The organism is Qipengyuania flava, assembly GCF_019448255.1.
Taxonomy (GTDB): Bacteria; Pseudomonadota; Alphaproteobacteria; order Sphingomonadales; family Sphingomonadaceae; genus Qipengyuania; species Qipengyuania flava_A.
This window is the reverse complement of the sequence record NZ_CP080410.1, coordinates 2,123,884-2,179,705: the sequence shown is the minus strand read 5'-3', so window position 1 is coordinate 2,179,705 and position 55,822 is coordinate 2,123,884. Positions and strand designations below refer to the sequence as shown.

56 protein-coding genes (2 of these 56 running past the window's edge) are annotated in these 55,822 nt (G+C 65.9%); 30 read left to right on the top strand and 26 right to left on the bottom strand.

Annotated elements, in window-relative coordinates:
* The 3 genes in view from tsaB to KUV82_RS10770 are tightly spaced (at most 36 nt apart) and all read right to left on the bottom strand, a layout consistent with a single transcriptional unit that may run on beyond the window.
* Positions 1–522, bottom strand: the 5' portion of a protein-coding gene (gene tsaB, locus KUV82_RS10780) for a tRNA (adenosine(37)-N6)-threonylcarbamoyltransferase complex dimerization subunit type 1 TsaB (RefSeq protein ID WP_219954275.1). 78 nt of this gene lie to the left of the window's left edge; the window shows 522 of its 600 coding nt (coding positions 1–522); its start codon is at positions 520–522; its stop codon lies beyond the left edge, outside the window.
* A 36-nt stretch (positions 523–558) separates the two neighbouring features.
* Positions 559–1,152 (bottom strand): malonic semialdehyde reductase, encoded by a 594-nt coding sequence (locus KUV82_RS10775; protein ID WP_219954274.1) that lies wholly within the window; start codon positions 1,150–1,152, stop codon positions 559–561.
* 32 nt (positions 1,153–1,184) lie between these two features.
* Positions 1,185–1,766 carry a NifU family protein gene (locus KUV82_RS10770; RefSeq protein ID WP_219954273.1) on the bottom strand — a complete coding sequence of 194 codons (582 nt, stop codon included), beginning with the start codon at positions 1,764–1,766 and terminating at the stop codon, positions 1,185–1,187.
* Between the two features lie 101 nt (positions 1,767–1,867).
* Between KUV82_RS10770 and KUV82_RS10765 the strand changes: the two genes are divergently transcribed.
* From KUV82_RS10765 to KUV82_RS10725, 9 genes are all read left to right on the top strand, one after another.
* The gene (locus KUV82_RS10765; RefSeq protein ID WP_219954272.1) at positions 1,868–4,807 is read left to right on the top strand and encodes a M16 family metallopeptidase; all 2,940 of its coding nucleotides are present in this window, start codon (positions 1,868–1,870) and stop codon (positions 4,805–4,807) included.
* A 129-nt stretch (positions 4,808–4,936) separates the two neighbouring features.
* Complete coding sequence (locus KUV82_RS10760; protein ID WP_219954271.1) at positions 4,937–6,310, top strand: class II 3-deoxy-7-phosphoheptulonate synthase; 1,374 nt, start codon at positions 4,937–4,939, stop codon at positions 6,308–6,310.
* A gap of 88 nt (positions 6,311–6,398) precedes the next feature.
* Positions 6,399–7,508, top strand: coding sequence for a GGDEF domain-containing protein (locus KUV82_RS10755; RefSeq protein WP_219954270.1), 1,110 nt, complete (start codon positions 6,399–6,401; stop codon positions 7,506–7,508).
* 131 nt (positions 7,509–7,639) lie between these two features.
* Complete coding sequence (gene egtB / locus KUV82_RS10750; RefSeq protein WP_219954269.1) at positions 7,640–8,893, top strand: ergothioneine biosynthesis protein EgtB; 1,254 nt, start codon at positions 7,640–7,642, stop codon at positions 8,891–8,893.
* Positions 8,893–9,891 (top strand): L-histidine N(alpha)-methyltransferase, encoded by a 999-nt coding sequence (gene egtD, locus KUV82_RS10745; RefSeq protein ID WP_219954268.1) that lies wholly within the window; start codon positions 8,893–8,895, stop codon positions 9,889–9,891. The genes egtB and egtD overlap by 1 nt, the downstream gene beginning before the upstream one ends.
* Positions 9,892–9,937: 46 nt before the next feature.
* On the top strand, positions 9,938–10,606 hold the full coding sequence (locus tag KUV82_RS10740) for a retropepsin-like aspartic protease family protein (protein WP_258319729.1): 669 nt from the start codon (positions 9,938–9,940) through the stop codon (positions 10,604–10,606).
* Between the two features lie 46 nt (positions 10,607–10,652).
* Complete coding sequence (gene otsB, locus KUV82_RS10735; RefSeq protein ID WP_219954267.1) at positions 10,653–11,396, top strand: trehalose-phosphatase; 744 nt, start codon at positions 10,653–10,655, stop codon at positions 11,394–11,396.
* Positions 11,393–13,180: a glycoside hydrolase family 15 protein gene (locus KUV82_RS10730; protein ID WP_219954266.1), complete on the top strand. Its 1,788-nt coding sequence runs from the start codon at positions 11,393–11,395 to the stop codon at positions 13,178–13,180. The genes otsB and KUV82_RS10730 overlap by 4 nt, the downstream gene beginning before the upstream one ends.
* A 41-nt stretch (positions 13,181–13,221) precedes the next feature.
* Positions 13,222–14,568 carry an alpha,alpha-trehalose-phosphate synthase (UDP-forming) gene (locus KUV82_RS10725; RefSeq protein ID WP_258319728.1) on the top strand — a complete coding sequence of 449 codons (1,347 nt, stop codon included), beginning with the start codon at positions 13,222–13,224 and terminating at the stop codon, positions 14,566–14,568.
* On the opposite strand, the gene KUV82_RS10720 is transcribed toward KUV82_RS10725, so the two are convergent.
* The gene (locus tag KUV82_RS10720) at positions 14,565–15,020 is read right to left on the bottom strand and encodes a response regulator (RefSeq protein WP_219954265.1); all 456 of its coding nucleotides are present in this window, start codon (positions 15,018–15,020) and stop codon (positions 14,565–14,567) included. The genes KUV82_RS10725 and KUV82_RS10720 overlap by 4 nt on opposite strands.
* Positions 15,021–15,098: 78 nt before the next feature.
* On the opposite strand from KUV82_RS10720, the gene KUV82_RS10715 reads away from it, so the two are divergent.
* Together KUV82_RS10715 and trxB are read left to right on the top strand one after the other, a co-directional pair.
* Positions 15,099–15,908 (top strand): tyrosine-protein phosphatase, encoded by an 810-nt coding sequence (locus tag KUV82_RS10715; protein ID WP_258319727.1) that lies wholly within the window; start codon positions 15,099–15,101, stop codon positions 15,906–15,908.
* Between the two features lie 62 nt (positions 15,909–15,970).
* On the top strand, positions 15,971–16,954 hold the full coding sequence (gene trxB / locus KUV82_RS10710; RefSeq protein WP_219954264.1) for a thioredoxin-disulfide reductase: 984 nt from the start codon (positions 15,971–15,973) through the stop codon (positions 16,952–16,954).
* A 75-nt stretch (positions 16,955–17,029) separates the two neighbouring features.
* Here trxB and KUV82_RS10705 read toward each other — a convergent pair whose 3' ends face one another.
* The 3 genes from KUV82_RS10705 to KUV82_RS10695 form a co-directional block, all read right to left on the bottom strand.
* Positions 17,030–17,464, bottom strand: coding sequence for an MAPEG family protein (locus KUV82_RS10705; RefSeq protein WP_219954263.1), 435 nt, complete (start codon positions 17,462–17,464; stop codon positions 17,030–17,032).
* Positions 17,465–17,477: 13 nt separating this feature from the next.
* Positions 17,478–17,930, bottom strand: coding sequence for an MAPEG family protein (locus KUV82_RS10700; protein ID WP_219954262.1), 453 nt, complete (start codon positions 17,928–17,930; stop codon positions 17,478–17,480).
* A gap of 67 nt (positions 17,931–17,997) precedes the next feature.
* Complete coding sequence (locus KUV82_RS10695; protein WP_219954261.1) at positions 17,998–18,957, bottom strand: threonine ammonia-lyase; 960 nt, start codon at positions 18,955–18,957, stop codon at positions 17,998–18,000.
* A gap of 67 nt (positions 18,958–19,024) precedes the next feature.
* Between KUV82_RS10695 and KUV82_RS10690 the strand changes: the two genes are divergently transcribed.
* From KUV82_RS10690 to KUV82_RS10670, 5 genes are all read left to right on the top strand, one after another.
* A complete protein-coding gene (locus tag KUV82_RS10690) occupies positions 19,025–20,236 on the top strand; it encodes a saccharopine dehydrogenase family protein (RefSeq protein ID WP_219954260.1) in 1,212 nt (403 codons plus the stop codon).
* The gene (locus tag KUV82_RS10685) at positions 20,236–21,183 is read left to right on the top strand and encodes a peptidyl-alpha-hydroxyglycine alpha-amidating lyase family protein (protein ID WP_219954259.1); all 948 of its coding nucleotides are present in this window, start codon (positions 20,236–20,238) and stop codon (positions 21,181–21,183) included. The genes KUV82_RS10690 and KUV82_RS10685 overlap by 1 nt, the downstream gene beginning before the upstream one ends.
* A gap of 44 nt (positions 21,184–21,227) precedes the next feature.
* Positions 21,228–21,836: a TetR/AcrR family transcriptional regulator gene (locus tag KUV82_RS10680; protein WP_219954258.1), complete on the top strand. Its 609-nt coding sequence runs from the start codon at positions 21,228–21,230 to the stop codon at positions 21,834–21,836.
* Positions 21,837–21,902: 66 nt separating this feature from the next.
* Positions 21,903–22,856: a cupin domain-containing protein gene (locus KUV82_RS10675; RefSeq protein WP_219954257.1), complete on the top strand. Its 954-nt coding sequence runs from the start codon at positions 21,903–21,905 to the stop codon at positions 22,854–22,856.
* A gap of 48 nt (positions 22,857–22,904) precedes the next feature.
* Positions 22,905–24,083, top strand: a complete 1,179-nt coding sequence (locus KUV82_RS10670) for a carboxynorspermidine decarboxylase (RefSeq protein WP_219954256.1) — start codon at positions 22,905–22,907, stop codon at positions 24,081–24,083.
* A 7-nt stretch (positions 24,084–24,090) separates the two neighbouring features.
* Here KUV82_RS10670 and KUV82_RS10665 read toward each other — a convergent pair whose 3' ends face one another.
* Complete coding sequence (locus KUV82_RS10665; protein WP_219954255.1) at positions 24,091–25,041, bottom strand: DUF3137 domain-containing protein; 951 nt, start codon at positions 25,039–25,041, stop codon at positions 24,091–24,093.
* A 66-nt stretch (positions 25,042–25,107) separates the two neighbouring features.
* On the opposite strand from KUV82_RS10665, the gene KUV82_RS10660 reads away from it, so the two are divergent.
* The 4 genes from KUV82_RS10660 to KUV82_RS10645 all read left to right on the top strand — a co-directional run bounded on the left by KUV82_RS10660 (position 25,108) and on the right by KUV82_RS10645 (position 28,502).
* Entirely contained in the window at positions 25,108–25,665 is a 558-nt protein-coding gene (locus KUV82_RS10660) for a LemA family protein (RefSeq protein ID WP_219954254.1), read from the top strand.
* 203 nt (positions 25,666–25,868) lie between these two features.
* The gene (locus KUV82_RS10655) at positions 25,869–27,071 is read left to right on the top strand and encodes a type III PLP-dependent enzyme (protein ID WP_219954253.1); all 1,203 of its coding nucleotides are present in this window, start codon (positions 25,869–25,871) and stop codon (positions 27,069–27,071) included.
* A 121-nt stretch (positions 27,072–27,192) separates the two neighbouring features.
* On the top strand, positions 27,193–27,891 hold the full coding sequence (locus tag KUV82_RS10650; RefSeq protein ID WP_219954252.1) for a glutathione S-transferase N-terminal domain-containing protein: 699 nt from the start codon (positions 27,193–27,195) through the stop codon (positions 27,889–27,891).
* A complete protein-coding gene (locus KUV82_RS10645; RefSeq protein WP_219954251.1) occupies positions 27,888–28,502 on the top strand; it encodes a 2-hydroxychromene-2-carboxylate isomerase in 615 nt (204 codons plus the stop codon). The genes KUV82_RS10650 and KUV82_RS10645 overlap by 4 nt, the downstream gene beginning before the upstream one ends.
* On the opposite strand, the gene KUV82_RS10640 is transcribed toward KUV82_RS10645, so the two are convergent.
* Together KUV82_RS10640 and KUV82_RS10635 are read right to left on the bottom strand one after the other, a co-directional pair.
* Positions 28,499–29,272, bottom strand: coding sequence for a hypothetical protein (locus KUV82_RS10640; RefSeq protein ID WP_219954250.1), 774 nt, complete (start codon positions 29,270–29,272; stop codon positions 28,499–28,501). The genes KUV82_RS10645 and KUV82_RS10640 overlap by 4 nt on opposite strands.
* A gap of 79 nt (positions 29,273–29,351) precedes the next feature.
* A complete protein-coding gene (locus tag KUV82_RS10635; RefSeq protein WP_219954249.1) occupies positions 29,352–30,464 on the bottom strand; it encodes a serine hydrolase domain-containing protein in 1,113 nt (370 codons plus the stop codon).
* A gap of 118 nt (positions 30,465–30,582) precedes the next feature.
* Between KUV82_RS10635 and KUV82_RS10630 the strand changes: the two genes are divergently transcribed.
* Positions 30,583–31,314 (top strand): winged helix-turn-helix domain-containing protein, encoded by a 732-nt coding sequence (locus tag KUV82_RS10630; protein ID WP_219954248.1) that lies wholly within the window; start codon positions 30,583–30,585, stop codon positions 31,312–31,314.
* Between the two features lie 66 nt (positions 31,315–31,380).
* Here the strand turns inward: KUV82_RS10630 and KUV82_RS10625 are convergent, their stop codons facing one another.
* The 9 genes from KUV82_RS10625 to murI all read right to left on the bottom strand — a co-directional run bounded on the left by KUV82_RS10625 (position 31,381) and on the right by murI (position 40,088).
* The gene (locus tag KUV82_RS10625; protein WP_219954247.1) at positions 31,381–32,280 is read right to left on the bottom strand and encodes an OmpA family protein; all 900 of its coding nucleotides are present in this window, start codon (positions 32,278–32,280) and stop codon (positions 31,381–31,383) included.
* Positions 32,281–32,569: 289 nt separating this feature from the next.
* The gene (locus tag KUV82_RS10620) at positions 32,570–33,265 is read right to left on the bottom strand and encodes a nitroreductase (protein ID WP_219954246.1); all 696 of its coding nucleotides are present in this window, start codon (positions 33,263–33,265) and stop codon (positions 32,570–32,572) included.
* 63 nt (positions 33,266–33,328) lie between these two features.
* Positions 33,329–34,513: a cell wall hydrolase gene (locus KUV82_RS10615; RefSeq protein ID WP_219954245.1), complete on the bottom strand. Its 1,185-nt coding sequence runs from the start codon at positions 34,511–34,513 to the stop codon at positions 33,329–33,331.
* A gap of 38 nt (positions 34,514–34,551) precedes the next feature.
* Positions 34,552–35,409: a TauD/TfdA dioxygenase family protein gene (locus KUV82_RS10610; RefSeq protein WP_219954244.1), complete on the bottom strand. Its 858-nt coding sequence runs from the start codon at positions 35,407–35,409 to the stop codon at positions 34,552–34,554.
* A gap of 14 nt (positions 35,410–35,423) precedes the next feature.
* Complete coding sequence (locus KUV82_RS10605; RefSeq protein WP_219954243.1) at positions 35,424–37,046, bottom strand: class I adenylate-forming enzyme family protein; 1,623 nt, start codon at positions 37,044–37,046, stop codon at positions 35,424–35,426.
* 71 nt (positions 37,047–37,117) lie between these two features.
* Positions 37,118–37,483 carry a DUF6463 family protein gene (locus KUV82_RS10600; protein WP_219954242.1) on the bottom strand — a complete coding sequence of 122 codons (366 nt, stop codon included), beginning with the start codon at positions 37,481–37,483 and terminating at the stop codon, positions 37,118–37,120.
* Between the two features lie 2 nt (positions 37,484–37,485).
* Positions 37,486–38,706, bottom strand: coding sequence for a 5-aminolevulinate synthase (gene hemA / locus KUV82_RS10595; RefSeq protein WP_219954241.1), 1,221 nt, complete (start codon positions 38,704–38,706; stop codon positions 37,486–37,488).
* Positions 38,707–38,809: 103 nt separating this feature from the next.
* Complete coding sequence (locus KUV82_RS10590; protein WP_219954240.1) at positions 38,810–39,286, bottom strand: hypothetical protein; 477 nt, start codon at positions 39,284–39,286, stop codon at positions 38,810–38,812.
* A 7-nt stretch (positions 39,287–39,293) separates the two neighbouring features.
* The gene (murI, locus tag KUV82_RS10585) at positions 39,294–40,088 is read right to left on the bottom strand and encodes a glutamate racemase (protein ID WP_219954239.1); all 795 of its coding nucleotides are present in this window, start codon (positions 40,086–40,088) and stop codon (positions 39,294–39,296) included.
* A gap of 132 nt (positions 40,089–40,220) precedes the next feature.
* On the opposite strand from murI, the gene plsY reads away from it, so the two are divergent.
* The 3 genes from plsY to topA all read left to right on the top strand — a co-directional run bounded on the left by plsY (position 40,221) and on the right by topA (position 44,754).
* Entirely contained in the window at positions 40,221–40,808 is a 588-nt protein-coding gene (plsY, locus tag KUV82_RS10580; RefSeq protein WP_219956296.1) for a glycerol-3-phosphate 1-O-acyltransferase PlsY, read from the top strand.
* Between the two features lie 4 nt (positions 40,809–40,812).
* Positions 40,813–41,922, top strand: coding sequence for a DNA-processing protein DprA (gene dprA, locus KUV82_RS10575; RefSeq protein WP_219954238.1), 1,110 nt, complete (start codon positions 40,813–40,815; stop codon positions 41,920–41,922).
* A 261-nt stretch (positions 41,923–42,183) separates the two neighbouring features.
* Positions 42,184–44,754, top strand: a complete 2,571-nt coding sequence (gene topA, locus KUV82_RS10570; protein ID WP_219954237.1) for a type I DNA topoisomerase — start codon at positions 42,184–42,186, stop codon at positions 44,752–44,754.
* Between the two features lie 51 nt (positions 44,755–44,805).
* On the opposite strand, the gene KUV82_RS10565 is transcribed toward topA, so the two are convergent.
* Together KUV82_RS10565 and KUV82_RS10560 are read right to left on the bottom strand one after the other, a co-directional pair.
* Positions 44,806–44,973, bottom strand: a complete 168-nt coding sequence (locus KUV82_RS10565; protein WP_219954236.1) for a hypothetical protein — start codon at positions 44,971–44,973, stop codon at positions 44,806–44,808.
* 105 nt (positions 44,974–45,078) lie between these two features.
* Positions 45,079–46,242, bottom strand: a complete 1,164-nt coding sequence (locus KUV82_RS10560) for a serine hydrolase domain-containing protein (RefSeq protein WP_219954235.1) — start codon at positions 46,240–46,242, stop codon at positions 45,079–45,081.
* A 181-nt stretch (positions 46,243–46,423) separates the two neighbouring features.
* On the opposite strand from KUV82_RS10560, the gene KUV82_RS10555 reads away from it, so the two are divergent.
* The 3 genes from KUV82_RS10555 (at position 46,424) to KUV82_RS10545 (ending at position 48,219) form a co-directional block, all read left to right on the top strand.
* The gene (locus KUV82_RS10555) at positions 46,424–46,786 is read left to right on the top strand and encodes a DUF805 domain-containing protein (RefSeq protein WP_219954234.1); all 363 of its coding nucleotides are present in this window, start codon (positions 46,424–46,426) and stop codon (positions 46,784–46,786) included.
* The gene (locus tag KUV82_RS10550; RefSeq protein ID WP_219954233.1) at positions 46,783–47,154 is read left to right on the top strand and encodes a hypothetical protein; all 372 of its coding nucleotides are present in this window, start codon (positions 46,783–46,785) and stop codon (positions 47,152–47,154) included. Before KUV82_RS10555 ends, KUV82_RS10550 begins: the two co-directional genes overlap by 4 nt.
* 96 nt (positions 47,155–47,250) lie before the next feature.
* Positions 47,251–48,219 (top strand): CPBP family intramembrane glutamic endopeptidase, encoded by a 969-nt coding sequence (locus KUV82_RS10545; protein WP_219954232.1) that lies wholly within the window; start codon positions 47,251–47,253, stop codon positions 48,217–48,219.
* Here the strand turns inward: KUV82_RS10545 and KUV82_RS10540 are convergent.
* The 4 genes from KUV82_RS10540 to lepB are packed head-to-tail and all read right to left on the bottom strand — an operon-like array spanning position 48,208 to position 51,953.
* Entirely contained in the window at positions 48,208–49,461 is a 1,254-nt protein-coding gene (locus KUV82_RS10540; RefSeq protein ID WP_219954231.1) for an MgtC/SapB family protein, read from the bottom strand. The two genes, KUV82_RS10545 and KUV82_RS10540, sit on opposite strands and share 12 nt — an antisense overlap.
* A gap of 13 nt (positions 49,462–49,474) precedes the next feature.
* Positions 49,475–50,395, bottom strand: coding sequence for a GTPase Era (era, locus tag KUV82_RS10535; protein ID WP_219954230.1), 921 nt, complete (start codon positions 50,393–50,395; stop codon positions 49,475–49,477).
* Complete coding sequence (gene rnc / locus KUV82_RS10530) at positions 50,392–51,063, bottom strand: ribonuclease III (protein ID WP_219954229.1); 672 nt, start codon at positions 51,061–51,063, stop codon at positions 50,392–50,394. Before rnc ends, era begins: the two co-directional genes overlap by 4 nt.
* A complete protein-coding gene (lepB, locus tag KUV82_RS10525; RefSeq protein WP_219954228.1) occupies positions 51,060–51,953 on the bottom strand; it encodes a signal peptidase I in 894 nt (297 codons plus the stop codon). Before lepB ends, rnc begins: the two co-directional genes overlap by 4 nt.
* Positions 51,954–52,042: 89 nt before the next feature.
* Between lepB and pgi the strand changes: the two genes are divergently transcribed.
* Both pgi and KUV82_RS10515 read left to right on the top strand, forming a co-directional pair.
* Positions 52,043–53,605 carry a glucose-6-phosphate isomerase gene (gene pgi / locus KUV82_RS10520; RefSeq protein WP_219954227.1) on the top strand — a complete coding sequence of 521 codons (1,563 nt, stop codon included), beginning with the start codon at positions 52,043–52,045 and terminating at the stop codon, positions 53,603–53,605.
* 31 nt (positions 53,606–53,636) lie between these two features.
* Positions 53,637–54,059 carry a hypothetical protein gene (locus KUV82_RS10515; RefSeq protein ID WP_219954226.1) on the top strand — a complete coding sequence of 141 codons (423 nt, stop codon included), beginning with the start codon at positions 53,637–53,639 and terminating at the stop codon, positions 54,057–54,059.
* Between the two features lie 16 nt (positions 54,060–54,075).
* Here KUV82_RS10515 and KUV82_RS10510 read toward each other — a convergent pair whose 3' ends face one another.
* On the bottom strand, positions 54,076–55,317 hold the full coding sequence (locus tag KUV82_RS10510) for an NRAMP family divalent metal transporter (RefSeq protein WP_219954225.1): 1,242 nt from the start codon (positions 55,315–55,317) through the stop codon (positions 54,076–54,078).
* A 303-nt stretch (positions 55,318–55,620) separates the two neighbouring features.
* On the opposite strand from KUV82_RS10510, the gene KUV82_RS10505 reads away from it, so the two are divergent.
* Positions 55,621–55,822, top strand: the start of a protein-coding gene (locus KUV82_RS10505) for a DEAD/DEAH box helicase (protein ID WP_219954224.1). It continues 1,172 nt past the right edge of the window; only the first 202 of its 1,374 coding nucleotides appear in the window; the start codon lies at positions 55,621–55,623; its stop codon lies off the right edge, out of view.

Genomic DNA, 55,822 nt, shown 5'->3' with positions numbered 1-55,822 from the left:
GGAGAGGGCATGGGCCGCCTCGGGCAGGCGGACATCGGAAACCGGGGCGGGGGCGAGGGCGGCAAGCTCTTCCGCCTTCGATCCTGCAACCAGCGGGGCAGGGGGCAGGGCCGCGGCCGCATCGGGCGTGAGCGAGGCAAGCGCGCCCTGCGGTAATCCGTCCGTCCCATAGTCCTGCACGAACCATTCACCGTGCCCGCCGGTCATGCACACCCGGACAGGCTGACGCGCCATGGCCGCGACCAGCGCAAGCGTGGGATAGCCGCGCACCGTCGCGCCCCACGCAATGCCCAGCGCGCGGGCAACGGCGAGGCCAATGCGCACGCCGGTAAAGCTGCCGGGCCCGAGCGAGACGCGGATTTCGTCCGCGCGGCCCTTGTCCGGCAGCTCCGCAATCATGGGGACCAACCGTTCGGCATGCCCGCGGCCGAGCACTTCATGGCGCGCGTCGAGCAGCGCGCCGTCTTCGAACAGCGCGACCGAACAGGCCTCCGTGGCCGTTTCAATGGCGAGAATCCGCATAGCCGCGCCCTGCCTCAGGCGCGGGCGCGCTTCAAGTCAGGCGATGCGGTTGAAGGTATCGAATTCGGGCCGCGGGCTGCGATCGAAGATGCTTTTCGGGTCGCCATGGCCGATCGAGCAGATGAAATTGCTCTTGTGCTTCGGGTTGTCGCCGAAGAACGCCTTGTCGACCGCCTCGTTGTCGAAGCCCGACATCGGGCCGCAGTCGAGCCCCAGCGCGCGCGCGGCGAGCATGAGGTAGGCGCCCTGCAGGGAGGAATTGCGGAACGCGCCTTCCTTGCGGCCTTCCTCGTCGCCTTCGAACCAGCTCTTGGCGTCGGTGTGGGGGAACAGCCAGGGCAGTTCCTCGTGGAAATCGATGTCGTAGCCGATGATCGCGGTCACCGGCGCGGCCTTGATCTTGTCCTGGTTTCCTTCCGAAGCGCACTCGGCGAGCTTCGCCTTGGCTTCGTCCGACTTCACCCACACGATCCGCGCGGGCTGCATGTTGGCCGAAGTCGGCGCCATCTTGAGCAGCTCGTAAATGGCGTGGATTTCCTCGTCGCTCACCGGCGTGTCGAGCCAGCCGTTATAGCTGCGCGCATCGCGGAAGAGGATGTCGAGGGCGTCTGCGGAAAGCGTGTCGGCCAAGATGTCGTGTCCTTTGATCGGTAAAAGAGAAGTCAGGCTGCGCGGACTTCAACGACCTCGGGGACATAATGTTTCAGCAGGCCTTCGATGCCGTGCTTGAGCGTGGCGGTCGAGGACGGGCAGCCCGAGCACGCGCCCTGCATCTGCAGGTGGACGATCCCGTCGCGGTAGCCGCGGTACTGGATATCGCCGCCGTCGCCGGCAACTGCCGGACGCACACGGGTTTCGAGCAGTTCGTTGATCTGCGCGATGATATCGGCGTCTTCCTCGCGCTCCTCGACCAGCATGTCCTCGTCTTCGGCGGGCACCGAGATGCCGCCGGCGCTGCCGGGCGCGAAGAGCGGGGCCTGCGCCACGAAATGGTCGAGCAGGATCGCGAGAACCTGCGGCTTGAGGTCGGTCCAGTTGACGCCCGGCGCCGCCGTCACGGTGACGAAATCGCCGCCGAAGAAGACGTTCACGACCTCGCCCGTGTCGAAGATCGCCTGCGCCAGCGGGCTGGCTTCGGCGGCTTCCGGCGTCGCAAATTCGCGGGTGCCTTGGCCCATGACCTGCTGCCCGGGCAGGAACTTGAGGCTGGCAGGGTTCGGCGTGGTTTCGGTCTCGATGAACATGGGGCGCGATGTAGGGAGCGCTTGCCGCTGCGGCAAGCAAGGATCGCTTTGCGCGCTGACATTCACCTAGCCTTCACGCGTTGCCCCCCTATATGCCGTGCATGACCGATTTTTCGCGCGCCGTACGGCGTCTCGCGCTCGTCCTTCCCGCTGCCCTGCTTGCGCCGCAGCCCCTGCTTGCGCAGGACCCGGCCGCGCCCACGCCGCAATACACGACGCCCGAGGGCGGAACGCCGTGGATCTACGAGGGCAGCAACGTCCCGCGCGACGAAGAATGGACCTTTGGCGAGCTGCCCAACGGCTTGCGCTACGCGGTCCGCAAGAACGGCGTGCCGCCCGACCAGGTATCGGTCCGCGTGCGCATCGATGCAGGCTCGCTGCACGAGGAAGACAGCGAGCAGGGCTACGCGCACCTGCTCGAACACCTGCTGTTCCGCGAGAGCAAGTATCTGGGTCCCGCCGAAGCGATCCCGACCTGGCAGCGCCTTGGCGCGACCTTCGGTAGCGACACCAACGCCGAAACCAGCCCGACGCACACAGTTTTCAAGCTCGACCTGCCCAACACCGATACGGTGAAGCTCGCGGAAAGCATGAAGCTGCTGTCCGGCATGGTCCGCGAGCCCGTGCTGACCGACGCAAATGTGCGCGCCGAAGTGCCCATCGTGCTCGCCGAAAAGCGCGAACGCGGCGGTCCGGCAGAACGCGCGGGCAACGCCTCTCGCGAAGTGCTGTTCGCCGGCCAGCGGCTCGCCAACCGCGTGCCGATCGGCACCGAGGAGACGCTGACCGGTGCGACCGGGGCGAGCGTCTCGGCCTTCCACAAGCGCTGGTACCGGCCCGAAAACGTGGTGGTCGTGGCTGCGGGCGACATGGATCCGATGCAGCTTGCCGCAGAGATCGAGCGCTGGTTCGGCGACTGGCAGGGCGAGGGGCCGCATGTGCCCGCGCCCGATTTCGGCGATCCCGTCGCGCCGGCCGGAGCGGACGCTGCCAACCCGGTGGGCGAGGTCGGCGTGATCGTCGAGCCCGACCTGCCGCGGTCCTTCACCTACGCAATCATGCGCCCCTGGCGCCCGGTCCTCGACACGGTGGCCTATAACGAGGGCCTGCTGCGCGATGCGCTGGCGCAGGCGCTTATCAACCGCCGCCTTGAATCGCGCGCCCGTGCGGGCGGCAGCTTCCTCTACGCGCAGGTCACGCAGGACGACGTCAGCCGCTCGGCCGACATGACCTTCGTCAATTTCGCGCCGCTGACCGAGGATTGGGAAGCCGCGCTTGCCGACATCCGCGGTGTGATCGCCGATGCGCTGGCAACACCGCCCTCGCAGGAAGAGATCGACCGCGAGCTCGCCGAGTTCGAGATCATCTTCAAGAGCCAGGTCGAACAGCGCCGCGTGCTGCCCGGACCGCAGCTGGCCGACGATGTGGTCAACGCGGTCGATATCCGCGAAGCTATCGCTGCGCCGGAAACGGTGCTGCAGGTGTTCAATTCGATGCGCGCCACGGTCACGCCCGAACTCGTGCTGGAACATACGCGGGCGCTGTTTACCGGCGACGTGATCCGCTCCGCCTACGTCACGCCCGAGGCGGATGAGGCGAGCGATACCGCGCTGCGCACCGCGCTCCTCGAAACCGTCGACGCGGATGCGGGTGCGCGCATTGCTGCGCAGGCAATTTCCTTCGACGACCTGCCCCCGGTGGGCGAACCCGGCCAGATCAGGGCGCAGGGCCCACTCGGCATTCTCGATATCGAGAAGGTCGAATTTGCCAATGGCGTGAAAGCCATCCTGTGGTCCAACGATGCCGAACCCGGCCGCGTGGCGGTGAAAGTGCGTTTCGGCGCCGGCTTCCGCGCGATCGAGCCCGACCAGTCTGTATATGCCAACCTCGGCTATTCCGCGCTGATCGGCGCAGGGATCGGCGAGTTGGGGCAGGAAGAGCTCGACCGGCTCTCCACCGGCCGCAAGTTCGGCTTCGATTTCCAGACCGGCGACGGGGCCTTCACCTTCTACGCCCAGACGCGCGAGGCGGACCTGGAAGAACAGCTCTACCTCTTCGCCGCCAAGCTCGCCATGCCGGGCTGGGACCCCAATCCGGTCCTGCGCGCCAAGGCGGCGGGCAAGCTTGCCTACGAAAGCTACGCCACCAATCCCGGCGGCATCCTCTCGCGTGACCTCGAATACCTCCTGCGCGACAGCGACGACCGCTTCCTGACGCCGACGCCGGCCATGTTCGACGAGGCGACGCCGGAGGAATTCCGCGAAGTGTGGGAGCCGCTGCTGATGCAGGGGCCGGTCGAGGTGCTGGTGTTCGGCGAATTCGATATGGCCGAAACGATCGAGGCGCTGCGCAAGACCTTCGGCGCGCTCAAACCGCGCAGCGCGGCTCCGGCCGAAGTGCTCGAGCGTCCGGTGAGCTTCCCCGAAGGCGGCGAAACGGCCGTGCGTTACCATCGCGGCGATTCCAACCAGGCCGCTGCCGTGATCGCCTGGCCGAGCGGTGCGGGCGTCGACAACCTGCGCGAATCGCGCCACCTCGAAGTGCTGGCTTCGCTGTTCAACAACCGGCTGATGGACGCCATGCGCGAACATGCGGGCGCCAGCTATTCGCCGGTCGTGCGCTCCAGCTGGCCGAGCGATGTGAACAGCGGCGGGCGCATTGCCGCGCTCGCCCAGTTGCGCCCCGAGGATGTGCCGGTGTTCTTCGCCGAAGCGGAGAAAATCGCGCAGGATCTCGCCAGCGCGCCGGTGAGCGAGGACGAGTACAACCGCGTTGTCGAACCGCTGCGCCAGTATGTCAGCCGTGCGTCGACCGGAAACCTCTTCTGGCTCTACCAGCTCGAGGGCTCGACCGTGGATGACCGCCGGATCGACCTGCTGCGCTTCCTGCTGGCCGATTACACCCGCGTGCCGCCAGCCGATCTGCAGGCGCTGGCGCAGAAGTATTTCGGCAGCCGCGAAGGGTGGCGTCTTGCCGTCATTCCCGAAGGCCAGCCGCTGGCAACCGCGACCGGCGGGGCGCAGACCGCCTCCGGTCGCTAAGGGAAAAGCGCGCACTGCAATCGGCTTTTTAAGCTGGCCAAGCAAATGCTGCTTGCGACAAGAGGCGTGCTCGTCTGCTACACAGGCATACAAAGGCGCCAATTCCGGCGCTGCAGAATGGAATGAGTAATGGCTACCAATTGGGCACCCGAAAGCTGGCAGGGATTTGAGGCAAGGCACTTGCCCGAATATCCCGACGCCGCCGCGCTCGAGGCTGCGACCACCTCGCTTGAAACGCACCCGCCGCTGGTTTTCGCCGGCGAAGCGCGCGCGTTGAAGGCAGACCTTGCCGAAGTTGCCGAGGGGAAGGCCTTCCTGCTCCAGGGCGGCGATTGCGCGGAAAGCTTTGCCGAGTTCCATCCCAACAACATCCGCGATACCTTCCGCGTGCTGCTGCAGATGGCGGTCGTGATGACCTTCGCCAGCAAGAAGCCGGTGGTGAAGGTTGGCCGCATGGCCGGCCAGTTCGCCAAGCCGCGCAGCTCGAACACGGAAACGCAGGGCGATGTGACGCTGCCGAGCTACTTCGGTGACAACATCAACGGCATCGAGTTCGAGGAAGCCACCCGCACGAACGATCCGCAGCGCATGGTGCGCGCCTATTCGCAAGCCGCCGCCACGCTCAACCTGCTGCGCGCCTTTGCGACCGGGGGCTATGCGAACCTGCGCCAGGTGCACCAGTGGACGCTCGAATTCATGGGCCGCAGCCCATGGGCGGACAAGTTCTCCGACATCGCCGACCGCATCGGCGAAGCGCTCGACTTCATGGAAGCCTGCGGGGTGAACCCGGAAACGCTGCCGCAATTGCAGCGCACCAGCTTCTACACCAGCCACGAGGCGCTGCTGCTGCCCTACGAACAGGCGCTGACCCGCCGCGACAGCCTGACCGGCGACTGGTACGACACCAGCGCGCATATGGTCTGGATCGGCGACCGCACCCGCTTCGAAGGCAGCGCGCATGTCGAGTTCTGCCGCGGCATCGGCAATCCGCTGGGCATGAAATGCGGGCCGAGCCTGGAAACCGATGCGCTGCTGAAGCTGCTCGACACGCTGAACCCGGCGCGCGAGCCGGGCCGCATCACGCTGATCAGCCGCTTCGGCCACGACAAGGTGGAAGACGGCCTGCCGCGCCTGGTGCGCGCAGTGAAGGCCGAAGGGCACCCGGTGGTGTGGAGCTGCGACCCGATGCACGGCAACGTCATCAAGTCGGACAGCGGCTACAAGACCCGTCCCTTCGATCGCATCCTGACCGAAGTGAAGGGCTTCTTCGCCGTTCACCGCGCCGAAGGCACGCATCCGGGCGGCATCCATGTCGAGATGACCGGCCAGGACGTGACCGAATGCGTCGGCGGCGCCGTGGCGATCACCGACGAGGCGCTGAAGGACCGCTACCACACGCATTGCGACCCCCGCCTCAACGCGGCCCAGTCGCTCGAACTGGCGTTCCTGATCGCCGAAATGCTCAACGAAGAGCACAGCGTGCGACAGGCCGACGCTGCCTGAGACAGGGCGGCTTAGGCATTTCCCCTTAGGGCCGCTTCGCAAGTCCTTCAGCCTGATTGCGGCATCGCGTCCCTGAATGGAGGATGCGATGCCGCAACGCTATTGGATGGCCGTTCTGGTCGTGGTGAGCTGGGCGCTGGTGGCCGTGCCCGCTTTCCTTCAGCTCAGCGGTGAGGCGCAGCGGACCGGACGCTGGCTGGTGCTTGCGACGGCCGTCCCGCTGCTGGTGCTGCTGGTGCGCCAGCAGCGGGTCTCGCGGCATCTGGATGGCCGCAACCGCTCGCTCGCCGAAAACGTCAGCCAGATGGAGCTGGCCGAGGAGCTCGCAGGCGTCGGGCGCTGGTGCATCCTTGTGCAGACACGCCAGCACAAGTGGTCGGAGGAAATGTGCGCGATCACCGGGCTGAAGGAGGGCACGGCTCCGGACGATGCAGCTATCGCCACCCTGTTTCCCAACGGCCTCAGCCAGCTTGAAAGCACCACCTTCGCGCACCGCGAGGACCGCGACAGTTTCGTGGTGGAATTCGAGATCGAGAACCCGGAAAGCGGGGTGCGCATGCTACGCGCGCGGGCCCGAAACGGCTTTGCGCCCGATGGCACGCGCGAGCATATCTTCATGGTCGTGCGCGATGTGACCGAAGACTATTCGATGGTCACCGCGCTCGCCGAAGAACGCGAGGAGGCGCTGGCCGAGGCGGAGCGGCAAAGGCGCCTTGCCAGCACGGACCCGCTGACCGGCCTTGCAAACCGCCGCCACGCGATGGCCGAGCTCGACAGGATGATCGTGAACGCGCGGTCCAGCGGAACGCCGCTGTCGCTGCTGGTTTTCGATCTCGACCACTTCAAGGCGGTCAACGATACCCATGGCCATGCCGCAGGCGATGGGGTGCTGAAGGAAGTGGGCCGCATCGTCAGGCGTCACACAAGGGCGGGACAGCTCGCAGCCCGTATCGGCGGCGAGGAGTTCGTCTGCATCCTTCCCGGGCTCGCTGCCGGAGAGCTGGAGACGCTGGCGGAGCGGTTGCGGCTGGCGATCGAGGCCGGCACGGCACTCGCGCCCGTGCCCCCTGTTACCGCCAGCATAGGGTCCGCAACGCTCGAAGACGGGGAGACGAGCCTCACCTTCTTCGCCCGCGCGGATGCAGCGCTGTTTGCCGCCAAGCGCGCCGGCCGCAACCGGATTTCGCTCGCCGCCTAGACCGGCAACCAGCGCCCATTCGCTTGTTTCGGAAAGGCAATTTTCGCGCAAGCCTTCAAATCGTCACCCGGATAGGCCATGTAGTGGGGCGGGTGGCGATCTCCGGCATCCGCAAAGGGGAGGGACGGGCAATGCCCCAGGTCCAGCGCGCGCAACACTACGCCCTCGGGGAGGACCTCGAGCAGCGCTATGGCGCGGTGCGCACGCTGAGCGAGGCGCTGGTCGCCCCGCTGTCCGATGCCGATGCGACGATCCAGTCGATGGAGGATGCGAGCCCTGCCAAGTGGCATCTCGCGCACACGACCTGGTTCTGGGAAACCTTCCTGCTGCGTGACCATGCGGCAGGCTACCGGCTCTACAACGATGACTGGCCCTTCGTTTTCAACTCCTATTACGAGGCGGAGGGCGAGCGGATTGCGCGTTTCTCGCGCGGGATGCTCTCGCGCCCGACGCTGGAGGAGATCCTCGGCTGGCGCGCGCATGTCGATGCGGCGATGGAGCCGCTGTTCGACCGTGAGGAGCTGGCCCCGCTGATCGAGCTAGGCCTCTCGCATGAGCAGCAGCACCAGGAATTGCTGCTGACCGATATCAAGCATGCGCTGTTCCAGAACCCGCTCGGCGTCGCCATGTGGGATGGCGCGCCCGAACAGGCTACGACCCGCGAGCAGGGCTGGCACAGCCACCCCGGCGGCGTGGCGCGGATCGGCCACCAGAGCGACGGTTTCGCCTTCGACAACGAAGGCCCCGCGCACCGCGTTTTGCTTGAACCTTTTGCGCTTGCTTCGCGGCTGGTCACCAACGCGGAATGGGACGCCTTCATCGCCGATGGCGGCTACGCGACTGCGAGCCTGTGGCTCTCCGACGGATGGGCCTGGGTGCGCGAGAACGGCATTGCTGCACCGCTCTACTGGCGCGAGGGCGAACACTTCACCCATTCCGGCTGGCAGGAGCGCGACCCGCAGGCGCCCGTCACGCATATCTCCTATTTCGAAGCCGACGCCTTTGCGACCTGGGCCGGTAACCGATTGCCCACCGAGTTCGAATGGGAAGCCATAGCCCGCGGACAAGAGGGAGAGGCAGCCGCGCATGACCCCCACGGCGGAAACCAGCTGGACGGCGCCGCGCCTCCGCTTCCCTCAGGCAGCGAAGGGCTGTTCGGCGATTGCTGGCAGTTCACCCGCTCCGCCTACCTGCCCTATCCGCGTTTCCAGCCCGCGGCCGGCGCGGTGGGCGAATACAACGGCAAGTTCATGAGCGGCCAGTTCGTTCTGAAAGGCGCCAGCTGCGCCACCGCGCGCGGCCATTCGCGCGCCAGCTATCGCAATTTCTTCTACCCCCACCAGCGCTGGCAGTTCACCGGCCTCAGGCTGGCAAAGGACATTTGATGACCGCCAATTCCGGGATCGCCCTTGTTGACCTCGACGAGGACGGCGTCGACCGCGCGTTTCGTGCCGATGTGCTGGCGGGCCTGCGCCAGCGGCAGAAAGCCATCCCCGCGCGCTGGTTCTACGACGAGGAAGGCTCGCGCCTCTTCGAAGAGATCACCAAGGTCGAGGAATACTACCCCACCCGCGCCGAGACCGAGATCCTGACCGCGCAGGGCGAAGCCTTTGCCGATCTGATCGGGCCGGGCCGCGCGGTGGTCGAATTCGGCTCGGGCAGTTCGGTCAAGACACCGCTCGTGCTGCGCGCGATCGATCCGGCGGCCTATGTCCCGCTCGATATTTCGGGCGATTTCCTGCGCGCCAGCGCCGCTGCGCTGGGCGAGAAGTTCCCCGATCTCGACGTCCATCCCGTGGAAGCCGATTTCATGCGCCGCGTGCGCCTGCCCGATGCGGTCGCCCCGCTCAAGAAGCTCGGCTTCTTCCCCGGTTCGACCATTGGCAACATGGTCCCGCGCACCGCAGTCGACCTGCTGCGCTCGATGCGGGCAACGCTCGGCGCGGACGAGGGCGAGCGGCCCATGCTGCTCATCGGCATGGATCTGGTGAAGGACCGCAAGGTACTCGAAGCGGCCTATGACGACGCGAAGGGCATCACCGCGCGCTTCAACGCCAACCTGGTGACGCGGATCAACCGCGAGCTCGATGGCACGATTCCCGAAGACGCGCTGGAGCACCGGGCCGTGTGGAACGACACGCTGGCGCGCATCGAGATGCACCTGAAGGCCACGCGCGACATCGCTTTCGAGGTGTCGGGCGAGAGCTTCTCGATGAAGCAAGGCCAGACCATCCACACCGAAAACAGCCACAAGTTCACCCGGCGCAGCGCGAATATGCTGCTGCTCGCAGGCGGCTGGACCCCGGTGAAGCGCTGGCTCGACAGCGAGGAGCGTTTCTCGCTTATCCTCGCCAAATCGACCGAGCAGCGCGAGGCGCCCTGACAAAAGCGCCAAGCGGTTCATGGACGCGCCATAGGTGCGTTCCTATATGCCTCTCATGGAACTCGAGCCTGCCTTCAGCGCCGCCGCCGACACCCTTCGCGCGATCCCCCGCAGCGAGCTGCTGGTCGCCGCGGTGGCCGCCATGCTGCTGGGCTGGGTCGGCGCGATCGTGGCCAAGCGCTCGGCGCTCGGCGGTATCCTGCGCATGGCAAGCTCGCTGGCGCTGGGTCTCATCCTGATCACGGTGGTTCTGCAGCTCTCGCGTTTCGATCCGCGCTTCGACGTCGCGGTGCCGCAGATCGGCCTTCCCGAACAGGTGGTGTGGGGCGGCGAGACCCGCATCCCGCTGTCGCCTGATGGGCATTTCTGGGTCCGGGCCGAGGTGAACGGCGTGCCTGGCAATTTCATGATCGACACCGGCGCCACGCTCACCGCGATTTCCGAACCGCTGGCCGATCGCGCCGGGCTCGAACCGCGCCGTGGCGGCATCCCGATCATGCTCGGCACGGCCAACGGCACGGTGCAGGCCCATGTCGCCACGGTCGACAGCCTGACCTTCGGCAATGTCAGCGCCAGCGGCACCGATGCGGCGGTTGCGGAAAGCTTTGGCGACTTCAACGTGATCGGCATGAACGTCCTCGCACGGCTCGGTTCGTGGCGGGTGGAGGACAACACGCTGATCCTCGTCCCCAAGTCCGAGGATACGATTTCGTAAAATCCGGCGTTGGACCTTGCCGCCCAAGCCGCTAGGCCTTGGGTCGATGGATGGCCCGACGACGCTTCCCGACCCTCCGCCGCTCGGCCAGTTGCTGGGCGATGGGCCGGTTGCGCTGTTCCTCGATTTCGACGGCACGCTGGTGGATATCGCCCCGGCGCCTGACGCCATCCATGTCCCCCAAGGCCTGGCAGACCGCCTCCACGCCCTCGATGCGCGGATCGGCGGACGGCTTGCCGTGGTCAGCGGGCGGGCGCTCGACGATATCGAACGCCATGTCGGTGCGCTGGAGCTTGCGCGCGCGGGATCGCATGGGCTCCACCGGCTCCACGCCAACGGCCGCCCGGCGGGCGAGGCCCCCGAACCGCTCCCCGAAGCGGTGGTCGAGGCCCTGCGCACCTACGCCGCAGAGCACGGCCTGCGGTATGAGACCAAGGCCCATGGCGGCGCGCTGCATTATCGCCAGCGGCCCGAATGGGAGGACGCGGCGCAGGACTTCGCCGCAACGATCGCGCAGGATCACGGCCTTGCGGTCAAGCGGGGCAAGGCGGTTGCCGAGCTTGTCCGGCCCGGAGCCAGCAAGGAAGGCGCGGTCGAAGCCTTCATGAGCGATGCGCCCTTTGCCGGCGCGACGCCGATCTTCCTGGGCGACGATGTAACTGACGAAGACGGCTTTCGCGGTGCCGAACGCTTCGGCGGTTTCGGCATTGCCGTGGGCGAACGGGCGAGCGAGCGGGCACGATACCGCCTCGACAACGTTGCTGCAGTGCACCATTGGTTGGAGATATGATGCAGGCGGATCTTGAACTTTCTCCCATCGGCAATTGCCAGGTCAGCGCTCTGGTCGACACCGCGGGCGCTTTCGTGTGGGGCTGCGTGCCGCGTGTCGATGGCGATCCGGTGTTCTGTTCGCTCCTCAACGGCAGCGAGCGCGACCGGGGCATCTGGCGCTTCGAGCTGGAAGGGCAGACCCGCACATCGCAGCGTTACGAGCGCAACACCGCGATCCTCGTCACCCGGCTGGAAAGCGAGGACGGCAGCGCGGTAGAGATCCACGATTTCGCGCCGCGTTTCGAACGCTCGGGCCGGATGTACCGCCCGGTCGCCTACACGCGCATCGTGCGCCCCGTCGCCGGTGCGCCGCGCATGCGCGTGGTGCTGGCGCCGATGAAGGATTACGGCGCCGCGCTTGCCGAGACCACCAACGGCACCAACCATATCCGTTACCTGATCGGACCGCAGGCGCTGCGCCTGTCGACCGATGCGCCGGTGGGCTATGTCCTCGAAGGGCGCAGCTACCGGGTCGAAAGCGACCAGCACTTCTTCCTCGGCCCCGACGAGCCTTTCGTCGGCAACATCCGCAGTGAAGCGCGTCGCATGGAAGCGATGACGGCGCGTTACTGGCAGCACTGGGTGCGCGGGCTGCACATCCCGCTCGAATGGCAGGAAGAGGTCATTCGCGCGGCCATTGCGCTGAAGTTGTGCCAGCACGAGGAAACCGGCGCGATCGTCGCCGCGCTCACCACATCGATCCCGGAAGCCGCCAACACGCAGCGCAATTGGGATTACCGCTACTGCTGGATCCGCGACAGCTATTACACGGTGCAGGCGCTGAACCGGCTCGGCGCGCTCGACGTGCTGGAAAAGTACCTCGCCTATCTGCGCAATATCGTCGACCAGGCGCGCGGCGGGCAGATCCAGCCGCTCTATTCGGTCATGGGCGCGGACGAATTGCACGAGTTCGAGGCTGAGAACCTTGCCGGCTATCGCGGCATGGGCCCGGTACGGGTGGGCAACGCGGCCTACAAGCAGGTGCAATACGATTGCTACGGCCAGATCGTCATGCCGACGGCGCAGGCTTTCTTCGACACGCGCCTGCTGCGCATGGCGGACGAGCGCGATTTTGCGCATCTCGAGGAGGTTGGCGAAGCCGCCTGGGCCAAGCACGACAAGCCCGATGCGGGCCTGTGGGAATTCCGCACGCGGCAGGAAGTGCACACCTATTCCGCCGTCATGTGCTGGGCGGCCTGCGACCGGCTGGCCAATGTCGCCGCGCGGCTGGGCAAGGGCGACCGGGTGACCTTCTGGACCAAGCGCGCCGAGGCGATCCGCGCCAAGATCGAAAGCGAGGCCTGGGACGAGGAGGGCGAACACTACGGCGCCAGCTTCGAAAGCAACTACCTCGACGCGAGCCTGTTGCAGATGGTCGAGCTGCGCTTCCTCAAGCCCGATGACGCGCGCTTCGTGAAGACCTTTGCCGCGGTCGAGCGCGATTTGCGGCGCGGCAATCACATGCTGCGCTATGCCGCCGAGGATGATTTCGGCGCGCCCGAAACCGCGTTCAATGTGTGCACCTTCTGGCTGATCGAGGCGCTCACCCTGGTCGGTCGCAAGGAGGAAGCGCGCGATATCTTCTGTTCCATGCTAAGCCACACCACGCGCTCCGGCCTGCTCAGCGAAGATCTCGATTACGAAACCGACGAGCTGTGGGGGAACTTCCCGCAGACCTACTCGCTGGTCGGTATAATCAACTGCGCCGGGCTGTTGAGCAAACCGTGGAGTGAAGTGCGCTGACCGATCCATCCCGTCTTGTCGTCATTTCCAACCGCGTCGCGGTGCCCAAGGCGCGCGGCGCCGCCGGAGCGCAGGGCGGCCTTGCCGGGGCGCTTCACGCAGCGCTCAAATCGCGCAAGGGCTTGTGGTTCGGCTGGTCGGGCCAGCAAAGCGAAAGCGGGCGCACCGGGAATATCGACACGCAGACGAGCGACGGCGTGACCACCGCGACGATCGACCTGTCGGAACGCGACATCGAGGAATATTACAACGGCTACGCCAATTCGACGCTGTGGCCGCTGTTCCACTACCGCCTCGACCTCGCGCAATATGAGCGCGAGACGGGAAAGGGCTATGAGCGCGTCAACGAACGTTTTGCCGAGCTTTCCGCTCCGCTGATCGAGCCCGACGACGTGGTGTGGGTGCACGATTACCACCTGATCCCGCTGGGCGAGCGGCTGCGCGCGCGCGGGCTCAAGAACAAGATCGGGTTCTTCCTCCACATACCCTGGCCGCCCACGCGCCTGTTCGTCTCGCTGCCCTATCACGAACGGCTGGTGCGCACGCTGCTGGCCTATGACGTGGTCGGCTTCCAGACCGAGGAGTGGCTCGACAGCTTCCTGCACTATTGCGAGAACGAGTTCGGCGCGGTGGTCGACAAGGCCAAGGGCACGATCACCTTCGAAGGTCACACCACCATCGCGCGGGCCTATCCCATCGGCATCGACTGGGATCATTTCTCCGCGCTCGGCGATACCAAGGAGGCCTGGAAGGCGGAGCAGCGGCTCGTAGCCTCGACCCGCGGCCGTACGGCTATGATCGGCGTGGACCGGCTCGATTATTCCAAGGGGCTTCCCGAACGCATCGACGGGATCGGGCGCTTCTTCGACCAGAACGAGGAACGCGTGCGCGACCTTGTCTTCGTGCAGATCGCCCCGCCAAGCCGCGAGGATGTCGACAGCTACCAGAAGATCCGCGCCGAGCTTGAACAGAAGTGCGGCCAGATCAACGGCGCGCGCAGCGAAGTCGACCTGGTGCCGATCCGTTATGTGAACCGCGGATACAGCCACGGCGAGCTCTACGGGTTCTTCCGCGCCTCCAAGATCGGCCTCGTCACGCCCCTGCGCGACGGGATGAACCTGGTGGCCAAGGAATATGTCGCGGCGCAGGACCCGGAAGACCCGGGCGTTCTCATCCTCTCGCGCTTTGCCGGCGCTGCCGCGCAGCTCGAAGATGCGGTGCTGGTCAATCCGCACAGCCCGGACGATATCGCCCATGCGATCCGCACCGCGCTCGACATGCCGCTGGAAGAGCGCAAGGCGCGCTATCAAAAGATGATCGCCACCGTGCGCGACGACAATGTGCAGGACTGGACGAGAGGCTTTCTCAAGGACCTCGGCGTGGCCTAGAGCGCGCGCTGTCGGTGCGGCACATCGCCCCAGCCGGAATTGTCGCGCAGGACATCGCGCAGGTCGCGGTGTTGCGGCCGTTCGGCCCGCGCGGCGAGCACCAGCTTGACCTTGTGCAGCAGGAACTTGGGATCGAAGGGCTTGCGCAAATAATCCTGCGCGCCGTTGTACAGCGCCGCCGCCTCGTCTTCGGCCCCGGTAATGCCGGTGAACATGATCACCGGAAGATCGTAATTGCGCTCCGAACTGCGCAGCGCGCGCAGCACCTGGCCGCCGGTCATGCCGGGCATGTCCTGGTCGAGGAGCAGGAGATCGGGCCGCCGCCATTTGAGCAGCGAGAGCGCTTCTTCGCCGCTCGTCACCCAGCCGCAGGCGTGCCCGGCGTCGATCAGCGCACCGGCGGCGATTTCGGCAACAATCTCATCGTCATCCACTATCAGGACATGGGCCATACAATCGATCTCCTTGCGCCGCCCGCATAGGCGCAAGGCTTGGCCGCCCGGTATCCGGATGACTACGGAGAATTGCGCATGTCCCGCCGCGCTGCCACCGTCGCGCGCATGATTCGCGATCCATTCCTCGAAACCCAGGGCATCCACAATTTCCGCGACTACGGCGGCTGGAAAACGCGCGGGGGCGGCACGGTGAAGACCGGCCTGCTCTACCGCTCGGGCCATCATGTCGAGGCGACCGACGAGGACCTTGCTGCCATTGCGCCGCTCGGCATCCACACGGTGATCGACCTGCGCGGAGAGAGCGAGCGTTCGGCCAACCCCTGCCGCCGGGTGCAGGGCTTCGATGGCGAGGTCGTGTTCTACGAGGGCGAGACCACCAGCAGCCCCCCGCACATGGATATCGATCCCGAGATGACCGCGAGCGACTTCGCGCGCGAACGCATGCTGGCGGTCTACACCCGCATGCCCGACAACCCGGCGATGATCGACATGTTCGGTCGCTATCTCAACATCCTGGTCGAACGCGAAGGGGCGAGCCTCGTCCATTGCTACGCCGGCAAGGACCGCACGGGCGTTGCGGCGACCATGCTGCTCCACATCCTCGGCGTGTCCGAAGACGACCAGCGCCGCGAGTTCCTGCGCACCAACGAAAGCCCGACCTTCGATATCCTTGCCCGCCAGTCGCTGCCCGGCATCGAGGCGCGGCTTGGGCGCAAGCTCGACGAAGGCGCGGCGAAGGACCTGCTCGGCGTGCGCGAGGAGTATCTCGACCGCTATCTCGAGATCGCGAGCGAGCGACACGGCAGCTTCGACGGCTATCTGGAAAAGGCGATAGGTGTGGATGACGCGCTGCGAGATGCATTGATTGCACGCTTCGTGGCGTGACTCAGCGCCCCACGCTTCCCATATAGCGGGCAACACGCATTCAGACTGACGGAATTTACGACATGGCTACCCATCGCACCAAGATGCTCATCATCGGCTCGGGCCCGGCGGGCTACTCCGCCGCCATCTACGGCGCGCGCGCGATGATGGAGCCGATCGTGGTCCAGGGCCTCCAGCCCGGCGGCCAGCTGACCATCACCACCGATGTCGAGAACTACCCCGGCTTTGCCGACGTCATCCAGGGTCCCTGGCTGATGGAGCAGATGCAGAAGCAGGCCGAACATGTCGGCACGCGGATGATGTGGGACACGATCGTCGATGTCGACGTCTCTAACGGCTCGCCCTTCAAGGCGGTCGGCGACAGCGGCGACGAGTATATCGCAGACGTCCTCGTGATTGCCACCGGCGCGCAGGCGAAATGGCTTGGCGTTCCGGGCGAGCAGGAGCTGGGCGGCAAGGGCGTTTCGGCCTGCGCCACCTGCGACGGGTTCTTCTACCGCGGCAAGAAGGTTGCCGTGATCGGCGGCGGCAACACTGCGGTCGAGGAAGCGCTCTACCTCACCAACCATTCGGACGATGTGACGCTGATCCACCGCCGCGACGAACTGCGCGCGGAAAAGATCCTGCAGGAACGCTTGCTCAACCACCCGAAGATCACGGTGATCTGGAACAAGACGGTCGACAGCTTCGAGGCTGGCGACAATGGCGCGCTGCACCACCTCAACCTGCGCGACACGCAGACCGGCGATGCGAGCACGCTGGAAGTCGACGGCGCCTTCGTCGCCATCGGCCACGCGCCTGCGACCGAGCTGTTCAAGGGCAAGCTGCCGATGGACGAGAGCGGGTACCTGCTCACCGAAGCGGGTTCACCCAAGACCGATGTGCCGGGCGTGTTCGCGGCCGGAGACGTGACGGATCACGTCTACCGCCAGGCCGTGACGGCGGCGGGCATGGGCTGCATGGCCGCGCTCGACGCGGAGCGCTTCATTGCTGGTCTGGAAATGGACGCCGATGGCCATGTGCACGAGGCCGAAGCGGCGGAGTAAGCTCTCGCTAGAAGAAAAGAATGGCCGGCCCCGCACCAAGCGAGGCCGGCCTTTTCTTAGTCACAGGTGGATGTCCTAGAGGTGGATGTCGAACACCACGATGGCGGCGTGGAAGATCAGCACCATCAGCGCCACGCTCGACAGCGCGTAAAGCACGAAGCGCACCATCACGACATTCGCGGTCGCCTGGACCAGCGAGTGAATGACGCGCAGTCCCACGTAGATCCACGCGATCAGGGCGTTCATCCCGTCGCCATACCCGACCATCGCCAGCACAAGCGCCACCGCGTAGAACACGGTCGGCGCTTCGTGCAGGTGGTTGTAATTATGGGCTTTCCACTGCGCTTCCGGGGGCAGCGCCTCGTCGAGCTTGCCCGTCTGGCGGGCGTCGTTCGGCTCGATACCGGCCTTGCTCATCGCCGGGATACGCACGGCGTACATCCACAGCCACATGACCATGGTCCAGGCAAGCAGCGCGACGACCGGCTGCAGGATTTGCGACTCTATCATCAGGAAATCTCCGTCAGGCCGGTGCTAGGCCGGGATCGTGGAACACGGTCAGCGCGACCGCGCGATAGGCAAGGTAGACAAGCGCCAGCGTCGAGAGGACGAACAGCGCGAAACGCACGCCGACCACGTTGACGAGGGCTTGCCAGAGCGAGTGGACGATGCGGATGCCGACATAAATCCAGGCCGCCAGCGCATCGGTTGCGCTGGGACCCATCAGGGCGATGATGACCACCGCCGCGTAGAAAATCGTCGGCTGTTCCATCAGGTGGGCGTAATTGTGCGACTTCCAGTTCACCTTGTCCGGGATCACCCCTTCAAGGTCCTGGCCGCGCCCACCGGGCTTGGCGTTCTTGAGGTCCATGCCGCTCTTCGCCATGGCCGGGAACCGCGTGAACGCGGTCCAGAACAGCATGACGAGCGACCACGCGACGAGCACCGCTGCCGGTGCAAGCATCTGGGCTAGCATTGTTGTATTCTCCCTCCTCGACCCTTGCTGGCAAACTGCTGTGTGCCCGAGGGATTGTCAAACGATCCTAGGCGCCTGCCAGCGTCGCGGCAAAGCTTGCGGCATCGGTGTTGCCGCCGGTGATGAGGATCACCGTGTCCTCGTCGAGCTCGACCTTGCCTGCGAGCGCCGCTGCCAGCGCCGCCGCGCCGCCCGGTTCGACGACGAGGTTGAGCTTGGCGAACGCAAAGCGTTGCGCGGCGCGAACCTCTTCGTCGGTGACGGCAACGCCCGGCTCGGCGCGGTCTGACAGGACGGAAAGGTTGATCGGCTTGGTCGCATCGGGCTGCAGCGCGTCGCAAATGGTGCTGGGTGGATCCTCGCCAACGCGCACCACCTCGCCTGCCTCCAGCGCCTGGCCGACCATGTCCCAGCCGACCGGCTCGACCACGTGGATTGCCGCTTCGGGGCAGGCGAGGGCGAGGCCTGCGGCAAGGCCGCCTCCGCCGCAGCAGGCGAGAAGGCGCGACGGGCTGCGTCCGAGCTGGTCTTCGATCTCGACGCCCGCGCTTCCCTGCCCCTCGATCACCCAGGGGTCGCCAAAGGCGTGGACCAGCACCGCGCCGCTCTCCTCGATCAGCTTGGCAGCCACCTCGTCGCGGTCCTCGCCCGGGCGTTCGTAAAGGACGATGTCTGCGCCCAGGGCGCGCGTCGCCTCCAGCTTCACCTTGGGCGCGTTGCGCGGCATGACGATGGTCGCGCGGATGCCGAGCCGCCGTGCGGCCCAGGCAACGCCCTGCGCGTGGTTGCCTGAGGAGACCGCGACGACACCGCGCGCCTTCTCTTCGTCCGTCAGGTTCGACAGGCGCCACCAGCCCCCGCGAATCTTGAACGCGCCCACCGGTTGCAGGCTCTCGGCCTTCACGTGGCAGTTCACACCGTCGATCTCGACCGGGAGGAGCGGCGTCGGCGGAAGGATACGGCCGATGGAATCGGCAGCGGCGAGAACCCCTTCGCGGGTCGGATTGCGCATATCGGTGTGGATCATTTGGCGGGCCTAACGCATTTCGCTAGGGGGCGCTCGCAAGATTCGATTTTTACGAAGAGGAATTTCCATGTCGACAGTCCTGGTGATCGGTGCGGGCGGCGTCAGCTCCGTCTGCGTCCACAAGATGGCGATGAACGCCGACATCTTCTCCGACATCCACCTCGCCAGCCGCACCAAGTCGAAGTGCGAGGCGATCGCCGCCTCGGTGAAGGAGCGCACGGGCGAGAGCGTTGCGACTTACGAGATCGACGCCGAAGAAGTGCCCGCGATGGTCAACCTCATCCGCAAGGTGCAGCCGAGCCTCGTCGTCAACCTCGCGCTGCCCTACCAGGACCTGCCGATCATGGACGCCTGCCTCGAAGCGGGCGTCGACTACCTCGACACCGCCAATTACGAGCCGAAGGACGAGGCCAAGTTCGAATACAAGTGGCAGTGGGCCTATCACGACCGCTTCAAGGAAGCGGGGTTGATGGCGCTGCTGGGGTCGGGCTTCGATCCGGGCGTGACCAGCGTCTTCACCATGTGGCTGAAGAAGCACAAGCTGAAGACCATCCGCCAGCTCGACATCCTCGACTGCAACGGCGGCGACCACGGGCAGGCGTTTGCGACCAATTTCAACCCGGAAATCAACATCCGCGAAGTGACAGCGCCCGCGCGTCACTGGGAAGACGGCGAGTGGGTCGAAACCCCGGCGATGGGCAAGAAGGTCGAGTTCGACTTCGAGGCCGTGGGCCCGAAGAACATGTACATGATGTACCATGAGGAGCTCGAAAGCCTTGCAAAGTTCAATCCCGAACTCGAACGCGCGCGCTTCTGGATGACCTTCGGCGATGAGTACATCAAGCACCTCACCGTGCTGCAGAACGTCGGCATGACCGGGATCGAGCCGATCCGCTACCAGGGCAAGGACATCATCCCGCTGCAGTTCCTCGCCGCCGTGCTGCCCAAGCCCGAAACGCTGGGCGAGACGACCAAGGGCAACACCAACATCGGTGTTATCGCCACCGGCGAAGCGCTCGACGGGTCGGGTGAGAAGACCTTCTACATCAACAATATCTGCAGCCACGAGGCCGCCTACGAGGAAACCGGCAACCAGGCGGTTTCCTATACCACGGGCGTGCCTGCGATGATCGGCAGCGCCATGATGGTCACCGGCAAGTGGGCAGGCGACGGCGTGTTCAACATGGAAGAAATGGACCCCGATCCCTTCATGGACATGCTCAACGCCCACGGCCTGCCCTGGCAGGTCAAGGAACTCGGCGGCCCGGTCGACTTCTGATGCGCAGCGCGCTGGCCGCAAGTGTCCTTCTGGCGCTCGCGGCCTGCGGTGCGCCCGAGCGCGAGGAGGCCCCGCGCGCGGTCATCGACGAGAGCTGGCCCACCATTCCCGAAGGCGCGGTCTTCGGGCAGGTCAGCGCGGTCGAGGTCGACAGCCACGGCCATGTTTTCGTGCTCCACCGCGCAGGGCGCGAATGGGAAGAGCCGTTTCCTGCCGAACCGATAGCCGAGCCGACCGTGTTCATGTTTTCGCCGGGCGGCGCGCTGCTGGCGAAATGGGGCGCGGGCGCTTTCGTGATGCCGCACGGCCTCTCGATCGACGCAGGCGACACCATCTGGATCACCGATGTCGCGCACGAGCAGGTGTTTGCCTTCAGCCACGATGGCGAGGAGCAAATGGTGCTCGGCGAACGCGGCGTCAGCGCGCAGGACGATAGCCATTTCGGCCGGCCGGCGGATATTGCCTTCCTCGGCAACCGGGTGCTGGTGGCCGATGGCTATGTGAACACGCGCGTGGCGGAGTTCGACCGCAGCGGCGCCTTCCTGCGCGAATGGGGCGAGTTCTCGACCGCCCACGGCATCGCGGTGGATGAAGAACGCATCTATGTCGCCGACCGCGAAAACGCGCGTATCCAGGTCTTCTCGCTTGAGGGCGAACTGCTCGAAACGCGCAGCTCCCCCGGTGGCAACTACACCTATGGCCTCGCGACGCTGGGCGGCGGGTGGTTGGCTGCGGTCGAGGGACGCGACGGGGCCGACCGCACCGGGGCAATCGTGCGGGTTTATCGCCCGGACGGCGCGCTCGACCGGTCCTTCGACGTGGGGCTCGAGGGCGAGGGCGCGAGCCTCGGGCACGATATCGCCATCGGACGCGACGGCTACGCCTATGTCACCGATGTCTACGGCAACCGGGTGGTCCGCTTCAGCCTCGCACGCGCAGCCGAGTAGCGCGCTGTTCGATTGCGCGGGGCGCTGCTAGGCTCCGCACCACAATGGCAACACGCAAGCTGCAACAGAGAACGCTCGACACCCGCGCCGCGATCATGGCGGCGGGCGCGCAGCTCTTCGCGACCAAGGGCTATGCCGAGACCGGCGTGCGCGACATTGCCGAGGCGGCCGACTGCAACCAGGCGCTGGTGTCCTACCATTTCGGCGGCAAGGGCGGGCTCTACGACGCAATCCTGGCCGATGCGGTAGGCCGCGCGCAGGCAATCGCGGCCGAGGGCATGGGTGAGGGCGATCCGGTGCGCGCGCTGGTGCACACCTTTGCCCGCGCCATCGGCTCGACGCCGCATCTCGTGCCGATGCTGCTGCGCGAATACATGGCGCCCGACCGGATGCTCAATCCCGAAACCTCGCGCACGCTGCTCGGCATGATGGAGCTGACCCGCGGCGTTCTGGATGCGCTGCCCGATGGCGCGCCGGCCAAGTCCTGGGACCCGCAGATCGTCCACCTTTCCATCGTCGGGCCGCTGATCCTCTTCCTCGTCGCCACTCCGGTGCGCGAAGCGGTGATGCGCGAGGTGGAAGGCGTCTCCACCCCTACGCTCGACCAGTTTGCCGACGGGCTCGCCACGATCATGGAGCGCGCCTTGGAGTAAATTAAACGCTTGCTTAAAATATGACGGAGTGTATTACCGCCCTATTACAGCAATAGGGAGTGTGTTATGCGTATGACGTCGATGATGCTGGCCGGCCTTGCCGCGCTGGCGGTGCCGGGAGGGGCTATGGCCCAGGACAACAACCAGGTCGAACAGCAGGCCGTCGTGAGCGAGGCGGACCGCGCGCGGGCGGAAACCCTGCTGCGCGAATTGGCGAGCGAGCATGTCTCAGATCCCATGGCGATCGATGCGACCTTCGGCATCAAGCTCGGCCAGCACTGGTGGACGGTGACGGTCGAGCGCAAGGAAACCCCTTCGGCGCGCGGCCGCCTGACCGATCACAGCTTCGGGCCGCACGGCGTGGCGCTCCGGGCCGGCAAGCCTGCGACCCCGACCTGGTATTTCGAGATTGCCAGCCTCGCCGTGCTCGAAAAGATCGCCAGCGGCGAAGTGAACGCCGGCACCGCCGCCATGCAGAGCTTCGGCAGCGACCGCGTGGGCGTGGAGACGCGCGACATGGACGGCTTCAAATCCACTTCGGGCGACGAGGGCGACATGTATCTCGTGCTCTCGCACTTCTTCACAAAGGGCGTGCCCGAAGTGACGCGCTTCGGCCGCGACAATGCGCTCAAGACCCACGGCGCACAGGCGACCGCGCTGCACATGATGAAGGGTTTTCGCGTGATGCATTTCACCATCGGCGCAAGCGAGGTGGTGAACGAGGACGCGCGGCTCGAATTCGGCCAGGTGCCGAATCTGTTTATCGTCACTTCTGGCAAGGGCACGCTGCATTCGAACGACGGGCCGATGCGTATGGAGAAGGGCATGAGCATCTTCATCGCGCCCTTCGTGAAGCACAAGATCGTCAACGATGGGGATGAACCGCTAGAAGGCGTGCTCGTGCTCTATGGCGACAATTCCGACTTCGCTTTCGGCACGTCCTATCCTTCTTACCTGCAGGACCTCAACGAATTCCACCGGACCTATCCCTTCGGCACGCCGAAGCCCAAGGCCGAGTAGGCCCACAACCGCTTTTCGCGGGGACGCGAAGGCGCTAGGGGCGCGGGCATGGAAACCAAAGCCGGCGACCCGGGCGCCTTCGCCCATTTCGACCTCAACCGCGTCGACAGCCCCGCATTCGTCGTGGACGCTGCACGGCTGCGGGCCAATTGCCAGATCCTGGCCGACATCCGCGACGAAGCGGACATCAAGGTCCTCGCCGCGCTGAAAGCCTTCTCCATGTGGTCGACCGCGCCGATCATCGGCGAATATCTCGACGGCGTGTGCACCTCGGGCCTGTGGGAAGCGCGCCTCGCGAGCGAATTCTACGATGGCGAGATCGCGACCTATTCGGCTGCCTACAAGCCGGAAGAGCTGGAAGAGGTCCTGCGCCTGTCGGACCACGTCATCTTCAATTCGCCCGGCCAGCTCGAACGCGCCACGCTGATCCTCGAACAGGCGCGCGCGGCAGGGCAGGATTTCGATGTCGGCCTGCGCATCAACCCGATGCACGCGACCGGCGAGGTGCCGCGTTACGACCCGTCCAGCCCCGGCAGCCGCCTCGGCTTCCCGATGGACCAGCTGACGCCCGAGATCATGGCGCAGGTCGATGGCATCCACTTCCACAATCTGTGCGAACAGGACTTCGAGCCTCTCCACGCCACCTGGGACAAGGTGTTCGACGCGATCGAGCCGTGGTTCGGGCATCTGAAGTGGATCAACATGGGCGGCGGCCACCACATCACCCGCGCCGATTACCAGCGCGAGGAGCTGGTCGAGTTCCTGAAGGACGCCATGGAAGACACGGGCGCGGAAATCTACCTCGAACCGGGCGAGGCGGTGGCGCTTGATGCGGGCATCCTCGTCGGCACCATCCTCGACACCGGCTTCAACGGCGTGCCCATCGCGGTCGCGGACATTTCGGCCACCTGCCACATGCCCGACGTGATCGAGGCGCCCTATCGCCCGGCCATGCTCGGCGAGAGCACCGATCACGAGACGCCCGAAGTGCGCATCGGCGGCCCCTCCTGCCTCGCGGGCGATGTCATCGGCGACTACCGCATTGCCGGCGGTGCCGAGGTCGGCAAGCGCTTCGCCTTCCTCGACCAGGCGCATTATTCGATGGTCAAGACCAACACCTTCAACGGCGTGCAGCTGCCCAGCATCTACCTGTGGGACAGCGACACCGACCAGCTCGAGCTGGTGAAGGAGTTCGGCTACGACACCTTCCGCGACCGACTGAGCTAGGCAGCGCTCAGCCTTCGGCCGGTCGGATCCGGTTCAGTGTCAGCGCAAGGTCGGCGATGCGCGAGAACTGCCCGATCGTCTGGGCGACCATCGCGCGGTCGGCTCCGGGGTCGAGCGACCCGCTTTCGAACTGGTTGCCGCTTTCCAGCGCCAGCACCATGCGCCCGCCGGTGAACACCACCGCGCTGTTCTTGCCCTTGAAGGCGTGTTCCAGCGACATCAGGCGCTCGACATATTCGGGGTGGATCAGCCAGCGCGCTTCGGTGGGATCGCTGGTGTAGACATCGTAGCGATCCTCGAACTGGGGGCTGACCATGTCGGCGCGCTGCAGCTCGATCCCGTCCAATTTGATGGAGTCCTTCGACCCGCCGAAAAAGCGCTTGAACTGCCCATTGCGCGCCAGCAGCGTCGTGCCGTGGAAGGGCTGGTCGAACTGGATCGCCACGATGGCGCCGCGAAACACGGTGACCCAGCGCCGGTTCTTGCCTGACCCGCGCCGCTCCTGCAGATGCGCTTCGTGCAGGGTGAAGGCGTGGCCCGCGGTCTCGCCCTCCCACAGGTCTTCGAAATCGCTCTTCTGGTGCTTAGGCAGGAGCGCGAAGGCGCGGGCGGTCTCGAAGGCTTCACTGTCTTCGCAATCGTGATGGTACTGCAGCCCCAGCGCCCCGGCGATGGCTTCGTTGATGCCCGTCTTGACCCGCTTTTTCGCTTCGCGCTTCGGCCCCTGCGTCCACACCCACGCACCGCCAAAGGCGATCGCGCACAGCCACAGCTTGGGGCCGAGCTCGAAGGGGACGAGGATGAGGAAGAACGCCGCCAGCGGAAGCAGGACCATGCCCGCCTTCCAGACCCGGTCCCACGACTGCGCGATGGCGTCCGCGCGGGTTTGCGCCTGCTCCTGCAGCCACATGCCCAGATCGCCCGCCATCAGCCGGTCGGCGTCGGGATACTCGATCACGCCCTACTTCCCCCGTTAACCCATTGCCCCTATCATAGCGGGGCAATCGCAAATGGGGGGTAAAACGTGGATCTCTTTGGTTTCGTCATCCTGGGCCTAGTTGCCCTGCTCGTGATCCTCGTCATCGGTATCTACAACCGGCTGGTCGCGCTGCGCCAGAACGTGCGGCAGGGTGTGGCCGATATCGATGCGCAGCTGCGCCAGCGGCACGATCTCATACCCAACCTCGTCAACACGGTGAAGGGCTATGCCGGCCACGAGCAGGAAACTCTCCAGCAGGTGATCGAAGCACGCGCCAAGGCCGCGAGCGGGCCGATGTCCTCGGGCGATGAACAGCAGCTGCGCGTCGCGCTCGACCGGTTGCTGGCGCTGGGCGAAGCCTATCCCGACCTCAAGGCCTCGGCCAACTTTCAGGAACTCCAGCAGGAACTGACCCATGTGGAAGACAAGCTGGCCGCCGCCCGCCGCGCGCTGAACGCGGCCGTTTCGCGCTACAACACCGGGCGCGAAAGCTTCCCGGCGATCCTGTTTGCCGGTGCGCTCGGCTTCAAGGAGGCGGATTTCCACCGCCTCGACGACAGCGAGAAGGGCACGGTCGACCAGGTCCCCCAGGTCGCCTTCTAACAAGGCCCTTTCCCGGCAACAGCCCACCGCACAAGCGCCCCGGCGCAACCTTTGCGGTCCTTGCGCATTTAAGCTGCATATTCACTTGCGGCCCATGAGAATCCGTCTATATGCGCCGCTCCCGCTGCCCCAAGGGGACTTCCTAACCGCAAGGCAGCTTGTCGTTTCATGGTCCACACGGACCGTTTAGGGGGTCCCTTGAGTTGCGCACATTTCCCGACGCCAAGGCTGTAGTCCGCGCCCTTTCGCCGGACGAACCGATCATCCTCAATCGCCCGCACGCCGCCGCGCGCGCTGCCCGTTTCTTCGTCGAGAAGTTTCCGGGCAAGTCGCTCTATGCGGTGAAGGCGAACCCCTCGCCCGATCTCCTGCAGATCCTGTGGGACAACGGCGTCACGCATTACGACGTGGCCTCGATCGCCGAAGTGCGCCTGGTGCGCGCCACGCTGCCCGATGCCGTGCTATGCTTCATGCACCCGGTGAAGGGGCCGCGCGCGATTGCCGAAGCCTATCACCAGCACGGCGTGAAGACCTTCAGCCTCGACAGCGTCGAGGAACTGGAAAAGATCGTCGAGGCCTGCCGCGGCGAGGATGGCGAACCGGCAAAGGACCTGCGCCTGTGCATTCGCCTGCGCGTCTCGAGCGAATATTCCGAGCTCAGCCTCGCCTCGAAGTTCGGCTGCGACCTGACCGAAGCGCCCGAGCTGCTGCAGCTCACGCGCCAGCATGCCGACTGGCTCGGCGTGTGCTTCCACGTGGGCAGCCAGGCGATGACGCCGTTTGCCTATGTCCAGGCGCTGGAGCGCGTGCGCGTTGCCATTGGCGAAGCATCGGTGGTCATCGACATGGTCGATGTCGGCGGCGGTTTCCCGTCCGTCTATCCGGGCATGGAGCCTCCGCCGCTGGAGGACTATTTCCAGATCATCCACCAGAACTTCTACAACCTGCCGGTCGCCTACAACGCCGAGCTCTGGTGCGAGCCGGGCCGTGCGCTGTGCGCCGAATACAGCTCGCTGATCGTCAAGGTCGAGAAGCGCCGCGGCGAAGAACTCTACATCAACGACGGCGCTTATGGCGCGCTGTTCGATGCAGCCCACGTGGACTGGAAATTCCCCGTCCGTGCGCTGGAAGACGACCTCATCAAGCCGGAGATGGACTTCGCCTTCTACGGCCCGACCTGCGACGATGCGGACTATATGCAGGGCCCGTTCCCGCTGCCCGAAGACATTCAGGCCGGCGACTATTTCGAGATCGGCATGCTCGGCGCTTATGGCGCGGCGATGAAGACCGACTTCAACGGCTTCGGCGCCGCCGAGCGCGTGATCGTGACGGACGAGCCGATGGCGAGCCTCTACGACGGCAGCCGCCTGCGCCCGGCTGCGGACAATGTGGTGAGCCTGCGCTGACCCGCTTGCCCTGATCGTTTCGAAAAGCCCCGGCCAGCCACGCGCTTGCCGGGGCTTTTTTCTTGCATCCCAAGCGCCTGCGCGAAATGCTGCGCGCGAGAGAGACAAGGGAGAGAGCCGCATGATCGAATTTTTCACCGCGCCTGCGCCCAATGGCTGGAAGGTCGCGATCATGCTGGAGGAGTGCGGGCTCGAATACGAGCCGCGCTGGGTGAACCTTGCTGCGGGCGACCAGCACACCGAAGACTACCTCGCGATCAACCCCAACGGGCGGGTCCCGGCGATCACCGATCACGCGCCCGATGATGGCGGCGAGCCTGTGACGGTCTTCGAATCCGGCGCGGTGCTGCTCTATCTGGCGGAGAAATCGGGTCAGTTCCTGCCTACCGACCTGCGCGGAATTTCGCGCGTGCGGCAGTGGCTGTTCTGGCAGGTTGGGCACCTCGGCCCCACGCTCGGCCAGCACGGCCATTTCCATCTCTATGCTGAAGAAAAACTGCCCTACGCCATCGAGCGCTTCCACCGCGAGGCGCTGCGCGTCTACGGCGTGATGGAACGCCAGCTGGGGCAGGAAGAATACATCGCCGGGGCGGACTACACCGTGGCCGACATGGCCTGTTTCCCCTGGGTGCGCACATGGAAAGCGCAGGGCATCCCGCTCGAGGACTTCCCCCACGTCAAACGCTGGTACGATGCGCTCAAGCAGCGCGAGGGGCTGCGGCGCGGGGTGGCGCTGGGCGCAGACATGGCGCGGCGCGGGGAGATGAGCGAGGAAGAGCGCAAGAACCTGTTCGGGACCGCCAGGGCGAGGGTGCAATGACCGTAAAGATCGACTTTTTCTTCGACCTGTCGAGCCCGTGGACGCGGCTCGCCTTTGCCAACATCCGGCCGACGCTGGATGGGCTCGATTACGCGATTACCTGGCGGCCGTTCCTCGTCGGCGGGGTGTTCAACGCGGTTAACCCGTCGGTTTACGAGAGCCGCAAGCCGGAAAATGCGGCGAAGCTTGCGCGCAGCTTCGGCTGGCTCAAGCAGTGGGCCGACCTCGCCGGCGTGGGGATGAACTTCCCGTCCGAATTCCATCCGCTGAAATCGGTCTACGCCATGCGCTTTTGCTGCGCGCTGGAGGACGACCAGGAGGCGCTCGAACGCTTCGCTCACGCCGCCTTCGAGGCTTATTTCACCGACGCGCGCAATCTCGACGATCCGGCGGTGCTGGTCGCGGTGGCGGACGAGGCGGGCTTCGATGGCAAGGCGCTGGGCGAACAGGCGGCAAGCCAGCCGGTCAAGGATGCCCTGCGCGCCAACACTGAAGAGGCCATCGCGCGCGGCGCTTTCGGTTCGCCGACGATCTTCGTGGGCGAGGATGCCATGTATTTCGGCAACGACCAGCTCCCGCTGGTGCGCCAGAAGGTCGAACAGCTCGCCTAGCCGTAGGTCTCGCGGTGTGCGTCGAGCACGGGTTTGACCCGGCCGAGCGCCGCGCCCACGAGATCGGGAAATTCGCCGTCCTCCAGTTCGAGCACTGCGTTGTGCGCAGCAGCGATGCGGCGCGCGTCCGACCACTGTGTGCCGAGATCGATGGCCCATTCGCGAAATTCGTCCGCCGCCCCGGCGCGCTTCTCCAACGCCTTCTCCAGCGTCGGGTGAAAGCCGAGCCTTCCGGTCATGGGGAGCAGCGAGAGCGGAAAGCCCTTTTCGAGATAGACGAAGGTGTCGTCGACATGGATCGTCCGGCTCGCGCGGTGAAAGGCGAGCACAGAGGAGAAGTGCACGCTTTCATCGTCGCAAATGAGCGGGACGCCGGCGGGCACCGAGAAGTCGAAATCGCGTCCGAAGGCCTCGGCCAGCGCCGCGTCTTCGCACTTCGTTTCCTGCCAGGGCAGGTCGGGGAATTTCTCGATATGGCGCGCCGTGCCGTAAAGCGCGGCTTCGGGATAGGCCTTGTGCATCCATTCGCAGTGCAGCGTGTGGAACGGGTGCAGGTTGAGGATCGCCTTCACCTTGCGCCCGTTCTCGGTCATTCCCGCGATGCTGGAGCGCACCTTGCTCGGCAGCGTGTAGCTGTCGAGGAAGACGAAGTCCCCATCGGCCAGCCGCACCAGCGCGGCCTGCGTGCCAAGGTTCAGCACGCCGCCAATGCGAAAATCGCCGCGCACCGAATAGAAATCGTCCGCCAGACGGACCAGCTTCTCGCTCATCGGGAAATTCCTCCTGTTGGCGCACCAACGCGCGTTCGTGCCCGAATTTCCCGCAGGCGCGGCGATTTTTGGCAAGCGCTCAATAGGGCGACATCACGTAGTCCGCGAAATGGCCTTCGCCGTCGAGCACGCCGATCAGCCGGTCGATGACCTTGCTGCCATTGGCGCCGTTGGTGAGGATCACCGCGCCGCGCTTCGCATCGGGATCGTAGAAGGCGATGGTCACTTCGCCGACATCGCCGCCACTGTGCTCGATGACGGTGCGATCGTCCCATTGGTAGATGAACCAGCCGAGGCCCCAGCCTTCGTTGACCGGGCAGAACGCGGCCTTCTCCTCGCCCTTGCAGGCCGGTTTGTAGGTCAGATAGTGCTTGATCGTGCGCTGCTGCTGGCGAAGGCCGGGCGACACGGCATCGCCTTCCCACACATCGAGCAGGAACCGCGCGTATTCGCGCGCGGTGGTGCGCATGTCATCGGAGGCGATCGGTTCGGAATGGATGCGGTCGAACACCGGCTCGCCCGCCTTGTAAGGCAGGGCAGTGCGGTGGGCGAAATACTTGGTGCGGGTGTAGCTGGTGAACTTCATGCCGATGGGATCGAACACCAGCGCGCGGGAGGCCGCGACCCAGTCCTCGCCCGTGGCTTTCTCGACCGCCTTCATCATCCATTCGTAGCCTTCGCCCGAATATTCGGTCTCCGTATCCGGATCGCGCGAGAACTGGAGGACGTCATCCGTCTGGTAGCGCCAGTTGGTGAAACCCGTGCGGTGGTTCATGACCAGTCGCGGGGTCAGCATGTGGATGCGCGGGTCGTTTGCGACGTCCTCTTCAACGTGGTGGTCGGCCAGTTTCATGTCGAGCGAGATCGTGCCCGCCTCCACATACCGCATGACGATCTCAGCGGTGACGGGCTTGGTCAGCGAGGCGACGTTGTAGAGCGTTTCCTCGTTCGCCGGATACCCCCATTGCTGGAACCCGAAATGGCGCACCCAGGCGATCTCGCCGTCTTCGATGTATGCAATGCCGACGCTCGGCACGTCGAATTCGGCGAGCCAGACGGGCGCCTTCTCGCGCACGGCGGCCTCCTTCTCGGTAGCGGTCAGCGGCTTTGCCGGCCCCTCGGCCAGGGCCGGGGACGAGGCGAGCAGGAGGGCGAGGGCGGACGCGAGAGGTTTTCCGAAGGGACCGGACATTGTCGAAACTCCATGTGACTGATGCGGTCCGGGACTGGCCTCTTCGCCCGGTTTGATCACTTGAAGTTTCTTGAAGATCGTTGACGCTGCGCGCCCCCGGCCACATCAGCGCAGCGCCATGTCCGAACCGCTTGTCTTCCAGCACCTCGTGATCGATCCGCAAACGCGCCGCGTGCACCGGCGCAGCGAAACGGTCGACATGACCGATCTCGGCTTCGAGCTGCTGTTGTGCCTGGCGCGCAACGCGCCCGAACCGGTGTCAAACGAGCAGCTGGCGCAAAGCGTCTGGCAGCAGCCCTTCGTGTCCGACCAGACCATTGCCCAGCGTGTCGCCATGGTGCGCCGGGCGCTGGGCGATGATGCCACCGATCCGCGCTACATTCGCACGGTGCGCGGCAAGGGATACGCCTTCGTGGCGCCGCGGGACGAGGTCACGGTTGGCGATGCCGCGCCGCGCAAGAGGCCTTGGCGAAAGGTGGCGGGATGGAGCGCTGCTGCCATGGCCGCGCTCGTACTGCTCCTGGCAATCGCCTGGCAGGCGGTCCGGCCGCCGCCGATCATGCTCGACCCGGAAAACGGCGCGCTGCGTCTCGACAACGCCGATGCCTCGCTCGGCACCATTGCGACGGCGCAGGTGCGCGGCCGGTCGGTGCTGGTGGTGGGCCTTGCGCCTTGGAGCATGGTCACGGCCAATCCGGCGGCGCTGGGCGCGGTGTGCTCACTGAGGCGCGACCCCTCGCAGTTCACGAGCGCGATCGACCCGGCCCTGCGGGCCTATCTCGACGACCCTGCGAAGGATGCCGATTGCGAGGGCGTGGTGGCCGAGGCGCCGCCCGCGTCGGGCAGCTAGGCCACGAAAAAGGGGGACCGGGTCTCCCCGATCCCCCTTCGATAGGAGTGACTTCGAGGCGAAGCCTTACATCCCGTCGACGCTCTTGCTGACGAGGATGTTGACCGCCACGCGGCGATTCTGCGCCTTGCCTTCCTCGGTCGAGTTATCGGCCGCAGGGTCCGCTTCGGCCATGCCGGTGGGCACCATCATGCGGTAGGGCTTCCAGCTGCATTCCTGCTGCAGGAAGTTGACCACGCGGGCCGCGCGCTTCTCGCTCAGCTCCTGGTTGTATTCGTAGTCGCCCACACTGTCGGTGTAGCCGACGACCAGCAGCAGCGCGTTGTCGGTGTTGCGGGCCTGGTCGGCCACGCGGCACAGCTCGTAGCGCGCTTCGGAGGACAGGTTGTAACGGGCGGTGTCGAAATAGACGTTCGCCACGCCCTTCACATTGTACTCGTCGATATTGGCGACGCGGCCGCGCAGCGCTTCGGTGGCCGCCTCGTTGGCGGTGAAGCGGGCATCGGTGCCCTGGTGGATCATCTGCGCGGTCTTGAGGTCCTTCGACTTGAGCGCGATGCGCGTGGCGATCAGGCCGCGGTCGGCCCACTGCACGGTCTTCACTTCGACCGGCAGGCCGTTGAGCAGGTCATCCTGCCCCAGGCTGGCGCGGCTCATGCCGAGGAAGCCGCCCTTGCTGCGGATTTCGGTCGCCGGGCTGATGGCCACGACCTGGCGCACGCCGCCGGGCAGCACGACCTGGATCTTGTTGCCCTTGCGCGCGGCGATGATGCCGTCGAGTTCCGGGCCTTCGGGAAGCTCGGACAGGTCGGTCGGCATGGTGCCGGTGACGGTGATGTCGTTGGCCTGGGCTTCATAGCCACCGGCCGGAAGTTCCTGCGCCTGGGCGACGGCGGCTCCGGCCACGGGCGCGGCCAGCAGCCCCAGCGCGACCAGCGCGGGCGAGTTCTTGGTCAGTTTCTTCATTGTATTTGCTCCATGCATTCGCCGGATCCCTGCGCAGTCCTGCAGGGTTGCGACCCACCATCCCCCAACGATGGTATCCAGCTGTCAGAGCCCCCTTTAGAAGTGTTCTTAACGCCATGGGAAGAGGTACCCCCATGCCGTGTGCGACTGGGCCCACGCCTTTGCGGGCGCGCCTTGCTGCCAGATGAACGCATGCGAACACCCGCCCGGGTGGGGGATGGTTCGGGCCTCAGCCGCGTTGAATCGTGCCCGCGAGGGCCCTTAGAGGCGCCCCGAAAAGCGCCTCGGCCTAGTCGCCGAATCCCACGAAACGCGCCGCTTCGCTCACTTCGCGGCGAGTGATCTTGACCGGATTGGCTGGGAAGCTGTCGTCCGGCCAGCCCATTGCGACAGCCTTCATGATCACCTGGTCATCGGGGATGCTGGCGTGCTCGCGCACGACGGGCGATTGCATGATGCCTTGCGAATTGATCACGCAGCCAAGGCCCCGGCTCCACGCCGCGTTGACCAGCGCGGTGGTGACCGCGCCGCAGTCGAACACCGTATCGTCGGCGTCGGAGAGTTCCTTGTCGTAGGTGATGATCACGCAGACCGGCGCGTCGAACTGGCGAAAGCCGCGCAGCACCCAGTCCTGCCGCTTTTCCTTGTCGTCGCGTTCGATGCCCATCGCTTCGAACAGCTGGATCGCGCAGCCGACCTGCCGGTCGCGGTGGACGCCCTGGAAGGGGCCGCCCTTGCGAAACTCGCGGCTGTCGGGCTCGCCGGCAAGGATGCGCTCGGTGTTGCCCTTGCGGATGCGGTCGAGCGGTTCGCCGGTGATCACGTGGAAGTGATAGGGCTGCGTGTTCATCGAGGACGGCGAGCGCATCGCCATCTCGAGGATTTCCTCGATCAGCTTTTGCGGAACCGGCTTGTCGAGATAGCCCCGGATCGAACGGCGGCCCATCACCACCTCGTCATAGGTCATATCCGGATTGCCGCTCATTCCCACTCTCCTGCAAACTGTTTGCGCGAGGAGTAGCGCGCCTTGGCGCGGGGGCAAAGTCCGCTACGGCCTTGGGGGCAAACAGGTGCCGACCGAGGGGGCGGGAAAGACCCGGCAGTCGAGAAATACCGCTTCGGGCGCTCCGGTGCCTTCGGTCGCGAAGCTGAAACGCAGCGTGCGGCGGGCTTCGGAGCTAAGGGGCAGGGATGATGGAATATCGCCCTGCGCGCTCCAGCCCTGTACCCGGCAATAGCCCCCGCCTGCGCACAGGCTGCGCGCCTGTTCGACGAGCGCTGCGGGGGAATCGCCGGGCGAGACCAGCACGAAATGGACGCCAGCACCGGGTGAGCTGCGCACCGGGGCGGTCCCCGCGGGCGGCGCGGAAGGCTTCGGCGTGGTGATGCTGCGCACGCTCTCTCCGCTCTGAAGCAGCGTGGGCAGGGGCGAAGTGGCCGCCGTGGCAAGCGCGCTTTGGCGCAGGCGCAGCGGATCGGGCTCACCCCCGCCATAGCGCGCCGACAAGGCATTGCGGCTGCCCCAGAAGCCGCGCCAGCGGAAGAAGATGTGCGGGCCGACCTTGGCCACCTTGTCGAGCTCGTCGCTCCACCAGGGATAGACATAGTCGGCGTGGAAGTGGGTTGCATTGCCGACGCTTGCCTCGGTGGCGCCGTCCAGCATCGCATCGGCCCGGGCGCGCGCCGTGCGCCAGGCGGCGTCGGAATAGCGCCGGGCGAGCGACCCGTCGCAGGTGAAGCTGAACTGGCAGCCGGTCGGGCGCTGCGATCCTTCGAAGACCACGCCGCACACGGTGTCGGCAAAGGCGGGGTGGCGCACGCGGTTGAGGATCACCTGCATCACCGCGCGCTGGTCCGCCTCGCCGCCGCCTGCCTCGGCCATGCCGGCAAGCGCCAGGCAGTCGCGCGCGCGGGCGCGGTCGTCGGAGGACCCGCGAAAAGCGAAGGGCCGCGCAGTGCCGGGTCCGACGCTCGCAAAACCGACTGCGGCGTTGCGCGCCTGCGCGTCGCCCGCAGCGAGTTCGGATAGCACCACGGTGTCGTCTGCGGCTGCGGGGAGGTCGGGCACTTCGGGCAGCGGGGCAGGGGCGTCCTCTCGCGACTCCTCCACGTGCGGAGTGCCGAACCCGCCGAGCGCCGCTAGCAGGAGAATCGGCAGCAGGACGAGCGCCGCAAAGGCCGCCAGCGGCGTGCGGTCCGGCGCAGCGGGTGCGGGATGCGAAGTCTCGTCCATCCAGCGCTATCTAGCGAGGATCGGGCCGGCTTAAAGCCTCAGGGCGTGAAATAGGGCTTGTCGCCGGCAATCGTGACCCGTTCCATCACCCGGCGCGCCGGGAAATAGTCCGACACGGCAAGGTGCTGGCACACGCGGTTGTCCCAGAAGGCGATGGAGCCCGCCTGCCAGCGGAAGCGGCACTGGATCTCCACGTCCCAGGCGGTCTTGTAGAGATGGTCAAGCAGCCAGGCGCTCTCGTCTTTCGACAGGCCCTCGATATGGCTGGTGAAGCCGGTGTTCACATAGATCGCCCGTTCGCCCGTTTCGGGGTGGGTGCGGATCACCGGATGGCGCATCGGCGGGTATTGCTCGTGCAGCTCTTCAGGCGATTTGCCGAGCCGCTTGGCGAAGACGCGGGCGATATCGTGGACCGCCGTCAGCCCTTCGCAGAACCGCTTCATCTGGTCCGACAGGCGTTCGTAGGCGAGGTGCATGTTGGCAAACAGCGTGTCGCCCCCGCATTCGGGCACTTCACGCGCCAACAGGATCGAGCCGAGCGAGGGTTCTTCCCGCCAGGTCACATCCGAATGCCAGTTGTTCTCCTGCCCGCGGCTCTTGGGGCCGTGCGCGATGCGCAGGACTTCGGGATTGGGCTGGTCCTTGGGCGTGGCCGGATGGATTTCCAGCTCGCCGAAGTGCCGGGCAAAGGCGATGTGCTGTTCGCTGGTGATGTCCTGGTCGCGGAAGAAGATCACCCCGTGCTTGAGCAGGGCAGCCCGGATTTCCGGGATACGGCTGGCGATATCGTTCGCCCCCAGGTCGATGCCGTAAATTTCCGCGCCGATCGCCGGCGTCATCGGCCGGACGTCGAGCGCGCCCGTATCCAGCGTGTCCTTGTCGAGAACCGTGGCCATGCCTCTCTCCTCCCCTAAGCTGCTCCCTCCTCGCCATAGTCGCCCGCGAGATAGGCGTCGCGCAACTGGAATTTTTGCACCTTGCCCGAACCGGTCATCGGGTAGTCCTTGACCGCGACCCACACGCTGGGCGTCTTCTGCGCGGCAAGGATGCTGCGGCAATGCGCCTTGAGCGCTGCGGGATCGAATTCGGCGCCATCGGCCACGCGCACGAAGGCGGCGACGATTTCGCCCCATTTCTCGTCCGGCAGGCCGACCACCGCGACCTGCGCGACATCGGAGTGTTCGAGGAGGACGTTCTCGATCTCGACCGGGAAGAGGTTCTCCCCGCCGCGAATGATCATCTCCTTCACCCGGCCGGTGATCTTCACATAGCCGCGCGCGTCCATCGTGCCGAGGTCGCCCGTGTGCAGCCAGCCATCGGCATCGATCGTGGCGGCGGTGGCTTCGGGGTTGTCGTTATAGCCTTCCATCACATTGTAGCCGCGTGCGCAGATCTCGCCGACCGTGCCGACGGGCACGACCGCGTTGTCGTCGATGCTGCGGATCGACACCGCGCATTGCGGCACCGGCTGGCCGACGGTGTAGGCCTTGTCCTCCAGGCTGTCCTCGGGCCGGACGGAGGTGATCAGCGGGCAGGTTTCGGTGAGGCCGTAGACGGTCGCAAAGCTGCAGCCGAAGGTTTCCTCGATCCGCTTGATCAGTTCAGGCGCGACCATCGAACCGCCCGCGGTGATATGGGTGACGGACGAGAAATCGCGCGGCTCTGCGGAGGCGGCCTCGATCATCATCATCATCATGGTCGGTACGCCGCCGGCAACGGCAATGTCGTGCTTTTCGATCAGCAGGTTCGCGAGCGCCGGATCGAACAGCGGCGGAGCGATGATCGTGCCGCCCGCCTGGCCCTGTCCCAGCACCATCATCGCGCAGCCCGCCGTGTGGAACAGCGGCGCGATCAGCAGGCTGGTCGGGGTTTCGGGCATGCCCTGGAAACGGGTGTAGTGGCGCGAATTGTTGGTCAGGCCGCGGTGGTGCAGCAGCACGCCCTTGGGAAAGCCGGTGCTGCCCGAGGTGTACTGGATCTGCGCGATATCGGATGGAGAGACATCGGGCCGGTCCTGCACGATGTCGCCGCGGGCGAAGAGCTGGTCGTGGTTCTGCAGGTCGGTGACCTCGCGCACGCTCGGGATATCGGCAGCCACTTCGCGGGCGATGCGCGCCACCGGATTGCCGCGAAAGCTTTCGACCACGAACAGTCCGACCGCGTTCGATTGGCCGATCACATAAGCGAGCTCGCGCGGCTGGTAACCGGGGTTGGCAGTGACGAGCACGAGGCCCGCGATCCCGAAGGCGTATTCGCACAGGATCCATTCGGGGATGTTGTGCGCCCACACGACAATCCGTTCGCCGGGGCGAAACCGCGTGAGCAGCGCATCGGCGAGCGCGTCCGCATCGGCCAGCAATTCGGTGTAGGTCCAGCTGCGGCCGGTCTCGCCCGCTTCGTCAGACTCCACCAGGGCCGTATTGTCCGGCCATGTCTGCGCCGCTTCGCGCAGGATCGATCCGACCGTGCTTTCGCGCACGTCCATGTCGGTCTGGGCCGGAAAATAGCTCTCTGTCAGCTCGACGGTGTACATTGGCCTTCTCTCCCAAGGCGACCCAATGCACGTCTGTATGTCCCGCTTTGCGCGGAATTTCTATCCCGCCGTCACGCGGTCGCTTTCCGCGAAAGCAGCATCGCCAATGCGGCAGGCAGGATCAGCCACCCGCCATTGGCCGGTTGGAGAGAGAGAATAAAGACCAGCATCGCGAGCAGCGCCAGCGAGGCGGCAAGAGGCACAGGCGCGCCGTCCGCCTCGATCCGGTCGGTCAGGATGCCTATCGCAAACAGCGCAGGAGACATTGCGAGAAACCAGACAGTGAAGGCGTCGCGAACGCCTTCAAGACTGCCGAACCAGCCGCGCCCTGCCATACCCGCCAGCGTTTCGATCGCGAAACCGAGGCCGACAATGACGTGCAGGATCGAAACACCGACAATCCATCGTCCTTTCCAACGGCGATGGACAAAAGACATGCTTACGCGGCCTTGGCGAGCTGCAAGTCCATGCGGTCCCAGATCTCGACCAGTGCGGCGACGAGGTCGTCCATCATCTCCGCGCTGTGCGCCGGGCCGGGCGTGAAGCGCAGGCGCTCGGTGCCGCGCGGCACGGTCGGGAAATTGATCGGCTGCACGTAAACACCGTATTCGGCGAGCAGGATGTCGCTGATCTTCTTCGCGCGCACCGGATCGCCGACCATCAGCGGGACGATGTGGGTGACGCTGTTCATCACCGGCAGGCCCGCATCGCGCATCTTCTGCTTGAGCAGTTCGGCGGCAGCCTGCTGGCCTTCGCGCTCAACCGAGGATTCCTTGAGGTGGCGCACCGATGCCAGCACGCCGGCCACGAGGGCAGGGCTGAGCGAAGTCGTGAAGATGAAGCCCGGCGCATAGCTGCGAATGCAGTCGATGATCTTGCGATCGGCCGCGACATAACCGCCCATCACGCCGAATGCCTTGCCTAGCGTGCCTTCGATGATGTCGATCCGGTGCGCGGCTTCGTCGCGCTCCGAAATGCCGCCGCCGTGCTCGCCGTACATGCCGACCGCGTGGACTTCGTCGATATAGGTGAGCGCGTTGTACTTTTCCGCAAGGTCGCAGATCGCGTGGATCGGGGCGACGTCGCCGTCCATCGAATAGACGCTCTCGAAGGCGATCAGCTTGGGCGTCGCTTTGTCTTCGGCGGCCAGCAGCTCTTCGAGGTGGTCGAGGTCGTTGTGGCGGAAGACGCGCTTCTCGCAGCCCGAATTGCGGATACCGGCGATCATGCTGGCGTGGTTGAGCTCGTCGGAAAAGATGACGCAGCCCGGCAGCAGCTTGGCGACGGTGGAGAGCGTCGCGTCGTTCGAGACATAGCCGCTGGTGAACAGCAGCGCGCCTTCCTTGCCGTGGAGGTCGGCCAGCTCTTCTTCGAGCTGGACGTGGTAATGCGTGTTGCCGCCGATGTTGCGGGTGCCGCCCGAGCCGGCGCCGACATCGTGCAGCGCCTCTTCCATGGCGGAAATCACCTTGGGGTGCTGGCCCATGGCGAGATAATCGTTCGAACACCACACGGTGACGGGCTTGGGCCCGTTGTGCCCGGCAAAACAGCGCGCGTTGGGAAAGGCGCCCTTGTTGCGCAGGATGTCGATGAAGACCCGGTAACGGCCTTCCTCGTGCAGCCGTGCAATGGCTTCGTCGAAAATCTGGTCGTAGTTCACTGGCGGTGCCGCCCGTCTCTGCGCCGCCTTTCGCGGCCGTCCAATCCGGCCCGCCCTAATCGAAACGGTTGCAATTCGCCACTGCGATCTTTGCGAGCCATTCTCACATTTTTGCAACAGGGAAGGCGGGCAGGGGAGCGCCCCCGTCGCTGTGGACGAACTCGGCGCGAAGGGATTGAACGAACTCGGCGAACTCTCCGCGCACGTCGAGCCACAGCTCGCGTTCGGCCTCTGCATCGGCGGGGAGCGTTGCGAGCAGCACTTCGAGCGCGGCGTCGACCATGCCCAGGTACCAGTGCGGCGGGATATGCATGGTGTCGTTGTGGTGGACGATCGCGCTGCCGTGATCGATCCGCGCCGCCGCCGGGTCCTCGACCCAGGTCAGCAGCAGGTAAAGGCACTCGGCCACCATGCGCCCCTCCAGCTTGGCGGTTTCGCCAAGGCCGTGGTGGACGAAGGATTCGCGCGCGCCGGGATGCTCGCGATAATAGGCCTCCAGAACCGGCTGGGTGATGTCGCCGCCGACCTCGGCCAGCCGCTCGAGGCTTTGCTGCGCAAGGGCGGAGCGATCGGTCGCCATGGCGGGGCTAGAACTTTTCCAGCCGGTCGAGGCCGTAGCGGGCGAAGGCCGGTGCGAGCCGCTCGAAATCCTCTAGCTCGCCGGTGGTGATGGCGCGGTCGGGGCCACTTCGCTCGAAGTCCTGCCCTTCGGTCAGCGAGGCGATGCGCCGGGCGATGCCCTCGGCTCCGTGGACGAAGCGCATGTCCGCGCCATAGGCTTCGCGCAGTTCGTCCTCGAGCAGCGGGAAGTGGGTGCAGGCAAGGACGATGGTATCCATTTCGCGCCCGTGTTCCTGCAGAACCAGGCCCTTCGCCGCCTCGGCCACGGCATCAATGCTCACACGCTCGCCGCGCAGCTTGGCTTCGGCGAGCGGGACGAGGTCGTTCGCGCCGTGGCGCAGCAGGCGCTTGCCCACGGCAAAGGCGTGTTCGAGGTCGTCGACGTATTTCTGGCGCATCGTCGCCTCGGTGCCGAGCAGGCCGAACACGCCGGTCTCGGTTAGCGCTGCAGCGGGCTTGATCGCCGGGACGGTGCCCACAATCGGGGTTTCCAGCACCTCGCGCACCATGCCGAGCGCAATCGTGCTCGCCGTGTTGCAGGCGATGCAGATCAGCCGCGGCTGGTAACGTTCGGCCATGCGGCCCAAGAGGCCGGCGACGCGCGCGGCGACCTCCGCCTCGCTCTTCGTGCCATAGGGCAGGCCCGCCATGTCGGCGGCGTAGATCACCGGCGCTTGCGGCAGCGCGGCGCGCACTTCGCCCAGCACTGTCAGTCCGCCGACACCGGAATCGAACAGCAGGATGGGGGAAGAAGAGTTCACGGCGGTCCTTTCGGTGCGACTCGACCTTGCCCGCAGGCCGGTCCATCTACTAGGCCGCTAAAACGCAAAAGCGAGCCTGCGACAAGGTTGCTGGCCCAACGCGAGGGGAACGCCGTGCCGACCGAACTGACCATTACCGTGCTCTACGCCGCATTGCTCGGCTACGCTTTCGGCTCGGTGCCCTTTGGCCTGCTGATTGCCAGGATCGGGGGCAAGGGCGACATCCGTTCCATCGGCAGCGGCAACATCGGCGCGACCAACGTGCTGCGCACCGGCAGCAAGGGGCTGGCCGCCGCCACCCTGCTGCTCGACCTCGCCAAGGGCCTCGTGCCCGTGCTGATCGCCAAGGAGCTGTTCTGGCAGGATGCCGGCTGGACCGCGCTGTTCGCCGTCATCGGGCACTGCTTCCCCGTCTGGCTCGGCTTCAAGGGCGGCAAGGGCGTCGCCACCAACGCGGGCGTCGCCTTCGGCCTCGCCTGGCCCATCGGGCTTGCCTACGCGGCGGTCTGGATCGCGATGCTGGCCATCACCCGCATTTCCTCGCTTGCGGGGATGAGCGCGGTCGTGGGCGCGGCCATTGCCGCCTATGCGCTGGGCGAACCGACCTGGTGGAAGGTCATGACCATCATCGCCGTGCTGGTGATCTGGCTGCACCGCGAAAACATCACGCGGCTGATGGCCGGAACCGAACCGAAGGTCGGCGGCTCGAAGGAGAGCTGAGCGGGTGCACGCTCCCGCTCCGCAGGTGCTTTCGCAGGACGAGGCTTTCGCGCGCATCCGCCTGCTGCGCTCGCCCAACATCGGGCCGGTCACCTACGCCATGCTGTTGCAGCGCTTCGGCACGGCGGCCGAGGCGCTCGAAGCGCTGCCCGATCTCGGCAAGCGAGGCGGGCGCAGCTACCGCGCCGTGGCGGCCGAGCGGATCGAGCGCGAGGTGGAAGCGGTGCGCAAGGCAGGGGCGAAATATCTCTTCCACGACCAGCCGGATTATCCCGCGCTGCTCGGCCAGATCGAAGGCGCGCCGCCGATCCTGACCTGGCGGGGCGACCTGTCGCTGGCGGCAAGGCCCTGCGTCGCCACGGTCGGCGCGCGCAATGCGAGTGCGGCGGCGGTGAAGCTGGCGCGCGACTTTGCCGTGGGGCTGGCAGAAGCGGGCTTCACCGTGGTCTCGGGCCTGGCGCGCGGGATCGACGGGGCGGCGCATGAAGGCGCCTTTCCGCAGACGATCGGCGTGATCGCGAGCGGTATCGACATCGCCTATCCACCCCAGCACGCAGAGCTGCAGGAGCGCATCGCCAGCGAAGGCCTTTTGCTGGCCGAACAGCCGCCGGGCACCGAACCGCGCGGCAGCCACTTTCCCAGCCGCAACCGGATCATCGCAGGCCTCGCCAGCGGGACGCTGGTGGTGGAAGCGGCGGTCAAGTCGGGCAGCCTCATCACCGCGCGGCTGGCGGGCGAGGCGGGGCGCGAGGTCATGGCTATCCCCGGCAGCCCGCTCGAGCCGCGCAGCCACGGTTGCAACCACCTGATCCGCGAAGGCGCGGTCCTGGTGCAATCGGTGGAGGACGTCGCCGAACTGCTGAGCGGCTTCGACGGCCTGCCGCGCTCGACCTTCCGCGAAACCGCCGAGGCCTTCGACTTCGAACCGGAGGAGTTGGCTGAGGCCGGGCCTGCCGATATCGCCGGCCTGCTCACCGCTGCGCCCGTCGCAGTGGACGAACTCATCCGCCAGTCTGGCGCCAGCGCAGGGGCCGTGCAAATGGCGCTCCTCGAACTGGACATCGCCGGCCGGCTGGAACGCCACGCCGGCGGCAGGGTGAGCCTCGCAAGCTAGAAAACCTCCAAAACTGACGCATTGATGCAATGCGCAGGCCCGCCACGCTTTATGGTTTGCGCCGTGAGAAGCGCCGATTCGCGCGCTTCTTTACCCCTCAGATCGTAAAGCGGGCCCCCCAACAGGCGCTCGCGGCGGGCCGCCTTCGTACCTCCTAATACGGGCGGCCCGCTCCTTTTTTGCCGCTTGACGTGCTTTGGGACCGGTCCCCATTTTCGCGCGTATACGCATACGCACACGTAAGGGACTGCAAACACCCCCATGCAACTGGTCATCGTCGAATCGCCTGCAAAGGCGAAAACCATCGAGAAATACCTCGGCAAGGACTTCAAGGTTCTCGCCAGCTACGGTCACGTCCGCGACCTGCCGCCCAAGGATGGCAGCGTGCGCCCGGACGAAGGCTTCGAAATGGATTGGGAGCTCTACCGGGACAAGCAGAAGCGCTTCAAGGAAATCGCCGATAACGCGAAGAAGGCCGACCGGCTCGTGCTCGCCACCGACCCCGACCGCGAGGGGGAGGCGATTTCGTGGCACGTTCGCGAGCTGCTGCAAAAGCGCAAGGCGCTGCCCGCCGAGGTCGACCGCGTGACCTTCAACGCGATCACCAAGCAGGCCGTCACCGATGCGATGAAGGCTCCGCGCGAGCTCGACCAGGATTTGATCGACGCCTACCTCGCCCGCCGCGCGCTGGATTATCTCTATGGCTTCACCCTGTCGCCGGTGCTGTGGCGCCGCCTGCCGGGCGCCAAGAGCGCAGGGCGTGTCCAGTCGGTCGCGCTGCGCCTGATCGTCGACCGCGAGATCGAGATCGAGCATTTCCGCGCCGACGAATACTGGTCGGTCATCGCCAAGCTGCAGCACGACGGCACCGGTTTCGATGCGCGGCTGGTAAAGTACGACGGGAAGAAGCTCGAGAAGCTCACTCTCGGCAACGAAGGCAGCGCCAAGGCCGCGCAGAAGGCGGTCGAGGATGCGCGCTTCACGGTCGAGGAGGTCGAGACCAAGCCCTTCAAGCGCAACCCCGCGCCGCCGTTCACCACCTCTACCCTGCAGCAGGAAGCCGCGCGCAAGCTGGGCTTTTCCGCCAGCCACACCATGCGGCTGGCGCAGTCGCTCTACGAAGCGGGCGCGATCACCTACATGCGTACCGACGGGGTGAGCATGGACGGCAGCGCGATTGCCGCCTGCCGCAAGGCCGTGGCGGACCGCTACGGCGGCCACGCGCTTCCCGACAGCCCGCGCATGTACAAGACGAAGGCGAAGAACGCGCAGGAAGCCCACGAGGCAATCCGCCCGACCGACTTCTCCCGCGACCGCGCCGGTTCGGGTGACGAGGGTAAGCTCTACGACCTCGTCTTCAAGCGCGCGATGGCCAGCCAGATGGCCGCCGCCAGCCTTGAACGCACGACGATCACCCTGCGCGATCCGACCGGCCAGCACGAGCTGCGCGCGACCGGCCAGGTGGTGAAATATCCGGGCTTCCTCGCCGTCTACCAGGAAGGCCGCGACGATCCGGAAGACGATGAAGAGGGCCTGCTGCCCACCATCTCCAAGGGTGACAGCCCGCTGAAGACCGGGGTCGAGGCGAACCAGCACTTCACCCAACCGCCGCCGCGTTTCTCCGAAGCGAGCCTGGTCAAGCGGCTGGAAGAGCTCGGCATCGGCCGCCCCTCGACCTACGCCAGCACCATCCAGACGCTGCGCGACCGCGCCTATGTGCGGATGGAAAAGAGCCGCTTCCACGCTGAGGAATCGGGCCGCCTGCTGACCGCCTTCCTCGAACGCTTCTTCCCGCAATACGTCGCCTTCGACTACACCGCCGGGCTCGAGGACGAGCTCGACGTGGTCTCCGATGGCAAGGAAAACTGGAAGAAGCTGCTCGAAGCCTTCTGGCGCGATTTCAAGCCCAAGACCGAAGAGGTCATGGACAAGAAGCCCTCCGAAGTGACCGAGGTGCTCGACGACTTCCTGGCCGATTATCTCTTCCCCGAACGGGCCGACGGCAAGAACCCGCGCCATTGCCCGCTGTGCGAAACCGAAGGGCGCGAGGGCGGCCGACTGGCGCTGCGCGGTGGCCGCTATGGCGCGTTCGTCGCCTGCGCGAATTATCCGGAGTGCAAGTACACCCGCCAGTTCGCCAAGCCAGGCGGGCAGGGCGATGACGGTGCCGATGACGGCGTCATGGGCGAGGATCCGGAAACCGGCCTCCCGGTGGAGCGCAAGAGCGGCCGTTTCGGCCCCTATGTCCAGCTGGGCGAGGGCAAGGACGCCAAGCGCGCGAGCATTCCCAAGGACCTCGACGATTTCGATCTCGAATGGGCGCTGAAGCTCCTCGGCCTGCCGCGCATCGTCGGCGCGCATCCGGAAACGGGCAAGGAAATCGAAGCGGCTATCGGACGTTACGGCCCGTACCTGCGCCACGATGGTAAATACGCCAAGCTGCAGAGCACGCGCGATGTGTTCGACACCGGCATGAACGCGGCGGTCTCGCTGCTGGCCGAAGCGGCCAACCGCAAGGGCGGGGGGCGCGGCAAGGCGGAGCCGATCAAGACGCTCGGCGCACACCCGACCAGCGGGGGCGAGATGAAGGTCATGCCGGGCCGCTACGGCCCCTATGTCACCGACGGCACGACCAACGCGACGATCCCCAAGGACGTGAAGCCCGAAGACGTGACCGAAGCGCAGGCGATCGAGCTGATCGATGCGCGCGTGGCTAAGGGCCCGGCCAAGAAGAAGACCGCGCGCAAGAAGGCTCCGGCCAAGAAGAAGGCAGCGGCAAAGAAGCCCGCAGCCAAGAAAAAAGCCGCGACCAAGAAGGCCGCGGCCAAGTAAGGCTTGGGGAAAGAGGGGGCGCCGCTACTCCGGCCGGCGCCCCTTCGTTTCTTACCAGGGCTCGGTGCCGCGGAGCGGATCGGTCATGTCGGGCAGGCCGTTCGGATAGAAGCTGCCGTTGTACCAGACGCCGCCCGGGAAGCGCTCTTCCAGCTCGCTGAAGATGTCGCCGGTGCCGCCGCTCACGGCAGCCATTTCGAAGGTGTTCAGTTCGGTCATTGCTAGTCCTCCTTGGTGTTGAGGACTTTGGAACTAGACCGCTCCGGAAACCGGCGGGATCGGGCAGGGGTGCTAGCCTGCCTGCACTAGACACCCGTCAGCGCTTCAGCTTCCCGTTGCCGCGCGCGGCGTGCGGTGGGCGTCACCGACCAGCCGTGTCGCGATCAGGTCGGCGATTTCGGTCGCCGCTCCTGTTCCGCCCGCGCGATTGGTCAGGACGGCAATGCCGAGCTGGCGACCCGGCGCGTAGCGGATATCGGCAAGGCCCCCGCCGCCGCTGTGGCCGAAGAAGGTGAGGTCGCCGAAGCGCTGGACGACCATGGCAAGGCCATAGCCTTCGCCCTCGACATCGCGGCCGAGGCGGTGGAGCCGCTCGGCATCGAGCGCGACGTGGCGCAGCGTTTCTTCGGTCAGGATACGGCCTTGCGACAGGCCCAGGAGCAGACCGGCTGCATCGGCCGGCGTCGTATCGATCCCGCCGGCGGCTGCGAAGATGGCGGGGTAGACGCCGGGGCGCTGGACGAGCTCGCCATCCTTGATCTCATAGGCCGCGGCCTGCTGGGCAAGCGGGGCGAAACCCGTGCTGGCCATGGCGGTTGGGCCCGTCACATGCTGCGCGACCAGGTCGGTCCAGGCCATGCCGGTGCGCTTTTCGAGGCTGCGCGTCAGCAGGGCATAGGCCCCCTGCTGGTAATGCCAGCCTTCGCCCGGCGCGAAGTCGAGCGGCTCGGAGCCGATCATGGCCAGCAGGTCCGCCGGGGTGAGCGCGAGCTGCTCTTCCTGCGAGAGCGCGTTGAAATCCTCGCGCGTGACTATCATCGGGATGCCGGAGGTGTGGTTGAGCACCCGCCAGATCGGGATGGCGTGCCAATGCGCGGGCAGGTCGGCGTCGAGCGAGCCGAGTGTCTCGTCGAGCGACAGCGTCCCTTCTTCCACCATCGACAGGACCGTCAGCGCGGTCAGCAGCTTGCTGGCCGAGGCGAGGCGGGCCGGGGTCTGTTCGGTGTAAGGCGCTCCGCCCGCCGAAGGATCGGTGCCGAACGCGCGGGACAGGACGATGTCGGGCCCCATGGTGAGCGTCACATGCGCTCCGGGGACGGCATGCTTGGCCAGGATCGCCTCCACCTCGCCAAGCAGTTCGGCACGGTCGAGATCGCCGGGGCCGCGTATTTCGGACGCTGTCTGGGTGGGTTCGCTGGCGGCAAGGGCGGGAGGTGCAAGGGCGAGGGCAAGGGCAGGGGCAAGAGCGGGCAGGATAAGGCTACGCATGACAGTCTCCGTATTGACTACACACGTAATCATAAGGCTGTGTGCGCGGTGCGAGACTTGCTCTGCGAACGGCACGGGCGGGTCGTCAAACGGCGTGGCGCTGCCACCTCTCGGGAGCCCGACGTGACAAAATCGGCGGTTTTTGAGATGATTGCACCCGACTCATGGGGAGGAGTGGAGCATGGTTGTCGAAGCCTGGCGCGACGGGATCGCGAATTACACCAACTTTCACGGGCGCGCCTCGCGGCCGCAGTTCTGGTACTGGGTCCTTGCCCAGTTCCTCATCTTCGTTGTGCTCGGCCTGCTCGACAATTTTGTCGTCAATCCGGCTCTGGGCATCGATACCACGGTTGACGATACGTCGCGGCCGCTGAGTTTTCTCTACGCGCTTGCCACCGTCATCCCCAGCATAGCGGTCGCCTTGCGGCGCCTGCGCGATGCGGGCTATTCGCCCTGGTTGCTGCTGATCGGGCTTATCCCGTTCGTGAACCTGGTGCTGCTCTATTTCTACGTCCAGCCAAGCAAAGAGGGAGACGCCGCATGAAGCTGCTCACACTTTACGCAGCCCTTCCGGCCCTGGCCCTCGCGGCTGCCTGCAGCCAGCCCGCCAGCGAGGACCCTCCTGCAGCCGAGGCCGAAACCGCCGAAGCCGCTCCGGCGGAGGCTCCGGAGGTCTCAGGCGAGTACGACGAGGCGACCGTCGCGGCCGCGCAGGCGTGCCACGACAAGGTCTGGTTCGAGGACGAGCGCTTCAAGGACCTGCCCAACGCCGCCGTCTCGATCGTCGAAGACAGCCTGTCGGACGACGATCCGGCTATCGGGTGGGAGGTCGAGTGGGACGATCCGGCCGTCAGCGTATCGGGTACGTGCTCGATCGACGGAGAAACGATGGTCGTCACCGACGCAAGCTGACGACCTTACGATATATCTTGACTGTATCGCCGATATAATACACTAGGCCATCCCGAATGGCTCGCCATCACGCGAGCCTGAACGGGAGATCGTCTGGTGAAGAGCTGGTTCTTGAACACGCAGGAAGAGCGTTTGCGCGCCGGGTGGCGCCTCCTGCTGATGGTGGCGCTTGTCGTGGCCCTCAACCTTGGCCTGCAATCGGGTCTCAAGTGGTGGAACGGCGGGATTCCCGATGCGAGCCGCTATGTGAACACCGCGCTCCTGATCGTGATGATGGCGGTTTCCATGACCGTTGCGGTGATCCTTGCGCGCCGCTTCCTCGACCGCCGCTCGCTCGTGTCCCTGGGCCTGGGCATCAACGCGAAGACCTTGCCGATCATTGTTGCCGGGTTCCTCATCAGCGGGATGATGGCGGGGATTTTCGTCGCCCTTGCCTGGTTGTTCGGCGTAGTGGAATTCCACGGGATCGCCTGGGGGCAGGGCGCTCCCGATTTCGCCTCCTGGCCGGCCTTTTCCGCCTCGCTCGACGCGATGAACTGGGGCACGCTTGGCCTGTTCTTCTTCATGACCGTTGTGGTGAGCTGGTGGGAAGAGCTCTTCTTTCGCGGCTATTTCCTGCGCAACCTTGCCGAGGGGACGAGCTTCCTGATCGCGGCCATCGTCTCGGGCGTGATTTTCGGCTTCATCCACATCACCAACCCCAACGCGACCATGCTGTCCTCGCTCATCATCGTCGCCTTCTCCTTCAAGGCGCTTTACGGCGTGATGGTGACCAACGCGATCTGGCTGTCCTTCGGGATGCACGTGGGCTGGAACTTCTTCCAGGGCGTGGTCCTCGATTACAACGCGAGCGGCAACGACATGGCCTCGATCATCCTCGTGAAACCCGTCGGGCCCGAATGGCTGAGCGGCGGCGATTTCGGGCCGGAGAACAGCGTGCTCGTCCTGCCTGCGCTCGCGGCGGCCTTCGTGGCGATCAAGCTGGTGGCGAAATGGCTTGGCGAGGATCGCGGGCACGATATCGGCGTGGATCCGGGACAGCCGCAGCAGGCGTCAGAGCGCTAGGTACCCCGCAATGAGGCTGGCGGCGAGCGCGGCCATGCTGGCGGCCAGTGCTGCGGCGGCCGGACGGGCGGCGCGCTTGCCGTAAACCAACGTCACGCCGAGCTTCACGCTCATGTTGGCAAGGATTGTCCCGGCTATGGCCAGTGCGGCCAACTCGGGGGAGATGGTACCCGGCTCCAACCCGCCTGCGGTGACGATGGCGGCATCAACGTCCATGCTGCCCATCAGCAGCAGGAGCACCGCGATCCCTTCCTCGCCAAAGCGCGTTTCGGCCCAGCGGGCGGCCACGGCGGCAACGGCCACGAAAGTGACGAAGGTGAGCGCAGGCAGCATCGCGATGGGGTTGCCCGGCGGTGCCGCCCCGGTGCCGCTGGGTGCCTTGCGGAAAAGCCACCAGGCGACACCGAACCCGACAAGCAGTGCAGGCGCGACGATGAGCACGAAATGAGGCAGCAGGCTGGTTGCAAGCACGGCGACGAGGATGATGACCCGCAGGTACATCACCGCGCTCGCCAGAGCGATGCCGGCGTTCTCGGCCCCGCCGCCCGCTCCGGCCCCGATCCGCTGGGCGAAGGAATGGGTGACCGCGGTCGAGCTGTAGGCCCCGCCGATCACCGCCGTGGCGATGGTCCCGCGCCGCGCGCCGAACATCCGGTTGGCGGCGTAGCCGATGAAGCTGAAGCCGGTGACGATGATCACCACCAGCCACAAGGTGCGCGGCTCCCACGCGTCGTAGGGGCCGTAGCGCCCCTCGGGCAGGAAGGGGAACACGGCGAGCGCGATCACGGCATAGCGCGCCAGCGCCTTGATATCGGCCTCGTCGAGCCGCCCGACGAAACGGTGGACCTCGGTGCGCAGCGCAAGGATGGCCGTGACCACAGCGCCGCCCGCGACCGCGACCGCCGCTTGCCCAAGACCGGCAAGGAAGCCCAGCGCCAGCGTCACCATGGCCGCCACGGCCGAAGTCGCATCGGGCTTTCCGCTATCGGTGATGGAGCGCGAATAGCCGATGGCCGCGATGGCGGTCGCCCCGGCCACGATGATCCCGGCCACCACCTCCTGCCCCGCCTGCGCCAGCAGCCCGGCAAGCCCCGCGACCAGCGCGAAAAGGGTGAAAGTGCGGATGCCGGCCACCCGCGTGCCGTCTTCGGCCTTGCGCAAGGTCCAGCCGCGCTCAAGCCCGATCATCAGCCCGATCGCCAGCGCTGCCCCCAGCTGTCCTGCCTGCGCCGTCCAGTCCATCAGCGCCGCTGTATCACTTCACCCAGTCGAGGCCCATTTCTTCGAACATCTCCTTGTCCTCGCTCCAGCGTTCGTCGGTTTTCACGTGGAGGAAGAGGTGGACCTTCTGGCCGAGCAGCTCGGTCAGTTCCTTGCGCGCGGCTTCGCCGATGGCCTTGATGCGGCTACCGCCCTTGCCGAGCACGATGGCACGCTGGTTGTCGCGCATGACCACGATCTGCTGGTGGATCTCGACGCTGCCGTCGGGGCGCTGGAGGTACTTCTCCGGGCGCACCGCGCTGTCGTAGGGCAGTTCCTCGTGAAGCTGCTTGTAGAGCTGTTCGCGGGTGATCTCGGTGGCGAGCAGGCGCTCGCTCGCGTCCGAAACCTGGTCTTCGGGGTACATCCACGGGCCTTCGGGCATGAGGGCGGCGAGCGCGTCCTTCATTTCCGCAACCCCGTCACCCGTCAGCGCGGAGACGAAGTAGACCTCGGCGAAATCGACCTTGCCGGTGAGCTCCTGCGCGAGGACCAGCAGCGGCTCCTTCTTGGCCACATCGACCTTGTTGAGGACGAGGATCTTGCGCTCGGGCCGCGTGGCGACCTGTTCGAGCAGCGGTTCGAGCTCGTGGCGGCGCTGCTTCACCGGATCGACCAGCAACAGCACGGCGTCGGCGGCTTCCGCGCCTTCCCAGGCCGCGCTCACCATTGCGCGGTCGAGGCGGCGCTTGGGCGCGAAGATGCCCGGCGTGTCGACGAGGATCATTTGCGTGTTCGCATCGGCGCTTTCGTGCAGCGCGATGCCCATCATCCGGGCGCGGGTGGTCTGCGCCTTGGCCGAGGTGATGGCGACCTTCTGGCCGACGAGCTGGTTGACCAGCGTGCTCTTGCCCGCATTGGGCGCGCCCAGCACGGCAACAACGCCGCAGCGCGTGGTGGTTTCGCTTTCGCTCACCCGTATTTCTCCATGAATTCGCGGGCCGCCTTTTTCTCGGCCTCCTGCTTGCTGCCGGCGGTGGCCTCCGCCTCGCCGACCTTGTGGACTTTCACCCGCACGGTGAAGCGCGCGGCGTGATCGGGGCCGCTGCGGCCCACCATTTCGTATTCGGGCGGACGGCGCTGGTTGCCCGCAGCCCATTCCTGCAGCGCGCTCTTGGGGTGCTTGGCCTTGCCTGCACCGCTTTCGAGCGCCGGACGCCACAGCAGCCGCACGAGATCGCGCGCCGCGTCGAAGCCGTTGTCGAGGAATTGCGCGCCCAGCAGCGCTTCCATCACATCGCCGAGGATATTGTCGCTGTCGCGCCCGCCGTCGCTGCTTGCCTGCTTGGAAATGCGGATATGCGGTGCAAGGCCGATCCCGCGCGCGATGGTGGCGCACATTTCACGGCTGACGATGGCGTTGAGGCGCTGGGCGAGCTTGCCCTCGTTCTCATCGCTCTGGGCGTAGAGCCAGTCGGCGATCGACAGGCCCAGTACGCGGTCGCCAAGGAATTCGAGGCGCTCGTAATCCTGCTTCTCGCCCATGCTGCCGTGGGTCAGCGCGGCGTACCAGCGCGCCTCGTCCTTCACCGTAAAGCCGGTCTCGGCGAGCCAGTCGCGCGCGTCCTGTTCGAGCGCGCTCATATGTCGCTCCCGATCCGGTTCCAGCGCGCGGCGCTGAACCAGGTCCAGGGCAGCAGCCATTCGGCGCTGCCGTCGGTCGACCACAGCACCCGGCTGGCGCGCCCGACGAGGAGGTCGGCATCGACCAGCCCCACGCCGCCGCCGCGCACGGCGGGGAAGCGGCTGTCGAGCGAATTGTCGCGGTTGTCGCCCATCATGAACAGCTGGCCTTCGGGCACGACGACCGCCTCGGTGTTGTCGGGATCGATGCGCACCGGGTCGCCCGAGGGATCGAGCAGGAAGCCGCCGTTGCCATCGTCCAGCAGGCGCGCGCCCACGGGGCCGAAGTCGATGGTCATGTAGCTCTTGCCCGAAGGCAGCGTTTCGCGGAACTGGCGGTAGCGGCAGATCGTGCCGTCCACCACGCGGCCGCCATCGCGGCGGCAGCCGGTGTTCTCGCTCATCGGGATATCGGCGAAGCCCGCCTCTTCCTTGGGCAGGGGCGTGCCGTTGAGGATGACCACGCCTTCGCGCACCGCCACCGTGTCGCCCGGCAGGCCGATCACGCGCTTGACGTAATCGGTCCCGGTCACAGGGTGCTTGAAAATGGCGACATCGCCGCGTTCGGGCAGGTCGGCGAACACGCGTCCCTCCCACAGGCCCGGCTCGCCCGGCAGCGAATATTGCGAGAAGCCGTAGGGCCACTTGGCCGCCACCAGATAGTCGCCGTTGCGCAGGTTGGGCAGCATCGATTCGCTGGGAATGGTGAAGGGCGAGAAGATGAAACTGCGGAAGATCAGCACCGCGATCACAAGTTTCGCGACGAACCACAGGAAACTGCCGAGCGTTTCCTCTTGCTTTTCGGGTCCCTTGTCGGATTTGTCCGCGACGGGGGCGGTCTCAGTAGTCATGAACGGCGCTCGCCAGACATTTGCGGGTTTGCAATCATGGCTCGGTTCCCTAGTCGCGCACCCGCACTCACGAAAGGATTTTTCACGCGATGACCACGCCTGCAACCATCTGGAGCCGCCTCGCCGACCTGCCGCGCCCGACGCTGGGCGAACTGTTCAGCACGGGCCGCGACGGGGGCGAGGGCGCGGACGAGCCGGGCGGTAGGGAGCGTGTGGACATGCTCTCGGGCCGGATCGAGCTGGGCGAGGGTGCGGAAGACGGCGGCATTCTGTTCGACTGGTCGAAAACGCATCTCGACCGCGCGGTGATCGCGGCGTTCGAAGAGCTGGCCGAGACGATGGATTTCGCCGGCATGCGCGCCAAGCTGTTCGGCGGCGAGGTGGTGAACCCTACCGAAGGCCGCGCCGCCGACCACGCCACGCTGCGCGGCACGGGCGATGAAGCCAAGGTGGAAGAGGCGATGGCGCTGATCGACCGCATGGGCATGCTGGTCGAAGCCATCCACCAGGGCGCGCTGGGCGAGGTCGAGCACCTGATCCACATCGGCATCGGCGGCAGCGCGCTGGGCCCGGCGCTGGGTGTCGACGCGCTGAGCCGCGACCTGTCCTATTGCGACGTCCATGTCGTCTCCAACATCGACGGTGTCGCGCTGGAACAGGCCTTTGCCGCATGCGATCCGGCCAAGACGCTGATCGCGGTCGCCTCCAAGACCTTCACCACCATCGAGACCATGACCAACGCCCAGAGCGCGCTCAAATGGCTTGCCGACAACGGCGTGGCGGACCCGGGCGGCCGGGTGATCGCGCTCACCGCCAATCCGGACGGTGCGGTTGAATGGGGCGTTGATGAAACGCGCATCCTGCCGTTCCAGGAAAGCGTCGGCGGGCGCTATTCGATCTGGTCCTCTATCGGCTTTCCCATCGCCATGGCGGTCGGCATGGATGATTTCCGCGCCATGCTTGCAGGCGCCAAGGCGGTGGACGCGCATTTCCGCGATACCGACGGCGCGGCAAACCTGGTGCTGCGCGCAAGCTTTGCCGACCTTTACTACACCCGCGTGCGCGGCTGCCAGACGCGCGCGGTCTTCGCCTATGACGAGCGCCTCGGCCTGTTTCCCGACTATCTCCAGCAGCTGGAGATGGAGAGCAACGGCAAGCGCGTGACCGCCGACATGCAGCCGGTCGACGGCCCGACCGCGCCGATCACCTGGGGCGGGGTGGGCACCGACGCGCAGCACGCGGTGTTCCAGCTGCTCCACCAGGGCACGCATCTGATCCCGGTCGACTTCATCGCCAGCGTCGCGCCGGGCGACGATCTCGACCCCGCGCACCACCGCATCCTGCTGATGAACTGCTTTGCCCAAGGCGCCGCGCTGATGGCGGGCAAGGCGGGCGAGGACCCCGCGCGCAACTACCCCGGCGACCGCCCCTCGGCGACGATCCTGTGCGACGACCTCGACGCGGCAGCGCTGGGCGCCCTCATCGCCTTCCACGAACACCGCGTGTTCGCCAGCGCCGTGCTGATGGGCATCAACCCTTTCGACCAGTTCGGCGTGGAACTCGGCAAGCAGATGGCGAAAGCGATCGAAAAGGGCGGCGAGGAATTCGATGCGAGCACGGAAGCGCTGGTGAAGGCGGCTGGGCTTGGCTAGCATGTGATTAGAAAAGAGTTGGGGGGGTAGTTTGGACCAAAATAAAGATTCGAATCCGGAAGAAGTCGAAGGCAAAATCAAGTTGATTGAGGTTGCTTGGGCGAAAACCAAGTCACTCGATAAGGCTGCTGCCTTTTTGGCGATTTTGGCTGGCACTCTTTCCCTTGTTTCATCGTTCTCGGGGTCCGGAGTTGAGGAAATCTTGTCGGACTTCTTTCGAGGGTTGACGAATCTATTCTCTTCCCCAGCGAATGCGTCAACGGGAGCCATTGGGGTCAGCCAGCCGCAGAATCCAGACTGGTATAAGCCGGTACTTATGGGCGGAGTATACCTTACCCTTTTTGGCTGCCTTTACTTTGCCATCTTCTCAGGAAAGTCCAAGGCAGAGACAGAAAAGGCATGGGACCTGATCAAGTTTATCGCTGGGTTTTTTATCGGCACGCTTGCAGGCTAGTAACGCATATCTCAGCTCAAACCAGCACGAAATACATCACTGCCAGGGCGCCCATCACTGCCACGCCCGTGAGGCTCAGCGCCTTCATTGCGGCGCTGGGCCGCGCATCCTCTGGCATCTCGCAGCGGGTCACCACGAGGTAGTTGAGGAGCGCCAGCAGCGGGGCGACGACGAAGGTGGCGCTCGTCACGAAGTCGAGGAAGGTGGTGAACTCGCGCATCAGGGTGAAGAGGACCACCATCGCCAGCGCGGCCAGCACCAGCGTGGCACCCGCGTATTGCGTGCGCGTGCCGCTTTCCTGGTCTGCCCCGCGCAGCACCTGGATCGCGGCGGGGACGGTGCGGGCATAGGCGTCGATCGCGGCGATCACCGTGGTCAGCATTACCGAGAGCGCGGCAATGGCGGCAAGCGCGGCGGCACTCGGCCCCAGCGCCTCGCGGTAGAGGTTCACCAGCTGCCCTGCGAAGCCCGGCGCGTCGGACAGCGGGGCGATATCCTGCGCGTGCATAACCCCGGCGCCCATGATGCAGAAGCACAGGGCCATCACCGTGGTCATGACATAGGGCCACAGGAAGCTGCTGCGCGCCTCGCCCAGCGTCGGGTGGGCCCCCTCGGGCAGGGTGCGGTCGGCCTCGACCTTCCACAGCGAGAGCGCGACCGAGACATCGACCGGATTGGGCATGAAGCCGGCGAGGGCAACGATGAACAGCAGCGCGGCGGTTTCCTGCGTCCAGGCGAAATCGGTCAGCGTACCCCACTCGACCCGCGGCAGGACCAGTACGGTGGTAATGACCGTCGCGATCACGAGGAAGGCGAGCAGCACCCCGTTGACCTTGTCGAGCAGGCGGTATCCGCCCACAAGCAGCAGGATCGAGGCGAGCGCGATCACCAGCGAGGCCATCATGGGCATGGGCAGCAGCGGGCCTACGATTGCCGCGAAGATCCCCGCCGTCGCCGCGCCCAGCGCCGCATAAACGATCGGTACCAGCGGGAGGACCGCGATGAGGAAGAGGAGCACGGCCCACACGCCCAGCTCGCGGTAGCCCGACAGGAGCGAGCGCCCGCGCACATGGGCGTAATCCACCCCGAAGCGATAGGCGGGGTATTTGAGCAGCGTCGCCAGCACGATCACGCCCATCAGCGCCGCACCGAACATGGCGCCCGCCCGCGTCGACTGGACGAGGTGCGATGTGCCGATGGCGGCGCCGGTGAAGATCAGGCCCGGACCCGCCAGGCGGCGCAGGATATCGCGTGTCATCGGTCGTTCCCCCAAACTTCCGTCGGCGGCGAAGATGCGCCCGAAATTGCCGGTCGCGCAAGCGAAATGATCGTTCGCATCTGCGAAACAAATTGACTTCTGGCCCCCGCAGGCCCATCTGCACGCCCATCGAAGCGCGCTAGCCAGCGTGAAGCGGCGATGACGATACATCCATCGCCCCGGCCGCGCCTCGGTCCATTTTTTCCAGACTTCCCTTTTCACGCGGGTGGTTACAACCTCCGCGACCGCGCCCGGATTCCGCCTTGGAACCGAGAGCGCGCCGCATGTTTTATGCGAGTGATCATGACTCAGTTTACAGACCTCGGGCTGTCGCAGCCCGTCCTCCAGGCCCTCGACCTCAAGGGCTACACCGAACCCACGCCGATCCAGGCGCAGGCGATCCCGCCCGTGCTCGAAGGGCGCGACCTCATGGGCATCGCGCAGACCGGCACCGGCAAGACCGCCGCCTTCATGCTGCCGAGCATCGACCGGCTGCGCGAGGCGG

Bases quoted from the DNA above. Each gene is read 5' to 3' on its own strand.
- rnc (WP_219954229.1), bottom strand. From the start codon at position 51,063: ATGAGCGCGCTCGAACAGGACGCGCGCGACTGGCTCGCCGAGACCGGC.
- KUV82_RS10560 (WP_219954235.1), bottom strand. From the start codon at position 46,242: ATGCGTAGCCTTATCCTGCCCGCTCTTGCCCCTGCCCTTGCCCTCGCC.
- KUV82_RS10730 (WP_219954266.1), top strand. From the start codon at position 11,393: ATGATGCAGGCGGATCTTGAACTTTCTCCCATCGGCAATTGCCAGGTC.
- KUV82_RS10615 (WP_219954245.1), bottom strand. From the start codon at position 34,513: ATGGACGAGACTTCGCATCCCGCACCCGCTGCGCCGGACCGCACGCCG.
- KUV82_RS10590 (WP_219954240.1), bottom strand. From the start codon at position 39,286: ATGGCGACCGATCGCTCCGCCCTTGCGCAGCAAAGCCTCGAGCGGCTG.
- KUV82_RS10765 (WP_219954272.1), top strand. From the start codon at position 1,868: ATGACCGATTTTTCGCGCGCCGTACGGCGTCTCGCGCTCGTCCTTCCC.
- KUV82_RS10605 (WP_219954243.1), bottom strand. From the start codon at position 37,046: ATGTACACCGTCGAGCTGACAGAGAGCTATTTTCCGGCCCAGACCGAC.
- egtB (WP_219954269.1), top strand. From the start codon at position 7,640: ATGCCCCAGGTCCAGCGCGCGCAACACTACGCCCTCGGGGAGGACCTC.
- KUV82_RS10680 (WP_219954258.1), top strand. From the start codon at position 21,228: ATGGCAACACGCAAGCTGCAACAGAGAACGCTCGACACCCGCGCCGCG.
- KUV82_RS10690 (WP_219954260.1), top strand. From the start codon at position 19,025: ATGTCGACAGTCCTGGTGATCGGTGCGGGCGGCGTCAGCTCCGTCTGC.
- KUV82_RS10640 (WP_219954250.1), bottom strand. From the start codon at position 29,272: ATGAGCGAGAAGCTGGTCCGTCTGGCGGACGATTTCTATTCGGTGCGC.
- KUV82_RS10555 (WP_219954234.1), top strand. From the start codon at position 46,424: ATGGTTGTCGAAGCCTGGCGCGACGGGATCGCGAATTACACCAACTTT.
- KUV82_RS10700 (WP_219954262.1), bottom strand. From the start codon at position 17,930: ATGCTAGCCCAGATGCTTGCACCGGCAGCGGTGCTCGTCGCGTGGTCG.
- KUV82_RS10670 (WP_219954256.1), top strand. From the start codon at position 22,905: ATGGAAACCAAAGCCGGCGACCCGGGCGCCTTCGCCCATTTCGACCTC.
- egtD (WP_219954268.1), top strand. From the start codon at position 8,893: ATGACCGCCAATTCCGGGATCGCCCTTGTTGACCTCGACGAGGACGGC.
- KUV82_RS10650 (WP_219954252.1), top strand. From the start codon at position 27,193: ATGATCGAATTTTTCACCGCGCCTGCGCCCAATGGCTGGAAGGTCGCG.
- KUV82_RS10635 (WP_219954249.1), bottom strand. From the start codon at position 30,464: ATGTCCGGTCCCTTCGGAAAACCTCTCGCGTCCGCCCTCGCCCTCCTG.
- topA (WP_219954237.1), top strand. From the start codon at position 42,184: ATGCAACTGGTCATCGTCGAATCGCCTGCAAAGGCGAAAACCATCGAG.
- KUV82_RS10740 (WP_258319729.1), top strand. From the start codon at position 9,938: ATGCCTCTCATGGAACTCGAGCCTGCCTTCAGCGCCGCCGCCGACACC.
- KUV82_RS10715 (WP_258319727.1), top strand. From the start codon at position 15,099: ATGTCCCGCCGCGCTGCCACCGTCGCGCGCATGATTCGCGATCCATTC.
- KUV82_RS10685 (WP_219954259.1), top strand. From the start codon at position 20,236: ATGCGCAGCGCGCTGGCCGCAAGTGTCCTTCTGGCGCTCGCGGCCTGC.
- KUV82_RS10755 (WP_219954270.1), top strand. From the start codon at position 6,399: ATGCCGCAACGCTATTGGATGGCCGTTCTGGTCGTGGTGAGCTGGGCG.
- KUV82_RS10770 (WP_219954273.1), bottom strand. From the start codon at position 1,766: ATGTTCATCGAGACCGAAACCACGCCGAACCCTGCCAGCCTCAAGTTC.
- KUV82_RS10630 (WP_219954248.1), top strand. From the start codon at position 30,583: ATGTCCGAACCGCTTGTCTTCCAGCACCTCGTGATCGATCCGCAAACG.
- lepB (WP_219954228.1), bottom strand. From the start codon at position 51,953: ATGACTACTGAGACCGCCCCCGTCGCGGACAAATCCGACAAGGGACCC.
- KUV82_RS10610 (WP_219954244.1), bottom strand. From the start codon at position 35,409: ATGGCCACGGTTCTCGACAAGGACACGCTGGATACGGGCGCGCTCGAC.
- KUV82_RS10625 (WP_219954247.1), bottom strand. From the start codon at position 32,280: ATGAAGAAACTGACCAAGAACTCGCCCGCGCTGGTCGCGCTGGGGCTG.
- KUV82_RS10760 (WP_219954271.1), top strand. From the start codon at position 4,937: ATGGCTACCAATTGGGCACCCGAAAGCTGGCAGGGATTTGAGGCAAGG.
- trxB (WP_219954264.1), top strand. From the start codon at position 15,971: ATGGCTACCCATCGCACCAAGATGCTCATCATCGGCTCGGGCCCGGCG.
- KUV82_RS10675 (WP_219954257.1), top strand. From the start codon at position 21,903: ATGCGTATGACGTCGATGATGCTGGCCGGCCTTGCCGCGCTGGCGGTG.
- KUV82_RS10695 (WP_219954261.1), bottom strand. From the start codon at position 18,957: ATGATCCACACCGATATGCGCAATCCGACCCGCGAAGGGGTTCTCGCC.
- otsB (WP_219954267.1), top strand. From the start codon at position 10,653: ATGGATGGCCCGACGACGCTTCCCGACCCTCCGCCGCTCGGCCAGTTG.
- KUV82_RS10540 (WP_219954231.1), bottom strand. From the start codon at position 49,461: ATGGACTGGACGGCGCAGGCAGGACAGCTGGGGGCAGCGCTGGCGATC.
- pgi (WP_219954227.1), top strand. From the start codon at position 52,043: ATGACCACGCCTGCAACCATCTGGAGCCGCCTCGCCGACCTGCCGCGC.
- KUV82_RS10565 (WP_219954236.1), bottom strand. From the start codon at position 44,973: ATGACCGAACTGAACACCTTCGAAATGGCTGCCGTGAGCGGCGGCACC.
- KUV82_RS10645 (WP_219954251.1), top strand. From the start codon at position 27,888: ATGACCGTAAAGATCGACTTTTTCTTCGACCTGTCGAGCCCGTGGACG.
- KUV82_RS10720 (WP_219954265.1), bottom strand. From the start codon at position 15,020: ATGGCCCATGTCCTGATAGTGGATGACGATGAGATTGTTGCCGAAATC.
- KUV82_RS10550 (WP_219954233.1), top strand. From the start codon at position 46,783: ATGAAGCTGCTCACACTTTACGCAGCCCTTCCGGCCCTGGCCCTCGCG.
- KUV82_RS10620 (WP_219954246.1), bottom strand. From the start codon at position 33,265: ATGAGCGGCAATCCGGATATGACCTATGACGAGGTGGTGATGGGCCGC.
- KUV82_RS10600 (WP_219954242.1), bottom strand. From the start codon at position 37,483: ATGTCTTTTGTCCATCGCCGTTGGAAAGGACGATGGATTGTCGGTGTT.
- KUV82_RS10705 (WP_219954263.1), bottom strand. From the start codon at position 17,464: ATGATAGAGTCGCAAATCCTGCAGCCGGTCGTCGCGCTGCTTGCCTGG.
- KUV82_RS10510 (WP_219954225.1), bottom strand. From the start codon at position 55,317: ATGACACGCGATATCCTGCGCCGCCTGGCGGGTCCGGGCCTGATCTTC.